The organism is Microbacterium shimangi, from assembly GCF_043556445.1.
Taxonomy (GTDB): Bacteria; Actinomycetota; Actinomycetes; order Actinomycetales; family Microbacteriaceae; genus Microbacterium.
In genome coordinates this window covers 1,015,418-1,070,708 of sequence record NZ_JBIGII010000003.1, presented here as the reverse complement: position 1 = coordinate 1,070,708, position 55,291 = coordinate 1,015,418, and the positions used below count along the sequence as shown (strand labels likewise).

Genomic DNA, 55,291 nt, shown 5'->3' with positions numbered 1-55,291 from the left:
CGCCGGTATCGCCTCCGTCGCGCTCGGCGCGGGCGCGGGAGAGCTGCTCGCGGGCCTGTTCGCCCCGGCGTCGAGTCCGTTCGCGGTCGTCGGCGGCGCGATCATCGACCTCGCCCCCTCGTGGGCGAAAGACACCGCCATCGCGTTGTTCGGCACGAGCGACAAGATCGCCCTCCTCGTCGGCATCGGTCTGGTCGCGGTGATCCTCGCCGCCGGAGCCGGCTGGCTCGAGGCGCGCAAGGCTCCGTGGGGCCGCGTCGTGGTGGCCGCGTTCGGGATCGGCGGAGCCTTCGTCGCAGCCACCCGAGCGGGCGCCACCGAGGCGGCCTGGTTCCCCGCGGCGCTGGCGGGTGCGATCGGGGCCATCGCCATCGGCTTTCTCGCCCGGTCGGCGAACCGGTCGCAGGTTTCGCCGGCTCCCGCGGAGGGCGAAGGTGGTCCGGCCGACCCCGTCGAGGGCGGTCCGGCCGATCCCGACCGACGCCGCTTCTTCGTCTGGGCGGGCGTCACCACGGCGACGGGCCTGGTACTGGCGATCGCCGGTGGCGCGGTGCGGGCGGGCGCCCAAGCCGTCACCGCGGCACGCGACGCCCTCCGCCTGCCCGCACCGGCCGTCGCCGCTCCGCCCGTCCCGGCGGCCGCCGAGCTCGGCATCGACGGACTCGCCCCGGTCGTCACCCCCAACGGCGAGTTCTACCGCATCGACACGGCACTCGTGGTGCCGCAGGTGGCAGCATCGGATTGGTCGCTCCGCATCCACGGAATGGTCGAGCAAGAAGTGACGCTGACGTGGGACGAACTGGTCGCGTTGCCGCTCGAGGAGAGCATCACGACCCTCACCTGCGTGTCGAACGAGGTCGGCGGCGACCTCATCGGCAATGCGCTCTGGCTGGGATACCCGATTCGCGAGCTGCTCGCCCGCGCTCGTCCGACCGCCGACGCCGACATGGTGCTGTCTCGGTCGATCGACGGGTTCACCGCCTCGTCGCCGATCGAGGCCCTGACCGACGAACGCAACGCGATCCTCGCGGTCGGCATGAACGGCGAGCCGCTGCCGACCGAGCACGGTTTTCCGGTGCGGATGGTCGTCCCCGGGCTCTACGGCTACGTCTCGGCCACCAAGTGGGTGACCGAGCTCGAGGTAACCCGGTTCGACGCCGCGACTTCGTACTGGACCGACCGCGGGTGGTCGGAGCGCGGACCGATCAAGCTCGAGTCACGCATCGACGTACCTCGCCGCAGCACGTCGGTCGCCGCCGGTGACACGGTGATCGCCGGCGTCGCATGGCAGCAGCACGTCGGAGTCGCGGGTGTCGAGGTGAAGGTCGACGACGGCGACTGGCAGCAGGCGACCCTCGCCACCGCCATCAGCGACGACACGTGGGTGCAGTGGAGCGTGCCCTGGGCTGCCGAACCGGGTTCGCATCGCCTCACCTGCCGCGCGACGAACGTCGACGGCGAGACGCAGACCCCCGATGAGGCGAACGTCGTGCCCGACGGCGCGACGGGATGGCATTCGGTCGAGGTCACCGTGCGCTGAGTCGCGCGCCGAGCGTAGGAGAATCGCCGGAGGAAGGACGATCCGCGCGGAATCGTCCTTCGCTCGGCGCATCGCCTATGCCGGAGACGGATGCTGCGCGGTCAGGCCGCCAGCACGTGACGCAACTGCTCGACCGCCCAATCGAGCTCGGTCGCGCGGACGACCAGGGGCGGGGCGATGCGGATCGTCTGACCGTGGGTGTCTTTCACCAGAACGCCGCGTGCGAGCAGGCGCTCCGCGACCTCGCGCCCGGTGCCGGCCGCGGGATCGATGTCGATACCCGCCCAGAGGCCGGCGATGCGGATGGCGGTCACGCCGTGCCCGACGAGCGAGTCGAGGCTCGCAGCGAGGTGTTCGCCGAGAGCCGCGGCACGGGCCTGGAACTCCCCCGACGCGAGCATCTCGACGACCTGCAGGCCGACGGCTGCCGCAAGCGGGTTGCCGCCGAACGTCGAACCGTGCTCGCCGGGGTGGATCACTCCCAGCACGTCGCGGTCGGCGACGACGGCCGACAGCGGAACGATGCCGCCGCCGAGTGCCTTGCCGAGGAGGTAGACGTCGGGAACGACACCCTCGCGGTCGCACGCGAACGTGGTGCCGACGCGACCGAGGCCCGACTGGATCTCGTCGGCGATGAACAGCACGTTGCGCGCGGTGCACAGTTCGCGAACCGCGCGGAGGTACCCCTCGGGCGGGATCACGACCCCGGCTTCGCCCTGGATCGGCTCGATCAGCACGGCGGCCGTGTTCTCGTCGATCGCGGCCCCGATCGCCGACGCGTCGCCGAACGGCACGTGGACGAATCCGGGCGCGTAGGGGCCGAAGTCGTCGTGCGCCGTAGGGTCGTCGCTGAAGCCGACGATCGTGGTGGTGCGCCCGTGGAAGTTGCCGTTCGCCACGATGATGGTCGCCGCATCCGGTGCGACGCCCTTCACCCGGTAGGCCCAGGCGCGGGCGACCTTGATGCCGGTCTCGACCGCTTCGGCGCCGGTGTTCATCGGCAGCACGACGTCTTTGCGGCACAGTTCGGCGAGCGCCGTCGCAAAGGGGCCCAGACGGTCGTTGTGGTAAGCCCGGCTGGTGAGGGTGAGCTTGTCGAGCTGCTCGCGCGCGGCCGCGAGGATCGCGGGGTGGCCGTGTCCGAAGTTCAGCGCCGAGTAGGCCGACAGCAGGTCGAGGTAGCGCTTGCCCTCGACGTCGGTGACCCACGCGCCCTCGCCTCGAGTGATGACGACGGGGAGCGGGTGGTAGTTGTGGGCGAGGTGCTCGTCTTCGGCCGAGATGATCCGCAGCGTGCCGGTGTCGGTCGAGGCGCTCATCGGGTGCCGCCGCGCAGTTCGAGCGTGCAGCACTTGATGCCGCCGCCGCCGAGGAGGAGCTCCGACAGGTCGATCAGCACCGGGGTGTACCCGCGATCACGCAATTGCGCTTCGAACCCCTTGGCGCGGGGCGAGATGAGCACGTTGCGGCCGTCGCTGGCGGAGTTGAGTCCGAAGACCGCGCCGTCGGCATCGTCGACGAGGATCGCGTCGGGGTAACGCTCGGCGAGGATGCCGCGACCCTCCGCGTCGAACGCACTCGGCAGATAGGCGATGTTGGCACGCTCGGCGCCGCCCGGCCCTTGCACGGGGTCGAGCACCGAGATCGCCGTGTCGAGGTGGTAGAAGCGGGGGTCGGTGAGGGTCAACGAGACGACCTCCTTGCCGAAGACCTCGCCGACCTCGCGGTGGCTGTCTCCGGTCGAACGGAAACCCGTGCCGGCGAGGATCGTGTCGCCGACGAGCAGGAAATCGCCCTCGCCCTCGTTCACCTCGACGGGCTCGGCGACCTCGTATCCGTTGTCGCGGAACCAGTCCATGAACGCGGGGCCCTCGGGCGCGCGTTCGGGAAAACGGAACTTCGCGCCGTAGGCGATGTTGTCGATGATGAACCCGCCGTTGGCGGTGTAGACCATGTCGGGGAGGCCCTCGAGCGGGTCGATGAGCTCGACCTCGTGGCCGAGAGCGAGGTAGGTGTCGTAGAGCGTCTGCCACTGGCGCAGCGCCACGTCGGTGTCGGTGGGGCGGCTCGGCTCCATCCACGGGTTGATGCTGTAGCTCACCGTGAAGTGCTGGGGCCGGCACATGAGATAGCGGCGGTGCTGCGCGACGCGCTCCGACGACGATGCGGGGGCGGGGGTCGTGGCGGTGTCGTTCGTGGACATGGGGCTCCTCGACTGTGCGTATAGCAAGAGGCGGCGGACGCTGTCCTGGGGCCCGGCGGCTCTCCCCACCGCTCTCGTCGAGAGCGGAGTGGACAGACAGACCCGGACACGCCGCCTCCATTGTGCACCCCGGCGCTGATCCGACGCGAGCCCGCTTCGGCGCTGCGTGGAAGGATGGGGGCGTGACCGCGACCCTAGAGAACTCCGTCGTGTTGGATGAGGCTGCGGGAGTCGTCCGCATCCTCGACCGCCGCGTCTTTCCGGCCCGCGTCGAGTGGATGGTGGCAGAGACACCGGATGCTGTCGCCACCGCCGTCCGCGACATGGTGACGCAGAGTTCGGGTCCGCTTCACGCCGCCACCGCCGGGATGGCGTTGGCCGCACTCCAGTCGCGCGACCTGCCGCTCGGCGCGGCACGGACCGCGCTCGGACACGCGGGCCGCGCACTCGCCACCGCGCGCCCGACCAACGCGCACCCGCGCGATGCCGTCGCGACGATCCTCGCCGCAGGCAGGGACGCCGACACCACCGGCGAGCTCGTCGAGGCGACCCTGTCGGCCGCGGCGGGTGTCGACCGCGACTACCGCGACGCGGCACGGCGCCTCGGGCGGGCCACTCTGTCGTTGCTGCCGGAGTCGCCGCGCATTCTCACGCACTGCTGGGCCGACGCCTACCTGTTCGGTCTCGTCGCCGCCGCAGACGAGGCCGACCGCGAGATCGAATGGGTCGCCACCGAGACCCGCCCCTACCTGCAGGGAGCGCGCCTGACCGCGCACTCCTTGCGCGAACTCGGGCAGAAGGTGACGCTCATCACCGACGGCATGGGGGCGGCGGCCCTCTCGTCGCCGCGCGGGGCGGGCAGCGGTCCGATCGACGCGGTTGTGACCGCCGCCGACCGGGTGGCGCTCGACGGCTCGGTCGTGAACAAGGTCGGCACCCTCGCGCTGGCTGCCGCCGCCTCGGTCTTCGGGGTCCCTTACTACGCGATGGCCGAGGCGCCCGATCGCTCCGCCCCGACCGGCGCCGATGTCGTGATCGAAGACCGCGACCCGGCCGAGGTTCTCGAGGTGCTCGGCCACCGCACCGCGAGCCCCCTGGTGACGGATGCCTGGTACCCGGCGTTCGACGTCACCCCGCCGCATCTCGTGACCCGTATCGCCACCAGTCGCGGCACGTTCGAGCCCGCCCGTGTCGCCGACCACTTCACCGCTGACCCCGAGGCGCTCGCCGTGGGCTCGAGCGTTCCCGCGCTCCGTCGGCGCCGGACGCCGGTGGCGCCGATTGCGGTCAACGACGCCGTCCAGCCCGACACCGTCGCGTTCCACCCCTTCGCCGACGGAGACCCCGCATGACAATCACGCTTTCCGCCGACATCGTCGTGCTCGACATCGAAGGCACGACCAGCGAGGCCGGGTTCATCCTCGGCGACCTGTACGACTACGCCCGCCCCCGGCTCGAAGAGGCGCTGGGTCGCCCCGAGCTGCGCGAAGCGCGCGCCGCGGCGATCGCCGAAACGGGGATCGCGGGCGAGGCGACCGACGCCGACGTCGCCGATGCGCTCCGCGCGCTCATGGCGACCGACGTCAAGTCGACTCCGCTGAAGACCATCCAGGGCGTGATCTGGGCCGAAGGCTTCGCCGCGGGCGAGATCACGTCGCAGTTCTTCGACGACGTGCCTCCGCGGCTGCGGGCGTGGGCGGCCGCCGGTCAGCGGATCGCGGTGTATTCCTCCGGTTCGGTGGCCTCGCAGCATCCGTGGTTCCGTCACGCCCCCCAGGGCGACCTGTCGACCCTCGTCGAGGCCTGGTTCGACACGGTCAACGCGGGCGGCAAGAAGGATGCGGCGTCGTACGCGAAGATCGCCGAAGCCCTGGGCGTCGAGCCCGCCCGGGCGCTCTTCCTCACCGACCACCCCGAAGAGGTGACCGCCGCCCGCGCCGCCGGCTGGCAGACGGTCGCGCTGGACCGCGCGGGCGAGCCCTGGGCCGGTACCGCGTTCGAAGGCCCCGTCGTGCACTCCTTCGACGAGATCGACCTCACGCGATGAGCGCGCTGTCGACCGCGCGCACGCTCGAGGCCGGTGCGACGCTCGCGACCGAGGCCGCACGCTTCTCGGGCTACGGCTGGATGCGCGGCACCTCCGGCAACCTCTCGCTCGTGATCGACCGCGACCCGCTCGTGCTGGCGGTCACCGCGTCGGGGCTCGAGAAGTCCGAACTCACCGAGGCCGACGTGGTGCTCGTCGGCGCCGACGGCCGGGGCCTCGACGCCGACGACCCGCGGCCCCCGTCGGCCGAGGCCGGCCTGCACGCACATATCGCGGCGCGCACCGGAGCGGGAGCGGTGTTCCACGTGCACGCGCTCGACGCCGTGGTCGCGGGCCACCGGTGGCCCTCGGGCGTGGAGCTGCGCGACATGGAGATGCTCAAGGGCATCGGCCACGCCGCGCACGGCGAGACCGTCGTGATCCCGGTGATCGTCAACGATCAGGACATGGCGGTGGAGGCCGCGCGCTTCGACGAGATCTACGTGCCCGGCACCGCGGAGGTGCCCGAGGTGCCCGCCATGATCGTGGCGTCGCACGGCATCTACGCCTGGGGGGAAGATGCCGCGGCCGCCCGCCGGCACCTCGAGATCACCGAGTGGCTCCTGCGTTTCGTCGTCGCGACGCGCACATCATGACGAACTCCGGGGAGCCTGCCGGGGGTACCGGCGCGACCGCAGAGATCGAACGCCTCGCCGATGTCGGGCGCGGCTACTTCGCGCTCCTCGCCCCGGACGCCGAGCTCGCCGTCATCGTCCTCGATGACGACCAGGGAGTCTGCGTTTTTCATCGCGTTCGGGGTGGCGGAAAGATCTACATCGCACCCGACGAGAGCGCGCTCTTCGTCGCCTCGATCCTGGACTTCCAGAAAGGTCTGGCCCTGTTCCTCGCCGGCACCCGTACCCCGCCGGAGTCTTTCCGCCCGCTGACGCCCTGAGTCCGCAGCATCCGCTCGCCTCGTCGACCCGCTATCAGCTCGCCGAACCGACATCTGAATTGCGGCGATACGGTGTCGGCTCGGCGACACGATGTGGGCTCGGCGACACCGCAGCATCCGCTCGCCCGCGACGCAGGCGAGTGACGCGCTAGGTCAGCAGGGGCTCGCGTGACAGCTGGGTAAGACGCTTCGGGTCGGGGTCGATCAGGCGCGCGACGCCGAGCGTGCGCGCCGTGAGCAGAACCCGGCGGGCGGCGATGGCGCGTTCGTGCTCGGGCAGGGTCTGGATGTCGGCGACCTTCGAGAAGCCCACGATCCGCCGCACGGCCTTCGCCGCGGCGAACATGGCGGCATCGGAACGGATGCGGCGGAGCGTCACCGACAGCACGTCGTCGCCGTAGACGCGCGGGTCGACGCGCTCGGGCCAGCGGCGGGTGTACTCCGCCTCGAACGCCGCCATCAGTTCGACCGGAAGCGCCAGCAGCTGCTCGGCGTCGGCCTCGCGCCCGAGCACCGAGGCGCGGGCCGCGGCGATGATGAGGTTCGCCCACACCGCGCCGAGGTCGAAGCCGGTCGGGGCATATGTGCCGAACTCCGAGTCGAACGCGCGCACCGAGCCGCCGTCGGCCGAGGCGCGCACGAACACCGATCCGGTGTGCAGGTCGCCGTGGACGAGGCTCTGGGTGTCTTCTTGGAAGCGCTGCTTCGCCAGCCCGATCTCGCGGACGAACACGCGATCGGCGCGCAGCTCGCGCACGTCTTCTGCGTTGGCGGCGAGCCACCCGTTGTGCTCGTGGTCGACGTAGGGCTCGGTGAAGACGAGGTCTTCGGTGATCTCCGACAGCTCGGGGTTCGTAGCCTCCGCGATGCGGCGCCGGCGCTCGGGACCGGGGGTGCCGAACACGCTCGTCGCGAAGCCGACCGCCCCGACGTAGCGACCGAGCTCCGCGGCGGCGTAGGTGTGCAGCCGCCCCGCGTTGAGCTCGTTGCGCCAGACGGCGTGATCGCTGAGATCCTCGATCGAGAGGGCGAGGGATGCTTCGTCGAAGCCGTACAACGCGGGGACGTGACCCGGGTCGACCGCTTCGTGGGCGGCGAGAACGACGGCCTCCCGCTTCGCCCGCGTTCGCGTCAGAGGCCAGGTCGGGTCGACACGGACGTGCGGGAGCGACTGCTTGACGACGACGCCGTTGCCCGCAGAATCCGTCACGATGAAGACGAGGTTCAGGTTGCCGTCACCGACCTCGACGACGGACTCGATCGCCGCCGTGTCGACGGGGCCCGCAAGGTGCGGCCGGGCCACGAGGTACGCGGCGACCGTGTCGACGGAGAGGAGGTCGGCTTCGAGGTCGCTCATACGGTGGTGCTCCCGGCGATGATCGTGGTCTTGCGACGTCGGAACGTGAAGCTGAACAGCAGAGCCACCAGCAGCACGACGCCCTTGCCGAAGTCTTGGATGTAGTACGGCAATCCCATCATGGAGAAGCCCGTCACCATGACCGCGATGAGCACCGCGCCCAGCGCCGTGCCCCACGCGTTCGGGCGTCCGATACCCAGCACCGAGACGCCGACGAGCGCCACGGCCACCGCGTCGAGCAGCAGCGAGTTGCCCGCCGACACGTCGCCCTGGCCGATGCGCGCGGCGAGCACGAGGCCGGCGATCGAGGCGAGCACGCCGCACCCGATGTAGGCGGCCGCGCGGTAGGCGCGCACCCGCACACCCGCCAGGCGCGCGGCCTCGGGGTTCGACCCGACAGCGGCGAGCGCGCGGCCCCACCGGGTGCGGTCGAGCACGAACCACAGCAGCGCGGTCAGCAGCAGGAAGAGGATGACCGGCACCGAGACCGGGCCGATCGTCCCCCGGTCGAACCACAGGAAGTCGGGGGTGAAGCGGCCGGGCGCGGTCGAGCCGTCGGCGAGGGTCATCTGCGACGAGATCGACTTGCCGTCGACGATGATCAGCTTGAGGCCGACCACGGTGAACATCGTGGCGAGCGTCGCCAGCAGATCGGGGATGCGCGCGAACACGATCAGCGCCGCATTCAGCGCCCCGATCAGGGCTCCTGACAGCAGCACGACCCCGACCGCGATGCCGCCGACCTGGCCGGCGATCACGAGGGTCCACGCGGCGATCGACACGGCGAAGCCGGCGTTCGCGCCGACCGACAGGTCGAGTCCGCCGACCGTCATCGCGAGGGTGACCCCGAGGCCGGCGATGCCGACGGGGGCGATGAACTTCAGCATCCCGAAGACGTTGTCGACCGTGCCGAACGCGGGTTCGGTGAAGACGAAGAACAGGATCAGCAGCGCGGTGACGGCGACGAACCCCCACTTCGCGACACCATCGATGACCCTGTCGACGACGCTGGCGCCGAGGCGGGGGGCGGATGCTGTCGATGTGAGGCTCATGCCGTCTCCTTGGGGTGTCCGGGGTCATCCAGCAGCGCGCTGACGATGCGCGTCCGCTCGAGCACTCCGGCGGGGGTATCGAGGGCGATGCGGCCCGAGACGAGGACCACGATGCGGTCGGCGACGTCGAGGATCTCGTCGACGTCGCTCGAGAGCACGACGACGGCCGCGCCCTCTTTCGCGCGGCCACGCGCCGCGTCGCCGATGCGGCGGCGGGCTCCGATGTCGACGCCGCGGAACGGTTCGTCGAGCACGGCGAGCGTGGGGCCGGTGCGCAGCCACCGACCGACGATGACCTTCTGCTGGTTGCCGCCCGACAGCTCGTCGACCGGCGTCTCGGCCGACGGGGCGACGACGTCGTAGGCGTCGATGACCTCGTCGGCGACCGCGCGCTCACGCCGCACCCCGACCACACCGAGACGGTCGGAGATCTCGCGGAGCACCGGGAGCCCCACCGTGCGCGCGATCGACCAGCCGGGCTGGATGCCGCCGCGCTGGCGATCTTCGGGCACGAGGACGACGCCGGCCTCTTTCGCGGCCGCCGGGTTCGCCGGACGGTACGCCCCGCCCGCCAGTGTCATGCGGGCGCCGCCCGCCGCGCGCACCCCCGCGACGATCTCGGCCAGCTCGGTCTTGCCCGCGCCGAGAAGTCCCAGGATGCCGGTGACCTGGCCGCCGTGCACCTGCAGCGACAGCGGTTCGGCCCCTGGGAGCAGCCGCGCGTCGTCGACAGCGAAGACAACATCACCCGCCGGCTCGGGCTCGGTGACGTGCTGCTGCAGTTCGGTCGGCACGCCCAGCATGGCCTCGAGCGCCGCATGCCAGTCGAACGGGCGCGACGCGGCCAGGGTGAGGCCACCGTCGCGGAGCACGAGGATGCGGTCGGCGAGCCGCTCGATCTCGCCGAACCGGTGGCTGACGAAGAGGATCGCGAGACCGGGGCGCCCTGCCTCCCCGTCTCGCAGGGCGCGCAGCACGTCGAAGAGCCGGTCTGCCTCGGCCGCGGTGAGAGCCGAGGTCGGCTCGTCGAGGATCAGCAGGCGCGGAGTCGAGCGAAGTGCCCGAGCGAGGATCAGCAGCTGCGCGTCAGAGGTGCCGAGGCGGCCGGCGTCGGCGCGCAGCACGTCGTCCGACCAGTGCAGGCCCAGCCGGTCGAGCGCGGCACGGGCGATCCGCTCGGTCTCGGCCCGGCGCACCACGCGGTGTCCACCCGACGACAGATCGGTGAGCGCGATGTTGTCGGCGACCGAGAGCGACGGCACGATTCCGTCGGCGATGCGCTGGTGAACGGTCTCGATGCCGGCGCGACGCGCCCGCGCCGGAGACGTCAGCCGCGCGGATGAGCCGGAGACCTCGATCGAGCCCATGTATCCGGGGTTCGCGCCCGACACGGCGCCGATGAGCGTCGACTTGCCCGCCCCGTTCGTACCCAGAAGCGCCGTGATGGTGCCGGCCGCGAGCTCGAGCGAGACGTCGCGCAGCACTTCGTTCGCCCCGAAGCGCACGCCGACGCCGCTCAGGCGGACGACGGGTCGGTCGTCCGCCTGAGCGCCCTTCGACGAGCTCAGGGACCCGTCTTCTGGAGAAGTCATCCCGAGACGGCGGGCAGCCAATCGGCGACCACCACGTCGTCGAGCAGGAGCGACGGCTCCGCCTCGCGAAGCTGGGCGACGTTGGTGATCTCGTTCTCGATCAGGAAGTCACGCGTGACGGTGACCGCGGGGAACTGCACCTCGGTCTCGTCGAGCTCGCCCGCGAGGGAGAGCGCGAGCGTGCGGACGACCGCGGCACCGATCGACGCGGGGTCGGTGGCCGAGGTGGCGACCCAGGGGCTACCGTCGGCGATGATGACCTCGATGTCGGCGTTGGAGATGTCGATGCCGTAGACCTTGACCTGGTCTTGCAGGTTGTTCTGCGTGACGGCCTGCACGACGGCCTTCGTGATCTCGTCGTAGGGCGCGAAGATCGCCTGAACGTCGGGGTTCGCCTTCAGCGCAGCATCGGTCAGCGGAATGTTGTCGGTCGCGGTCGACTCGGTGACCTCGCCCGTGAAGAACAGCTCGTCGAGGCCGTGCTCGCTCAGGTACTCGTCCCAGACGACCTTGCGGCGGTCGAGAGGCGCGAAGCCCTCGGCGCTGACGAGGCCGACCTTGGCGTTCTCGCCCACATCGGCGACGAGTTCGTCGAGAACCCCCTCGGCCATCGACTGGTCGGACTGCGACGTCACGAGCACACCTTCGGTGTTCTCGATGGCGAGGTCGTAGACGATGACCGGGATGCCGGCGTCGACCGCGTCGCGGATGCGCGGCTCGATCGTGTCGGTCTGACCGTGGTCGACGATGATCGCATCGGGCTGGGACGCGATGGCCTGCTCGAGGTCGGACGCCTGCTTGGCGTTGTCGTTGCGCGCATCGGAGACGGTGAGCTCGATGTTCGCGGCCGCGGCCTGCGCCTTCGCGCCGGCGGTCCAGGCGGTGAAGTAGTCACCGGCACCCGACTGCTGCACGAGGGCGACCTTGACGGGTTCGCCGTCGAAAGGCGCGGGCAGATCGGCGGTGGCGACCTGCTGCGACGGAGCGGAGTCGGCGGGAGTGGCCGCGGTCTGCTGGGCGCATCCGGCGAGGAGCAGCGCAGCGGCGCTGGCCGCCGCGGCGATGCCGAGCAGTCGGCGGTGCGGAGGAGAGAACGACATGGTGTCACCTTCGGGTGAGGGATGCGGGGGGACGCCGCCGGTGCTGTCCGGCGCGGGAGCAGTCAAGCAGGAGCGTCCCAACGCACCCAAGCCGTCGTTGCGCATTGTTACGGCCCACGACCGCAATACCGCGCCCGGCTGGCCGGCCGGGGCGGGAAGGCGCGAGAATCGATCTCGAGACCCCGCACCCGGAGGAGATCCCCATGACACTGCTGACCGTCTGGAAAGACACCGACTCGAGCGTCCCCGTGCTCGAGACCATCGACGAGACCGAGATCCGCGACACTCTCGCCACCCTGGGCGCGCGCTTCTCGCGCTGGGAGATCAAGGACTTCGCCGACGACGCCTCGCTCGAAGAGGTGCTCGCGCTGTACGCCGACGAGGTCGAAGCGGTGAAGCAGAGCGAGGGCTACACGCTCGTCGACGTCATGCAGCTCTCGCCGTCCCAGGCGAACTACGACGAGGTCAAGGGGCCGTCGCGCCAGAAGTTCCTCTCGGAGCACCAGCACGACGACGACGAAGACCGCTTCTTCGCCAAGGGCGCGGGCGTCTTCTACCTGCACGTGAACGACCAGGTCTACGCGTTGTACTGCGAGGCCGGCGATCTCGTCTCCGTTCCCGCGAACACGACGCACTGGTTCGACCTGGGAGTGGCGGCGCCCGAGTTCACCAGCATCCGCTTCTTCCACGACGACGACGGCTGGGTCGGTCACTTCACCGGAAACCCCATCGCCGACTCGTTCCCCTCGTTCGACGACCTCCAGGCCCGCCGCGCGGAACTCGCCACCGCCTGACATCAACCGCTGATCTCACGGGGGCGGATGCTGCGCCGAGCAGCTCAGATGACGGGCTCGCTCCACGGATCGGGGGTGCCGAACCGGTGCGCGGTGATCGAGATCGCCTGCTCGCGGAGAAACGGCAGCAACTCGATGCGGCCGGCCGTCGTGACCTCGTCGGCGTAGACCGCGAGATCGGGGTCGCCCGCCGTCGCCTCGGCGAGGGCCCGGCGCAGCTCGGCCACCGAGTCGGGCGCGCCCACCAGGCGAGCGCGCGGCGGACGCGGCGGCGAGGCCTCATCGGCGGCGGCCGAGACGATGCCGGCGTCGCCCGTCATGCGCTCGATCCACTCGTCTTCGCTCTCGACCCACACCGGCACGTCGAGGTCGCCGAGCACACGGCGCACGTCTCCGGGCAGCCCGACGGGAACGCTGAGGGTGAAGACCGAGCCCGACCGCACGGCTGCCAGCACCACCCGCAGAACCGCTTGCCACGGGGCATCGCCGGTGGCTCTCACCGCCACCGACGTCGGGCGGTAGCGGAACAGGTTGCGCTCGACGCCCAGACGCGAGACGTCTTTCACCCGACCGAACTCGCGGTCCCAGACGATCGCGTCCGACAACGCCCCGCGGCGCAGCCATTCGAAGGCTTCGTACGACAGGGTCGGCTGAGCGGCCTCGATGATCGAGGTCAACCGCGAGTCGAGGCCGCGCAGGTGCAGCGTCGACGACGCCGGACCGCCCGATGACGGGCGCCACGAACCGAGCCCGATGAGGTGGTTGGGCCCGCCGGCCTTGGCCCCCGTCCCCACCGACGACCGCTTCCACCCGCCGAACGGCTGGCGCTGGACGATCGCACCCGTCGTGCCGCGGTTGACGTAGAGATTGCCGGCCTCGACCCTGTCGAGCCACAGCGCGAGTTCGTCGGGGTCTTGCGTGTAGAGGCCGGCGGTCAGCCCGTACTCGACGGCGTTCTGCAGCTCGATGGCGTGCGCCAGCGAGTGGGCGTGCATGATCCCGAGGACGGGACCGAAGAATTCTTCGCGGTGGAAGCGCGACCCGGGTTGCACGCCGGTGCGGATACCGGGCGTCCAGAATCTGCCCGCGCTGTCGGCTCCCGGGCCGGACGGATCGAAGTCGAGCTCCCGCGGCTCGACGAGCCACCGCTCCCCCTCACCGAGAGTCGTCAGTGCCCACCGCAGCTTGCCGCGGGGTTCTTCGATCAGCGGGCCGACCTCTGACAGAGGATCGGACGGCGGTCCCACGCGCAACGACGTCGTCGCGTCGATCAGCTGCTCGGCGAACCGCCGCGAGCGAGCGACCGACCCGACGAGGATCGCGAGGGAGGCGGCGGAGCACTTCTGCCCGCCGTGGCCGAAGGCGCTGCGCGCGAGGTCGGAGGCGGCGAGGTCGAGGTCGGCAGACCCCGTGACGATCATCGCGTTCTTGCCGCTGGTCTCGGCGTGCAGAGACAGGTCGGGCCGCCACGAGCGGAAGAGCTGCGCCGTCTCCCACGAGCCGGTCAGCAGCACCCGGTCGACCGTCGGATGTTCGATCAGTCGGCGTCCGAGCGCCTCTTCGTCGAGGTCGACGAGCGCGAGCACGTCGCGCGGCACACCCGCGTCCCACAGGGCCTCGGCGACGACCGCGGCCGTTCGACGGGCCTGGGGGGCCGGCTTGAAGACGACCCCCGAGCCCGCGGCGAGCGCGGCGAGCACGCCCCCGGCGGGTATCGCGATCGGGAAGTTCCAGGGCGGGGCGACCACGGTCACCCGCGCGGGCACGAACACCGCGCCGCCGACACGGTCGAGCTCGCGGGCGGTCGCGGCGTAGTAGTTCGCGAAGTCGACGGCCTCGCTCACCTCGACGTCGGCTTCGGCGAACACCTTGCCCGTTTCGGAGGCGGCGACCTCGATGAGCAGCCCGCGGCGCTCGGCGAGTACGCGGGCGGCGCTCTGCAGCAGGGTGGCCCGTTCTGCGGCGGATGACGTGCTCCACGAGCCGGCAGCATCCGCCGTCCGTGCGACGAGCGCGTCGAGCGCGTCGGCATCGTCGACGCGGGCGGCCGCGATCAGAGCTGTTCCGGCGGTCGAGCCGTCGACACGGGCGAGCACGTCACGGGCCCAGTCGCGGTTCGCGGGGAGAGCGGGGTCGGAGTCGGCGACGTTGCGGAAGCCCGGAGCGCCGACCGCGTCGCCGCTCTCTCGCGGCGCGTACACCGCCGTCTCGACGAACGGCTGCCCGCCGAACAGCACGTGCTCGGGAGGGGCGTCGGATGCTGTCGCGTCGCGCGCGATGCCGAGCACGGCCTGCGTCAGCCCCGGGTCTTCGGCGGCGGGCTCACGGAGGATCGCCGGCTCGGCTGCCTCGAGCGAGAACGCGCGATCCTGCCGTCGGTGGGGGCCGATCGGCAGGGCCGGATCTGCGGCACGTTCGAGCGAGGCGAGGAAGCGATCGCGCTCTCGCGCGAACAGGGCGGGATCATCGGCGAGGTCGAAGGCCGACGAGAGGAAGTTCTCGCCCGAGGCGTTCTCTTCGAGCCGCCGCACGAGATAGCTGATCGCCACGTCGAACTCATCGGGGCGAACGACGGGAACGTAGAGGAGCACGTGCCCGACGTCGCCGGCGACCGCGGCGACCTGTCCTTGGGCCATCCCCAGCAGCATCTCGATCTCGACGGCCTCACGCACCCCGCGGTCGCCGGCGAGCTCCCACGCGTAGGCGATGTCGAACAGGTTGTGTCCGGCGATTCCGATACGCACCGCGTCGGTCGCCTTGGCCGTGAGCGCTTCGTCCAGGCAACGGAGGTAGTTGGCGTCGGTGTCGAGCTTGCTGCCGTAGGTCGCGAGCGACCAGTCGTGCATGACCGCGTCGACGCGTTCCATCGCGAGATTCGCGCCCTTGACCAGGCGCACCTTGATGCGTGCGCCACCGCCGGCCACGCGCTGCCGCGCCCAAGCCGTCAGCTGCCGGAGCGCGGGCAGCGCGTCGGGCAGGTAGGCCTGCAGCACGATGCCCGCCTCGAGGTCTGCCAGCCGCGGGTCTTCGAGAATGCGCGTGAACACCGCGATCGTGAGGTCGAGGTCGCGGTACTCCTCCATGTCGAGGTTGATGAAGGTGGGGAGGGTCGACGACGCGGCGTCGATGTAAAGCGGAAGAAGCCGCTCGGCCACCCGATCGACGACATCGTCGAAGGCCCACATCGAGATGTGGGAAGCGATCGCCGACACCTTGACCGAGACGTAGTCGACGTCGGGCCGGCGGATGAGCTCATGGATGCCCTTCAGCCGCCGCTCCGCCTCGGCCTCCCCCAAGACGGCCTCTCCCAGGAGGTTGAGGTTCAGGCGGGCCCCGTTCTCTCGGAGCGACGCGATCGCGGGCCCGAGCTTGTCGGGGCGGGCGTCGACGACGAGGTGCCCGACCATCTCTCGCAGCGCCCGACGGGCGAGAGGGACGACCGGCGTCGGCAGGACCTTCGCCACCGCTCCCCCGACCTGCACCGCTCCGCGCAGGTACCACGGCAGAAAACCCGGCACGAGGGGCGCGATCCGATGCAGGCGAGTCGCCGCGGCCGCCAGACTCTCCGGTCGCATCACGCCGTCGACGAAGCCGATGGTGAAGGGCAGGCCCTTCGGGTCGCGAAGCACCCCGGCGAGGCGTTGCGCGGAAGCATCCGTCGGCTCCGAGGCGGATGCCGAGACCCAGCGCCCGGCGAGCGTCACCGCCCGATCGGGGAGGTCGAGTGCGGCGCTCGCGGGCTCGGTCTGGGCGGTCATGCCCACAGCCTAAGGACGCCCGGGCACCGCACCCCGGCGGCCCGCCGAACGGGTCTTCCGGGTCTCACTCCCAGATGCTGGGGGCGGGCCGCCGGGTGGAGGGGAGCGTGGATGCCGCTGCCCACTCGTGCAGCCACGGCTCGACCTCCGGGAGGCCTTCGGGCCGCCCGATAGCGGCGAAGAGCTCCTCGTGCGGGACGGTGCCGCCCGAGCGACGCAGCATGCGGGCGCGGATGATCGCCTGGGCGTAGATCTCGCCGTCGACGACCGCACGGTGCTCGAGGAAGAAGGCCCGGTCGTCGTGCCCGATGAAGCGGGTCTCGATGACGAAGCTCTGCCAGAGGTTCAGCGACTTGCGGAACGTGATCGTCTCGTTCGACACGACGGGGTACCACCCCTGCGTGCGGGTCGCGTCGGCGAGTCCGGTGCGCACCAGGAGATCCCACCGCCCGAGGTCGAACAGCGACAGATACCGGCCGTTGTTCATGTGCCGCAAGAGGTCGATGTCGGTCGGCAGGGTGCGCACCCGGATGCGGCTGATCGCCGTCGCCGCGAGCGGGTGGCTCACCCGGTGCAGGCGTGCGCGGAGGATCACGAGGAGGGTGCGCCAGATCACGTTCACGAACCGGATCGTAGCTGGCCTCCGGGGTTTCGTGAACCGATTTCGCCGCCCGCCGCGTGCCCGCGTAGAGTCTGGCCATGGCAGCCGAAACCCCCATCGAGATCCAGAACGACATCGTCGTCCGACCGGTTCGCGACGTGGACGCCGAAGCCCTTGGGCGCGTCCACGCGACCTGCTGGCACGAGACCTACGACCACCTGATCAGCAAGGCCGCACTCGAGCGGGTCTCGGCGCGTCGCATGGCGGAGCTGTGGACGCACTGGGCCTCGCAGGGCGAGGATTACCGCATGCAGGCGGCCCTGGTCGACGGCGACATCGTCGGCTTCGTGGGCTCGGGTCCCGCCCGGGACGAAGATGCCCCCCGCGGCCGCGAGCTCTTCTTCATCTATCTCCTCGACGCGTGGCACGGCACCGGCATCGGCCAGCAGCTGTTCGACGCCGCCGTCGAGCCGGGCGAAGAGATCTATCTCTGGGTCGCCGAAGACAATCCCCGCGCCCACCGCTTCTGGGTCCGCAACGGCTTCACCCTCGACGGCGCTTCGCACACCGAACCCTTCCTCGGCGAGACACTCACCGAGGTGCGCTTCGTCCGCTGACGTGCTTCAGCTCTGGGCCCTCGACGGCATCGGTGAGATCACGCCCGGCGACGACCTCGTTTCGATCATCGCCGCGGCCTCTCACGGTCAGCTCCAGGACGGCGACATCCTGGTCGTGACGAGCAAGATCGTCTCGAAGGCCGAGGGCCGCATCATCGACGCCGAAGATCGCGAAGACGCGATCACCGCCGAAACCGTGCGGGTCGTCTCGACGAGGACCTCGCCCACCGGGCACACCACCCGCATCGTCGAGAACCGACTCGGGATCGTCGCCGCGGCGGCCGGCGTCGACGCCAGCAACACCCCCGCGGGTACGGTGCTGCTGCTTCCCGTCGATCCGGACGCCTCGGCGCGGCGCCTCGCCGAAGGGCTCAGGGCACGAACCGGTGCTCACGTCGGAGTGATCATCTCCGACACCCTCGGTCGCGCGTGGCGAGAAGGGCAGACCGATTCAGCGATCGGTGCCGGAGGGGTCGAGGTGTTCGAAGACCTTCGAGGGCAGACCGACGCTGAGGGCCGACCGCTCGTCGTGACGATGCCGTGCGTCGCCGACGAGATCGCCGCGGCCGCCGATCTCGTCAAGGGCAAGGCGACGCGCAAACCCGTCGCGGTCGTCCGCGGTCGAGCCGACCTGGTCGGGGCGCTCGACCTTCCCGGCGCACGGTCGATCGTCCGCCCCGGCGAGCGCGACATGTTCCGTCAGGGCGCCGACGAAGCCCGCGCCGAGGGATTCGCCGCGGGCGCAGCATCCCTCGCCCCCTGACCCTCCGTCGAGCTCGCTGACCCCTCCGTCGAGCGGAGGGGATCTGGCCGGGGGAGGACGAAAAGCGGCGACACCACCCTCCGCCCGCCATATGCCCTCCACCGAGCGGAGGGGCGGATGCTGCCAAGGGATGAACGGGCCGGGGAGAGCCCGAATCAGGTGCCCGGATGACGCGGACGGGTCGTCAGCGCTGCTTCACGTCGCCGAAGAGGCGGGCGAGCGGAACGAGCACCGACGGGCGCGCGGCCACCCACCCCGCCGCGAGGACGACGAGGGAGACGGCGAAGATCCAGAAGCCCGCCCAGTTGACGACGTCTTGCGAGGCGTACATGTGGTTGAGGTTGCGCAGCGCCCCCGTGGCCATGACCAGAGCCACGTGCACCGCAATGAAGATCACGAAGTAGACCATCACCCAGACGTGCACCCGTCGCGCCGCGTCGAAGGGCACGAGCCGGTTCAGCCTTTCGGCACGACGCGGCCAGAACATGCTGAGCCGCACACCCGTCACGATCGCCAGCGGGGCCGCGACGAAGACGGTGACGAAGTAGAAGAGCTGTTGGAGGCTGTTGTAGTTCACCCACCCGTTGTGGGTGGGCCAGTCGAGCGAGGCGTATCGCAGGGCGGCCGAGAAAGCTTCGGGGAAGACCTGCCACGAGGTGGGGACGATCTTCATCCACTGCCCCGTCGCGAAGAGCAGTGTCACGTACACCACACCGTTGACCGTCCACAGCAGGTCGAGCGCGAGGTGGAACCAGAGCGACAGGCTCATCTTGCGACGCTTGTCGCCGCGCGGCGACCAGAAGGCGGCGGGTCGCTTCTGGTTTCGCACCTGCCACCCCGAGCGCAGGATCAGCACGATCAAGAAGGTGTTGAAGAAGTGCTGCCAGCCGAGCCACGGCGGTATTCCGACGGGGGCTCCCGGCGGCAGCGGATACTCCCCGGGGTGCGTCGCGACGAAAGAGCGCAGCGGCTCGACCGTCAGCGCGAACCGCGTCCCGAAGACCACCGCCGCGAGGGCGACGATGAGCACGACCGCTCCGACGAGACCTCCGCCGATCCACTGCCGGCGGGTGAAGCGACCGAGACGGGCGGGCGCGTCGACACCGGCACCCCCTCCGCGCGTCTTGACCACGATCGAAGTCTAGATTTTCGTGCGACCGGGCCGGCACCGAGAAGTTCGATGCTCGCGGTAGTTCATTCCACGGCCGTGCCACCGAAGGTGCCGCCGGTGTAGGTCGCCCCGTCGCTCCCCGTCGTCCCGAGCACGTACTCGATTGCTCCTCCCTCGACGCTCGCCCGCGCAAGGGCCGGCTGTGAGAGTCGGGCGTCGATCGCCGCGACCTCGTCGGGCGTGAGCCGGGAGACGTACAGAACGGGAGGCTGACTGCCTCCCTCGGGAGCCTCGAGCAGAACCTCGGCGGCCGGGTAGGCCGACGCGAGGTCGATGACCTCCGCGATACCCGCGCCCGAGAACCACTTCGGGGTGTGAACGATGCGCAACTGCTCGTCGACCGACCACAGCGTGTAGGTGCCCCCGTCACGGAACAGCGGCGTCGCGGCGACCGCGTCGAAGACCGCGGCGAAGTCGTCGATGGACGCGACGGTGACGTGAGGCCAGCCCCCACTGACCCCGGCGCCGAGGGTTCCCGCGACCTGTTCCACCGCCAGGAGTCCCGACACCGACCCTTCGATTTCGCCGGCGTCCCCCGGGTACACCGAGAACTCCCACGCCGGCGGCGTCGTGACGTCGGGATCGATAGCCGCCGCATCGGCGCTCTCGCGACGCAGGCTCGCGCCGTTCCCGAGCTCCTCCGCCTCGGCCAACACCCGAAGTTGCCGAGCGAGCTGGATGGTCTGCTGCTCATCGGCCGAATTCGCGACGGTCACCACGACGAACGCGTCACCTCGCTCGCACTCCGCGACGGCGGGGCCGCGGCAGAACTCGGCGATCGCGTCGTCGGCGGACGACGAGGGCGACGGCGCGGACGCGCTCCGTTCGGGGGCGCAGCCCGACATCGCGAGCATCGCCACAACGATCGCCGCACCGATCCATCGTGAACGACCCATCAGCGGTGACGGAAGCGGGGGGCGCGCTTCTCGCGGAAAGCCGCCATGCCCTCCTTCTGATCGTCGGTCGCGAACAGGGCGGCGAACGCCTGCTTCTCGAAACGCAGCCCTTCGGCGAGCGGGGTTTCGAGTGCGGCATCCAGCGCAGCGGTCGCCGCGTACAGCGCCGGAAGCGGCTTCGACGCGATGCCCTCGGCGATCTCCGCAACCTGGGCGAGCAGCTCGTCGGCGGGCACGACCCGCGAAACGATCCCGGAGCGCTCCGCCTCCGCAGCATCCATCGTGCGTCCGGTGAGGATCAGGTCGGCGGTCTTGTACGACCCGATGGCCCGTGCGAGACGCTGCGACCCACCCATTCCCGGAATGACGCCGAGCGTGATCTCGGGCTGACCGAACCTCGCGGAGTCGGCGGCGATCACGAGGTCGCACATGAGCGCCAGCTCGCAGCCGCCACCGAGCGCGTATCCCGCGACGGCGGCGATCGTGGGCGTGCGGACGGCGGCGAAGCGGCCCCACGTGCCGAAGCGATCTTCGAGCAACATCTCGACCGCCGACTTCGACTCCATCTCTTTGATGTCGGCGCCGGCGGCGAAGGCCTTCGCCGACCCCGTCACCACGATGGCACCGATCTCGGGCGAGGCGTCGAACGCCTCGGACGCGTCGACGATCTCGCGCATCAGGGTCGTGTTCAGGGCGTTGAGGGCCTCCGGCCGGTTCAGAGTGATCCAGCCGACACGCCCGCGCGTTTCGGTGAGAAGGGTCTCGTAGGTCATGGCGTCCTTCCGAAGAGCGGATGCTGCCGGCGCAGCGTCTCGATCCTCTCCTGCCGCGCACCCGGAGTCGAGCGAAGCACGATCGTTCCTTCTCGTTCATCTCTCCGTCACCCGGACGGACGATGCTCGAGAGGTCTGGACTGCGCTCTGCAGCTCCTGCGCGTACCCCCGCTCCATCCCCTAACCGAGGACACGCATGCCTACGCATCCCTTCCGCCGCGCCGTCGCCTTCGCCGCGACCACCGCGGCGGTGTGCGCGCTCGCCCTGTCGAGCGCCACCGCGGCTTCTGCCGCGATCGTCCCTTCCCCGATCACCGACAGCGTCACCAACGCCGCACTCGGGCTTTCGCCCATCGGCACCTTCGAGTCGGGCGTCTACAAAGAGTCCGCCGCCGAGATCGTTCAGACCTACCGCGACCGCATCTTCGTCGTCAACGCACAGGCCGGAACCGTCGGGGTGCTCGACAACTCCGACCCGACGAACCCGACGGAGCTGTTCGAGATCGCCTCGACCGGTACGGCCAACTCGGTCGCGATCCGCGACGACGGCCTCGGTGTCATCGCTTTCGAGGCGCCCGTGAAGACCGACCCCGGGCACGTCGTGTTCTTCGACGCGAACGCCACGAGCGGCACCGCTGCCGTTCTCGGGGAGCTCACCGTCGGCGCCCTCCCCGACATGGTCACCATCTCGAAAGACGGCGCCTACGCCGTCGTCGCGAACGAGGCCGAGCCGTCGGACGACTTCACGGTCGACCCCGAAGGTTCGGTCAGCGTCATCGCGCTCCCCACCGGCATCGCGCTTCCGGCCGCCGTCAAGACGGCGAACTTCCGCGCGTTCGAGTCGGCCGCCAACGGAGGGACGAAGACGCTCGACCCGAAGGTCCGGGTCTTCGGTCCCGACGTGGCAGCCCCCGACCAGGGCACCACCCCTCTCGCGGGCAACCGCGTGAGCCGCAACCTCGAACCGGAGTACATCACCACGAGCGGCACCACCGCGTACGTGGGTCTCCAGGAGGCGAACGCCATCGCGGTGATCGACCTCACCAAGCCCGAGGTCACCAGCATCCTGCCCCTCGGCTACAAGGACTACGGCGTCGCCGCCAACGCGCTCGACGCGAGCGACAAAGACGGCGTCGGCCTCGAGGCCTACCCGGGCCTCAAGGGTCTCTACATGCCCGACGGCCTGCAGTCGTACCAGGCGACCGTCGCGGGTGCGGCCGCCACCTACCTCGTGACCGCGAACGAGGGCGATGCGCGCGAGTGGGGTGACTTCATCGACGAGGCTCGAGTGAAGTCACTCGACATCTGCGCCACGAGCCCGCTCGCCGCTCTCAAGGCCGACGACGCGCTCGGCCGCCTCAAGGTCGTCTCCGACCTCGGCAAGACCGACGCCGGGTGCTACAACGACCTGTACTCGTACGGCGGACGCTCGTTCTCGATCTGGGACACGAAGGGTCAGCTCGTCTTCGATTCGGGCGACGACTTCGAGCAGAAGCTGCGCGAGGTCGCTCCGGCCTACTTCAACGTCAGCAACGACAACAACACGGTCGACGACCGCAGCGACGACAAGGGCCCCGAGCCCGAGGCGATCGCCGTCGGCGTCGTCGACGGCCGCACCTACGCCTTCATCGGTCTCGAGCGCGTCGGCGGCGTGATGGTCTACGACATCACCGACCCGAAGAACTCGACGTACGTCACCTACGTCAACAACCGCGACGTCACGAAGGACGTGGAGACCCCGGCAGCCGGCGACCTCGGCCCCGAGGGTATCGCGTTCGTCTCGGCCACCCGCTCGCAGACCGGCACGCCCTACCTGGTCGTCGGCAACGAGGTATCGGGAACGACGACCACCTACGACGTCGAAGCGCTCCTCGAAACACAGCCCGACGTGCAGGTGCTGACGATCAACGACTTCCACGGACGCCTCGTGCAAGAGACCGGCGGGGTCGCCGGAGCGGCGGTCCTGGCCGGCGCCGTCGACAAGTACCGTCAGATCAACCCGAACACGCTGTTCGTCTCGGCCGGCGACAACATCGGCGCCACGGCGTTCGAGTCGTTCCTCAGCAACGACGACCCCACCGTCGACGCCCTCAAGACCGCGCGCCTCGACCTGAGTGCCGTCGGCAACCACGAGTTCGACAAGGGCTTCGCCGATCTGCAGGAGCGGTTGACCGAAACCGGAACGGGCAACTACGGAAACCCCGACTTCGGTCTCGGTGCGAACGTGTACCAGAAGGGCACGAAAACGCCCGCACTGAAGGAGTACGCGATCCGCGAGGTGAACGGCGTGAAGATCGCGTTCATCGGAACCGTCACGGCCGACACCGCCACCCTGGTGAACCCCGACGGCATCGCCGACATCGAGTTCGGAGACCCGACCGAGGCCGCCAACCGCGTCTCGGCGAAGATCGAGGCCGAGAACCTGGCCGACATCACGATCCTCCTGACGCACGACGGTTTCGTCGACTCCAACTGCGACGTCACCGCGTCGGAGGCCGCCAGCGCCTTCGGCAAGACCGTGTCGCAGGCCTCGGCCGACATCGACGCGATCGTCTCGGCGCACACGCACCAGACGTACCCGTGCGCACTGCCCGGCCCGACCGGTGAGAACCGTCCGGTCATCCAGGCCAACCAGTACGGCACGACGCTCGGAACGCTCGACATCGAGCTGACCGACGCGGGCGCGCTCGAGTCGATCACCCCCGGTGTCGTCCCGCTGCTCGAGCCGGTCACCACGTCGTACATCGCGTACAGCCAGGCCGAAACGGCCAAGGTCGTCAGCGATGCGAAAGCCATCGCCGCGGTCAAGGGTGCCGAAGAGGTCGGAACCATCACGGCCGACATCCTGCGCGCGAAGACCGAGACCGGTGCGGAAGACCGCGGATCCCACTCGACCCTCGGAAACACCGTCGCCGACGTGTACCTGTGGGCTACGAGCGAGAACCCGGACTTCGGGGGCACCGATGCGGAGATCGCGTTCATGAACCCGGGCGGCCTCCGCGCCGACCTGCTGTTCGGTTCCGACAACGGTTCGGTGTCGTACCGCGAGGCCGCCAACGTGCAGCCCTTCGGCAACACCCTCGTCACGCTCGAACTGACACCGGCGCAGATCAAGGGTGTTCTCGAGGAGCAGTGGCAGCCCGCGGGCGCTTCGCGTCCGAAGCTCGCGCTCGGCGTCTCGAAGGGTTTCACCTTCGAGTACGACCCGGCAGCGGCAAAGGGTTCGAACATCGTGTCGATGCAGCTGAACGGCAAGGAGCTGCTGCCGTCCGACAAGACACTGCCGATTGACAACACCACGAAGATCCGCATCGTGACCAACTCGTTCCTCGCCGCGGGCGGTGACGCGTTCGCCACCTTCAAGGCGGGCACGAGCCTCGCCGACTCGGGTCAGATCGACCTTCAGGCCTCGGTCGACTACTTCGACGCGAAGGGCAGCGTCTCGCCGTCACCGGCGAACCGCGCCTACCTCATCGGCGAAGAGCCGCCGGTCGAAGAGCCGGGCACCGAAGAGCCGACCAACCCGGAGCCGACCAACCCGACCCCGACGATCCCGCCGACTCCGGTCGACCCGGGCGGCACGCCGCCCGCGGTGGGAACACAGGTCGGCGGCGACTGGGCCGACGTCTCGCTCAGCAACGGGGGGCGCGTCGAACAGGGCGGCTCGCTGAAGGTCACCGTGTCGGGCCTCGAGCCCGGCCAGCAGATCGCGGCGACGCTGTTCAGCGACCCGATCGCGGTCTCGGGCATCCCCGCGGCGAACGCCGCGGGCACGACGACCTTCTCGATCGCCATCCCGGCGGACTTCGATCTCGGTGCACACCGCCTCGTGGTCACCGCTGCGGGTGTCGAGCCGATCTCGGTCGGCGTGATGGTCACGGCGCCCGGCGCCCTGGCCGCCACCGGGTCTGAGATGCCGTACGGCATCGCCCTCGGGGCCGGCTTCCTGCTGGTCGCCGGTGGCCTGGTGTTCGCGCTGCGCAAGCGCCGCACCGTCAGCTGACACACGCCTGACACCAGAGAGGCCCTCACCCTTGCCGGGTGGGGGCCTCTCTCATTCATCGGCGACCTCAGTCGAGGATCGCGTACACCTCGAGTTCGACCAGCACGTCGGGCTCGAAGAGCATGTCGACGCCGATGACCGAGACGGGCGGAAGCGGCGTCGGAAGCGACAGCTCGGCGGTGACCCGCTCGACTCCGGCGAAGAAGGCGTCGAACATCTCGGGTTTCGAGTGCGTCGTGAAGAATCGCATCCGCACCACATCCGAGAACGTCGCGTCCGCACCGGCCAGCCCGCGGGCGGCGTTGCGGAAGACCTCCGCCACCTGCCGGGTGAGGTCGTCGGGTGCGAGGCGGTTGCCGACGCCATCACGCGCGATCTGGCCTGCGACGTGCACGTGCCGGCTTCCGGTCGCGATCGAGACGTGGTGGTAGGGCACGGGCTGGAACATGCCCTCGGGAGACAGGGTCTGAACGGTCATGGGGTCTTCCTTCGGTCGGCGATGAAGTGGTACCCCCTGTCTACCTAGTGCCCCCAGGGAACTTCAACGAGACTAGGTGTCATGACCGACACCGCCCCGGCCGATACCGACCTGCTGCAGATCGACACTCCCCACCGCGAGCTTCTCGACCAGCTTCTCGACAAGTGGTCGCTGCAGGTGATGGACGAGCTGTGCACCAGACCCTCGCGGTTCAACGAGCTGCGTCGCGCGATTCCGCTGATCGGCCAGAAATCGCTCACCACGACGCTGCGCCGCCTCGAACGCAACGGCATGATCGAGCGCGTCGTCCTGCAGACGCGCCCCATCGCCGTGGAGTACCGCATCGCGCCCGTCGGCACGTCGCTCAACCAGCTCATCGACGCCCTCCTGCGCTGGACGACCGAGAACCTGCCCGAGGTCGAGCGCGCGAGAGAGAGGTTCGACGCCGAGGATCAGTGATCGCGGGGTCCGGCGGGCGGGAGCGCCTCAGCCGTCCCAGCGCCGGAACAGCGCGGCGAGGGCTTGGCCGCCGCCGATGCACATCGTCACGACCGCGTATTCGAGGTCACGGCGCTGCAGGTCCATCGCCGCACGAACGGTGAGGATCGCCCCGGTCGCCCCGACCGGGTGTCCCAGAGCGATCGCCCCGCCGTACGGATTCGTCTTCGCCGGGTCGAGACCGGCGTCACGGATGACGGCGACCGCCTGGGCGGCGAAAGCCTCGTTCAGCTCGATCACGTCGATATCGGAGGCGCTGAGCCCGGTCTGCTCCCAGAGCCGCTCGAGGGCGACCACCGGCGCGTATCCCATGATGTCGGGATCGACGCCCGCGGTGGCGACGGCCTCGAGGGTCACGAGGCCGTTCATGCCCCTCTCGCGAACGTCGGATTCCCGCATCAGCACGACGGCCGCCGCGCCGTCGTTGATGCCCGACGAGTTGCCCGCGGTGACCGAGCCGCCGGGACGAAACGCTGCACGGAGCCCTGCCAGCACGTCGAGGGTGGTGCCGGGGCGCGGATGCTGGTCGACCGACACCTCGACGCCGGATCGCCCCGGCGTCGTCACGGGCACGATCTCTGCGGCGAAGGCGGAGCGCGCAGCATCCGTCGCCGCCCTTCGCTGGCTCTCCACGGCGAATTCGTCTTGCTCGCGTCGCGAGACGCCGTAGCGCTCGGCCACGTTCTCGGCGGTCGTTCCCATGTGCTCACCGCTGAACGGATCGGTGAGGATCGCGAGGGTGCCGTCGAGCAGCGTCCGGTTGCCCAGCCGTGCACCGTCGCGTGCGCCGAAATCGAGGAACGGTGTGCGCGACATGCTTTCGTCACCGCCCGCGACGACCGCGTCGACGCCGCCCCACAACAGTTCCTGGGCGCCCGACCAGATCGCCTGGAGCCCCGAGCCGCAGAGGCGGTTCACCGTGAACGCGGGCACCCGCGTCGGCAACCCGGCCGCGAGCGCGACGCGGCGGGCGTTGTAGGCGTCGGGGCCGTTCTGCGCGATGCAGCCCATGATGACTTCGCCGACCTCCGCGGGTGCCACGCCCGCCCGCGCGAGCGCCGCCGTGACGGCGACCGCTCCGAGTTCGTGCGCCGGCACGCTCGACAGCGAGCCGGCGAAGCTGCCGATCGGCGTCCGCGCACCGGCGACCACCACCACGCGTTCGCGCATCAGCCGGCCGCCTCCTCCGGACGCGCAGCCGTGTCATCGTCGGCGGGTGCCTCGTATCCCTCGACGTGACGCTCGTCGGGGCCGTTGTACTCCGAGAGCGGGCGGATGAGGGCGTTCGCCGCGCGCTGCTCCCTGATGTGCGCCGTCCACCCCGTCACCCGCGCCGCGACGAACAGCGGCGTGAAGGTCGCGGTGTCGAAACCCATGAGGTGATACGCCGGGCCGGAGGGGTAGTCGAGATTGGGGTAAATGCCCTTCCGCGCGACGAACTCCGTCTCGAGGGCGTCGTAGAGATCGAGCACGTCGGGTCGGTCGTAGTGCGCGACGAGCGCTACGAGCGCGTTGCGCATCGTTGGCACGCGCGAGTCGCCGTGCTTGTACACCCGGTGCCCGAAACCCATGACCTTGCGCTTGCTCGACAGTGCTTCATCGAGCCACGGCACGACGTTCGACGAGTCGCCGATCTCTTCGAACACGTGCATGACGGCCTCGTTCGCTCCGCCGTGCAGTGCCCCCTTCAAGGCCCCGACCGCCCCCACGACCGCGGAGTACAGGTCGCTCAGGGTCGAGGTGATCACGCGCGCGGTGAAGGTCGACGCGTTGAAGGAGTGCTCGGCGTAGAGGATCAGCGAGACGGTGAACGCGTCGACGACGAGGGGTTCGGCCTCTTCGCCGAACGTCATCCAGAGGAAGTTGGCCGCGTAGTCGAGGTCGTCGCGGGCCTCGATCGGGTCTTCGCCCCTGCGGCGTCGCTGGTCGTACGCGATGACCGCCGGCAGCGCGGCCAACAATCGGATGCTGCTGGCCAACTCGGCGTCGGGGCTCGAGTCGTCGGCTGCCGGGTCGGAGGCCCCGATGACGCTGACGGCCGTCCGAACGACGTCCATCGGGTGCGCGGTGCGCGGCACGAGGTCGATCGCCGTCCGCACGGCGGGGAGCAGCGTCCGGTGCCGGCGCTCTTCGAGGCGGAACTCCGCGAGCTGCGAGGCCGTCGGCAGCTCACCGTGCCACAGCAGGTAGGCGACCGCCTCGAACGGCTGGGTCGCGGCGAGCTCTTGCACGGGGTAGCCGCGGTACAGGAGGCTGTTGGTGTCGGGGTTGACCTTGCTGATCGCGGTGTAATCCACCACGACGCCGGCGAGGCCCTTCTTGATCTCGGTCATGTCTCTCCTTCGAGATTCGGGGTGTTCTGCCCGCATGTCCCATTTTCCGCAAGGAACGACGCCGATTCTTGCGGAAATCGGGACACGGGTCGGGTCCGTTACCGCTCGACGCGGAAGTCGAAGACGCTCGTGTCGAAGCGGGTGTAGCCCTCGTAGTCGATCAGGTCGTAGAGGTTGGCGCGGTGCTGCATCTCTCCGAGCTTCGCGGTGAGGTGCCCTTCGCCCTGGAGCGTATCGAGGCCGCGGTCGGCGGCGCCCATGGCCAGGCGCAGCAGCGACACCGGCCAGATCACGATGTTGACGCCGACGTCGCGAAGCTGGCCGGTGGAGAAGAGCTCGCTCTTCCCGAACTCGGTCATGTTCGCGAGGATCGGCACGTCGAGCGCCGCGCGCATGGCTTCGAACTCGCCGAGGTCGCGCATCGCCTCGGGGAAGATCGCGTCGGCGCCGGCATCGACGAGCGCTTTCGCCCGGTCGATGGCAGCGTCCAGTCCCTCGACGGCGCGGATGTCGGTGCGCGCCATCACGAGAAAATTCGGGTCGCGACGTGCATCGACGGCGGCGCGGATGCGTTTGACCGCCGTCTCACGGTCGACCACGCTCTTGCCGTCGAGGTGCCCGCAGCGCTTCGGGTTGATCTGGTCTTCGATGTGCGCGCCGGCGATCCCGGCGTCTTCGAGCGTCTGGATCGTGCGGGCCACGTTCATCGGCTCACCGAAGCCGGTGTCGGCGTCGATGATCGCCGGAAGCTCGGTCATGCGCGCGATCTGCTGCCCCCGACCCGCCACTTCGGACAGCGTCGTCAGCCCGATGTCGGGCAACCCGAGGTCGGCCGCCAGCACCGCACCCGAGATGTACACACCGTCGAAGCCCTTGCGCTCGATCAGTCGCGCCGAGAGCGGGTTGAACGCCCCGGGGAACCGCAGCAGTTCGCCGGATGCCAGACGTTCGCGGAGTATCCGCCGCTTCTCGTGTGCCGGGGTCTGCGCGTACAACATCAGTTGCCGCCCTCGCTCGCGCCCGCACTCAGGCTGAATGCGGTCGACACCGCCGAGAAGCGGCGTGTCGAGGCCCCTGCGACGAATTCAGCCTGAGTTCGTGCGCGAAGGCCCGCGCCACGCCGAAGTCGGCCGCACATCAGAAGAGGCCCTTCGGAGCGGGCGCGAGAGCCAGGACGCCGTGCTTCGCCGTGATGTTCAGCTGCAGCACCTCGGCCGGCGTCAGCTCGGGCAGGCGCTGGGCGAGATCGAGGAAGCGCTCGATCTCTTCGGGCAGCAGCACGGGCTCGGCCAGCAGCCGGAACTTGCGGACGTAGTCTTCGCGGGCGAACGGCCGCGCGCCGAGCGGGTGGGCGTCGGCGACGGCGATCTCGTCTTCGACGGTCGAGCCGTCGGCGAGGGTGATGACCACGCGCCCGCCGAAGGCCTTCTCGTTCGGGTCTTCGGAGTGGTACCGGCGGGTCCATTCGGCGTCTTCTGCCGTGGTGACTTTGCGCCAGAGGTCGACCGTGTCGGGGCGTCCGGCGCGTTCGGGCAGGTACGAGTCGACGTGGTGCCACGCGGCATCCTGCAGGGCGACGGCGAAGATGTACGGGATCGAGTGGTCGAGCGTCTCGCGCGACGCGGTGGGCTCGTACTTCTGCGGGTCGTTCGCGCCGGAACCGATCACGTAGTGCGTGTGGTGGCTCGTGTGCAGCACGATCGACGCGATGTTCGCGGGGTCACGCAGGTCGGGCCGTTCGGTGCCGAGTCGGCGGGCGAGGTCGATCCAGGCCTGCGCCTGGTACTCGGCGGAGTGCTCCTTCGTGTACGAGTCGAGGATGGCGCGCTTGGACTCCCCCGCCGCCGGAAGCGGCACGTCGTAGCTCGCATCGTTGCCGTCGAGCAGCCACGCGACGACGCCGTCTTCGCCCTCGTAGATCGGCGCGGGCGAGGTCTCGCCGCGCATCGCGCGGTCGACCGCTTCGACGGCGAGCTTGCCGGCGAAGGCGGGGGCGAAGGCCTTCCAGGTCGAGATCTGGCCCTTGCGCGACTGCCGGGTGGCGGTCGTGGTGTGCAGCGCCTGCCCGATCGCCTGGTGGATCGTGGGGGTTGCGAGACCGAGCAACGTGCCGATTCCGGCGGCGGCGGCGGGGCCGAGGTGCGCGACGTGATCGATCTTGTGCCGGTGCAGCGAGATGGCCCGCACCAGGTCGATCTGGATCTCGTACGCCGTGGCGAGGCCGCGGACGAGCGCCGCACCGTCGCGCCCGGTGTGCTGGGCGACGGCGAGGATCGGCGGGATGTTGTCGCCCGGGTGCGAGTAATCGGCCGCGAGGAAGGTGTCGTGGTAGTCGAGCTCGCGCACCGCGACGCCGTTCGCCCAGGCCGCCCACTCGGGGCTCGTGCGACGTTCGAGGGCGCAGCCGAAGATCGTCGAGCCCGGGCCGCTGATCGACACGGGGTGATCGAGGGCCTGCTGGCGCGCTGCGCTCACCGGGTGACGGGTGAGGGATGCCGCGGCGACCGCGGCGTTGTCGATGACGCGGTTGATGATCATCTCGACCACGTCATCGTCGACCGCGACCTCGTCAGCGGCGACCTCGGCGAGGTGCCAGGCCAGCTCGCCCTCGCGCGGCAGGTACTCGTCGCTGCGGTGGACGCGGAGGTGGTGCGAGATCGTCATGGGGGGCCTTTCGTGGGGCATTCCCTACCCATACTGCCCGCACTGCGAGGTCAGCCGTGGACGGCCGACTGCCCGAGGTGCGTGACGAGCTCGTCGAGGGCGCTCGCCCAGCCGTCATAGTAGCTCTCGTCGCCCGCCGTGCCGTCGACACCGCGGAGGTCGAAGGTCAGGCGCGCCAGGTCGCCCGCCGACGCGATCGTGACGGTCACGACGGGTGTGTCGTCGGGGTCGGCGCCGGGCTCGCCCCAGGTGAAGACGAGTCGCTCCTGCGGCACGACCTCGAGGTACTGCCCGCCCGTCGGAAACTCTTCGCCCGACGTGTCGTCGACCATCGTGTAGGTGTACAGACCCCCCACACGCGGGTCGATGCTCACCGACTCGCGCGGGGTGGTCGCACCCGCCGGATGCCACCACTGCGCGGCCTCGTCGGCGTCGGTCCACGCCGTCCAGATCTGTTCGGGTGTCGCGTCGAGCAGCCGCTCCACGGTGAAGCCTCGGGACGAATCGATCATGGGATGCTCCTCACCTCCGCGGCGCGCATCGTCGCGGTTCGAGAACGCTACGTCGTTCGTCGCGTCCCGTCGAGGCGGTTGCGCTCGACCTCTGCGAGCATCCGTTCGAGTGCGTCGAGAGCGGGCCGCTGCCCCTTCACCAGGCGATCGCGCGCGACGTCGAGCGCCACCCACTCCGCTCGGTCGACCTCGGGGAACATCGCGGTCTTGCCTGACCGGGGCGGCCACTCGAGCTCGAACTCGCCGAAGACGAATCCGGAGGCGTCGAACCCGGCCCCGTCGGCGACGAACACCGCGACGCGTTTCCCCGACGAGTACGCGAAGGTGCCGAGCTCGGCATAGGCGACGGCGGGCGCGCCGACCCCGAGTTCCTCACGAAATTCGCGGCGCGCAGCATCCAGCGCCGTCTCGTGGTCGGGGTCGAACTCGCCCTTCGGAATCGACCAGGCAGCGGCCTCTTTCGCGGCCCAGTACGGCCCGCCCATGTGGGCGATGAGCACCTGCACCCCGCCGGCTTCGAGCCGGTAGAGCAGAATGCCGGCGCTCATCGCCACCATGATCCGGCCTCAGGCCACTCGCGACTTCGGCGATGATTCGTACGTCTTCTGCCCGTCGCTCTCGACGGCGCCGCTCAGCGCGGTGTCGATCGCCGCGAGAGTGTCGGCGTCGAGCGTGATCCCCGAGGCCTTCACGGTGTCGGCGAGCTGCTCGGGCCGCGACGCGCCCACGAGCGCGGCGGCGACGTTCGGGTTCTGCAGCACCCACGCGATCGCCATCTGCGGCATCGACAGACCCGCCTGCTCGGCGACCGGCTTGAGCCGCTGCACGGCGGTGAGGGTGTCTTCGGCGAGGAAGCGCTTGATGAAGGTCGCACCGCTCTTCTCGTCGGTCGCGCGCGATCCGTCGGGCACGGGCTGGCCCGGCAGGTACTTGCCGCTCAGCACGCCCTGCGCCATCGGCGACCAGACGATCTGGGAGATACCCAGCTCTTCGCTCGTCGGTACGACCTTCTCTTCGATGACGCGCCACAGCATGGAGTACTGCGGCTGGTTCGAGATGAGCTGGATCTTGAGCTCCTTCGCCAGAGCGTGCCCCTCGCGCAGCTGCTCTGCGGTCCACTCCGAGACGCCGATGTAGAGCACCTTGCCCTGGTGAACGAGGTCGGCGAAGGTCTGGAACGTCTCTTCGAGCGGTGTCTCGTAGTCGAAACGGTGCGCCTGGTAGAGGTCGACGTAGTCGGTGCCGAGGCGCTTCAGCGAGCCGTGGATCGACTCGGTGATGTGCTTGCGGCTGAGGCCGGTGTCGTTGGGGCCGCCGGGACCGGTCGGAAAGTAGACCTTCGTGAAGATCTCGAGCGACTCGCGGCGCTGCCCTTCGAGCGCCTTCCCGAGAATGACCTCGGCCGCGGTGTTGGCGTAGGCGTCAGCCGTGTCGAACGTCGTGATGCCGGCGTCGAGGGCGGCATGAACGGTCTTCACGGCCGCATCGTCTTCGACCTGCGACGCGTGCGTCACCCAGTTGCCGTAGGTGATCTCCGAGACCTTGAGACCACTGTTTCCGAGATAGCGATAGTTGACCATGTCTTCCACGCTATGCCCGATGACGGGGTCAGCGGGCCGGGGTTGCGGGCCGCCGAACCCGCCGCTCGCGGCTCAGCCCGCTTCGTTCTCGTCCTGTCCCGACGTGGGTGCATAGCCGATGGTGTCGAGCCAGCTGCGGAACGTCGCCGCGTCGGGCGCCACACGACGGGTCGCCTCGATGTCGGCCTGGTAGGCAGGGGTCTCGACGAACCAGCGGAACATCGCCTGCAGGTCGTCCTGACCATCGAGCACGGCCAGCGGCAGAGCCTCGTAGCGAGCGGGCATTCCCGCCCTCTCCGCGAAGGCTGCGGCAATTCCGCTGCCCGTGAGCTCGTCGCCGGCGATCTCGATCTCGGCCGGCAGCACCGAAGGCTCGAGCAGGGCGCTCGCGGCAACGGTTCCGATGTCGCGGACGGCGATCATCTGCATGGGAACGTCATCGGCGAAGGGCAGACGAACCACGAGGGTTCCTTCCTCGACCGTCGGGGCGAACCCGAAGAAGTTCTCCATGAAGAAGACGGGGCGGATCACGGTGCTTGCGACCCCGAGAGCGGCGAGATGCTGTTCCACGAGCCGCTTGGATTCGAAATGAGGGACGCCGGAGTGGCGCTCGGCGCCTCCCACCGAGCTGAAGACCACGTGGGGCACGCGGGCGGCGGCGGCAGCATCCGCGAGGGCGATTCCCTGGTTGGTCTCGCCTTCCGTGTCGGCGTTCTGTATCCCACCGGGAGGAGTCGTCATGAACCAGAACGCGTCGACGGCGTCGAGGGCGGATGACAACGTGGCTGCATCGTCGATGTCGACCTTCGCGAGCTCCACGCCACGCGCGGCGAGGGCGCGGGCCTTCTCGGAGCCGGTGTCGCGCAGAAGTGCGCGCACGCCCGCACCGCGGGAGAGGAGGGCGTCGACGACGGCTCCTCCCTGGCTTCCGGTAGCGGCGAAGACGGCGATCAGGGGGGTGGTGGGTTCAGTCATGGTTGACTCCTTCTAGTCGATATCCAGACACAACCTTAGCCGGCTAACCATTATTCCAAGGGGCGCGATGAAAGTCGACAGAGCACTCTCCGAGCCCGGCGCCGACCCCATCAGCTCGCTGATCCCCGCGGTCGCGAAGGCTCACCGCAAGCTCGCCGGAGCGCTCCTCCAAGACCTCGGACTGGCGCCGGGGCAAGAACTTGCGATGATGCTGCTGTGGGAGGAATCGCCCCGTTCGCAGGTCGACCTGACTCGGCTCCTGATGGTGGAGGCGCCGACCACGGCGAAAATGCTCGCCCGCCTCGAACGAAGCGGCATGATCACGCGCGAACGCTCCGAGGTCGACCGGCGCGTCGTGCTGGTGTCCCTGACCGACGCGGGTCGCGCGCTCGAGGAACCCGTCACCTCCGTATGGCGCGATCTCGAGGCGCGAACGACCACCGACCTCACCCTTTCGGAGCAAGGCCAATTGCGTTCACTCCTCACGAGGGTCGCCGAGACTCTCACCCAGGTGGAGGCGTAATCCCAGCCAGGCAGTGGAGCCGGGCCGGACAGGTCGGAGGAACCTCCTCCGTCGGCCGGTGTCATGCGTCGCCACCTTCGCGGCGCCCTGACCTAACCGTCCTTGCGGATCCACCGAAAGGTGAGCCGCACGAGTACGAGTCCGACGACGAGCCAGAGGAGCGTGACGATCAGGGTGAGTCCGTGCTGCCAGGTGCCCCCGGGCTCGGCCACGGCGAACGACTCGGGGAGGAACACCGAACGCATTCCCTGGGCGAGCCACTTCAGCGGAAAGATGCCCGCGAAATTCTGCAGCCAGTCGGGCAATGCCGAGAACTGGATGTAGACCCCCGAGATGAACTGCAGCACGAGCACGATCGGAATCACGACCGCCGTCGCGCTGCGGCCGCTGCGCGGAAGGGCGCTGAGGCCGACCCCGAGAATGGCGCAGGTCGTCACGCCGAGCAAGAAGACCCACGCGAAGGTCAGCCACCGCTCGGGCTCCGTCGGCAGCGAGACACCGAAGAAGATCGCCGCGATCGCGATGAGGAGACCCGCCTGCAGGATGCCGGTGATCAGCACCTGCCCGAGCTTGCCCATGAAATACGACACCGGGGAGAGCGGGGTGCCGCCCAGGCGTTTCAACGTGCCGTCGCTGCGTTCCATCGCGATGTCGAGCGCGAGGTTCTGGGTACCGGAGAGCAGCAGACCGGCGGCCACCATGCCGGGGAGGTAGTAGGCGGCCGACGAGATCTGCGCCCCGGGAGGCCCGAAAGTGCTCGAGCTGAACGCGACCGAGAAGATCAACAGGAACAGCACCGGAAAGAGGAACGTGAAGAAGACCGAGTCGCCCTGGCGGAAGTAGGAGCGCACCTCGAACGCGATGCGCGAGAAGCCGAGCCGGAGGGTGCGTCCGAGACCGAACGAGACGGGCGCCGCGCGGTGAGCGGCGGTCAGCGGGGCGGTCATGCGCGAACTCCTTCAGCTTCGAGTACTGCCGGTGACTCGACGAACGAGAGGTAGATGTCTTCGAGGCTCGGGCGCACGACCTCGAGACCGTCGGGCTCGTGACCGCTGCCCGCCGAACCGCCGGCGGCGACCAGGTGGGCGACGAATTCGCCGGGGCTGTCGGTGCGCTCTTCGCGCACCTCGCCGTTCTCGCGCCAGCGCACCACCGGAATGCGCGACTCGGGCCCGCCGAGCTGATCGATCGGCCCGATCGAGACGAGTCGACCGCCCACGACGATGGCCGCACGCTGCGAGAGTTCGGCAGCCTCGTCGAGGTAGTGGGTGGTGAGGAGAATCGTCGTCCCCTCGTGTTGCAGCCCCCGGATCAGGTCCCAGAACTGTCGACGCGCCTCGGGATCGAACCCCGTCGTCGGCTCATCGAGGAAGAGCAGGTCGGGTTGCCCGATGATGCCCAGGGCGACGTCGACGCGCCGGCGCTGACCGCCCGAGAGCTTCCGCACCGGGGTCTTCGCCTTCTCGGTGAGCCCCACGGCCGCGATGACCTCGTCGACGTCGCGGGCGCGCGGATAGAACCCCGCGAAGTGCGACAGCAGATCGCGCACCGATGCACTGGGTGCCTCACCCGTGTTCTGCAGCACGATGCCCAATCGCGCCTTCCACTCGAGAGTGGCGCGGTGCGGGTCGACGCCGAGCACGGACACCGTTCCGCCGCTGCGGTCGCGGTACCCCTCGAGGATCTCGATCGTCGTGCTCTTACCCGCACCGTTGGGTCCGAGGAGAGCGAACGTCTCGCCGCGGCGGATGTCGAAACTGACGCCCTTGAGCGCCTCGAATCCCCCGCGGTACTTCTTCGTGAGGTTCGCGACCTCGACGACGGCATCTGTCATACCCCTGAGAATGCCGTGATCGGATGCTGCGCACCACCGTCACGCGGTGGGCGCGGCATCCACCGATCAGTGGACCCCGGCGACGGGCGCCCACGCAGGATCGCGCAGAGCGGGACAATGCTCGGGCGTGGGGTGGTGAGCGATGTCGATCATGCGGTCGAGGGCATCGCGCGCGGCGGCGAGGTCGGCCATCGCGGAGGTGATGCGACTGCGCTCGGCTTCGAGCATCTCGAACACCTCCGCAGACGCCTGCCCGGTGTCGACGCAGGGCAGGAGTTGCAAGATCGTGCGGCTCGCCAGACCGGCGGTGAAGAACTGCTGGATGAGCTGCACGCGCTCGACGGCGGGTTCGGCGTAGATGCGCTGACCCGTCGAGGTGCGCTCGGAATGGAGCAGACCCTGCTCTTCGTAATAGCGCAGCGCCCTCGTGCTGACTCCCGCGCGGTCTGCGACGTCGCCGATCCTCATGCGTCTCGCACCTTTCGTTCAAGACTTGCCCTTGACGTCAATGTCAAGGTTTAGCGTAGCCGACGGCGGGCCTTTCGGCGCCCGCCTCCGCCTCATGAGAAAGCCAGAACCCATGGAAATCACCGACCAGATCGCCCTCGTCACCGGAGCAAACCGCGGCATCGGACGCCAGTTCGTACTCGAACTGCTCGACCGAGGGGCCGCGAAGGTCTACGCGACCGCACGGCGGCCCGAAACGGTCGACTTCGCAGACAGCCGCGTCGTGCCGGTTCGGCTCGACCTGCTCGACGACGCGTCCATCGCCGCGGCGGCCGAGGCTGCCTCCGACACGACCCTCCTCGTCAACAACGCCGGCATCTCGACCGGCGCCTCTCTCCTGACGGGCGACCTCTCCGAGATCCACCGCGAGATGAACACCCACTTCTGGGGGACGCTCGGCATGATCCGCGCGTTCGCCCCCGTCCTCGCCGCGAACGGCGGCGGCGCGGTCGTGAACATCCTCTCGGCGCTGTCGTGGTTCGCCGCTCCCACCGGCGCCTCGTACGCCGCCGCGAAGGCCGCCGAATGGAACATGACGAACGGCGTTCGCCTCGAGCTCGCCGCGCAGGGAACCCTCGTGCAGGGCGTTCTGCTGGGCGCCGCCGACACCGACCTGACCGCGGCCTACGACGGCCCGAAGATCGATCCTCGCGACGTGCCGCGGATGTCGTTCGACGGCCTCGCCGCCGGATCGATCGAGGTCATCGTCGACGACTGGACCGCCATGGTCAAGGCGTCACTCGCCGGCGACCCGGCGGCGTTCTACGCCCGGATGGCCGAGCTGCTCGGCGCGAGCTGACCGCCGCGATGTGGTGCACGCCTCACTGACGGAGGGCGAGCACGCTCCTCATCTGTCCGCCGAGGAGTCGACCACCACGCAGCGTGGTCGGTTTCCTCGGCGAGCGAATCGTCTGTTCGGACGAACTTTGGGCGGTAATCGCGGCCGCACGCCGCCATCCGTCAGCGGGCTGCACGGCACGATCTAGGCTGACGGAACGAGCCATCGGGGGGTGCTGTGATCCGAGTCCTGCTTGTCGACGATCAGGTGGCGGTCCGGCGCGGCCTGCGCGAGATGCTGAATGCCGAACCCGACATCACGGTCGCGGGCGAGGTCGCCTCAGGCCCAGCGGCCCTCGAGATCTCGAAACGTCGACACTTCGATGTCGCCTTGATGGATGTGCGGATGCCCGGCGGCGACGGCATCTCGGCGTCGCGCATCCTCGCGAAACGCCAGCCGCCCCTGCCGACAGTGATGATGACGTCGTTCGACATCGACGACGCCCTGTTCCGGTCTCTGCAGGCCGGCGTTTCCGGATACGTCCTCAAGACCGGCCCCCTCGAAGAACTCATCACCGCGATCCGGGCCGCGTCACGCGGCGATCTGGTGATCTCCGCGACCGTGGCGCGTCGCGTCGTCGACCACGTGACGTATCGCACGTCCGATGTCCGGCCGATGGATGACGCAGTGAGACTGCTCTCGCGGCGTGAGATCGAGGTCGTGCGCTTGCTGTGCTCGGACACCTCCACGAACGAAGCCATCGCCGGCCAGCTCGGACTATCGCCGACGACCGTCAAGAGTCACATTCAGCGCATCAGCGCGAAAGTCGGGGTCAACACGCGGGCGACACTTGTCGCGTGGGCGTTCCGCAACGGCATCGTCTCCTAGCCCGGCACTTCGCGAGCCGACCGAGCGGCCCGAGCCGCTCGGCGCCGGCCGATCGCGACCGACGTGGCGGACGTAGGAGCTGACGCGAGCGCAGGCGGATTCGCCGCGGATCGTCCTGCCTCCGCTCCATCTCCTAAGCACGCGACGCGACCAGGTCGGCGAGCGCGCCGCTCGGCAGGGCGATCCACCCTTCGCGGCGGGCTCGGTCGAGCAGTTCCGGCGCGGGTGGCGTGTACCTGCCGAGGGCAGCGCTTCGGGCGGCGAGAGCTGCCACGACCGCGTCGAACGCGTCGCCCGAGCGTGCCATCAGCTCGGCGTGACCGCCGAGGTGCAGCCACGGCGCCCCCGCCACCACACCCGCGAGCAGCCGGGTGCGGGTCTCGGCGTCAGAACGGTAACCCGTCGTGTCGAAGCCCCACAGGCGAAGACTCGCTCCGGGGTACACCTCGGCGACGTCGCCCGAGCCCGAGCGGTCGACGTCGTGCCCCGCATCGCGCAGCCTTCCGAGCAGCCCGCTGCAGCGCATCGCGGTGAGCCCGAGCCGGTCCGTCGAGACGCTCAGCGGCCAGCGGCCGGTGACGTGACGGGCGAAACGGTCGGTCTCGCGATAGGCGAGGGTGCGGCGCCACTCCATGCCGCCGTCGAAGGTCGCCGCCGCCGAATCGGCCTGAGCGACCACGAACGCGACGAACTCGTCGGGCCAGCCGAAGGCGCAGTCGATGCCGACCTTGTCGGCGCCACGCGAGGCATCGACGATCTCGGCGTCGGCGACTCCGACGGAGAGCCGTGTCAGCGCAGCATCCGCCCCGCCCCACTCGATGACCGCCACCGCGGTCTTCGTGCTCTCGGCGGCCAGGTCGACGCCGACCGTGCGCATCGAGGTCGGGTCAGACGACGGGCGTCGCGTCGGCGGCGACCTGGTCTTCTTCGGTGGCCACGAGCTGTCCGCAGGCGCCGTCGATCTCTTTGCCGCGGGTGTCGCGGAGCGTGGTCGGAATGCCCGCATCGTTGAGGCGCCGCACGAACTCGTTCTGCACCGGCACCTCTGATGCGGTCCAGATCGAGCCGGGGGTCGGATTCAGCGGGATCGGGTTCACGTGCACCCAGCCGCGGCCGCGCGCATTGAGCTTCTCGGCCAGTAGATCGGCGCGCCAGGCGTGGTCGTTCATGTCTTTGATCAAGGCATACTCGATCGATACACGGCGGCCGGTCTTCTCGAAGTAGTTGCGCGCCGCATCGAGGGCCTCGTCGACCTTCCACCGCGAATTGACGGGGATGAGTTCGTCGCGCAGCAGATCGTCGGGCGCGTGCAGCGACAGCGCGAACGTCACGGGGATGTCCTCGTTCGCGAGTTTGATCATCGCGGGCACGAGTCCGACGGTCGACACCGTGATCCCCCGCGCACTCATGCCGAGGCCGTGCTCTTTGTCGACCATGACCCGCACGGCCTGCATGACCCGCGCGTAGTTCGCGAGCGGCTCGCCCATTCCCATAAAGACGATGTTCGACACCCGATCGGCCGAGTGGTCGTCGTGCTTCTTGCCGCCGAGGCCGCCGTCGGCGATGAGGCGGTTCGCGCGCACGATCTGCTCGATGATCTCGGCCGCCGACATGTTGCGGGTGAGGCCCGCCTGCCCGGTGGCGCAGAAGGGGCAGTTCATGCCGCACCCGGCTTGCGACGACACGCAGAGCGTGATGCGGCCCGGGTAGCGCATGAGCACCGACTCGACGAGCGCACCGTCGTGCAGCTTCCAGAGGAACTTGATCGTGTCGCCGCGATCGGTCTCGAGCCGCTTGACCTCGGTCAGAAGGGGCGGGAGCATGCCGGCGACGAGTTCTTCACGACCCGATGCGGGCAGGTCGGTCATGTGCGCCGGGTCGCTCGTGTAGTGCTCGAAGTAGTGCTTCTCGAGCTGCTTCGCACGGAAGCCCGGCATGCCGAGCTCTTTCACCTTCGCGGCGCGCTCATCGGCGGTCAGGTCGGCGAGGTGCACGGGGGGCTTCCCCCGTTTGGGGCTCGCGAACTGCAGGAGCGGACGGCCGGTGTCGTCTTTCTGCTGCGACCAGCCCTCTGTCGCCGGGCGCACCTGACGGGGTTTCGTGGTGCGCACGGGGGGCTGCTCGATCATGTTCCCAGGGTACGGGACTCGGCTGCGCGCGGGCTGGCCGCGACTACCGTGGAACGGTGCATCCCGACGACATCCCCCATCGCCGCATCGCGTTCCTCGACGTGGACGGAACCCTCATCGACCACCACCAGCGCCTCGCCCCTTCGGCGATCGAAGCCGTACGAGGTGCACGCGCCCGCGGGCACCTCGTCTACCTCTGCACCGGCAGGTCGCGCACCGAGATTCCGGAACCCGTGACCGCGATCGGCTTCGACGGCGTGATCTCGGCCGGCGGCGGCTTCGTCGACCGGGGCGATGAGCGCGTCGCCGAACACACGATGCCGAGCGCGGCGCTGCACGAGCTCGTGGCGTTCTTGGAGGACAACGACATCGAGTACATCCTGCAGGCCTACGACGAGATCTATCCGAGTCGGCGCATGTTCGAGAGCATCGCCCCGGTGATCGACCAGGTCGTCGGACGAGCGCCCGAAGACGCCGCATCCACCGACCTTCTGCGCCTCGAGAAGGCCATGGCCTACCGCGGGCCCGCGCCCGAGGACGCGGTCGCCAAAGCCACCTTCTTCGGCACAGATCCGCGGGCGTTCGAGAAGGTGCGCGATGCGCTGGGCGACCGATTCCACGTGATCACGGGCACGATCCCCTACCTCGGAGGCTCGGGCGGCGAGATCAGCCTGCACGGGGTGAACAAGGGAGCGGCCATCACCGAACTGGTGGAACACCTCGGCCTGACCCTCGCCGACGCGATCGGCATCGGCGACAGCTACAACGACCTCGAGATGCTGCAGGTGTGCGGCGTCGGTATCGCCATGGGCAACGCCGACGATGCGGTGAAGGCGCACGCCGACGAGGTCACCACGAGCGTGCACGATGACGGCGTCCACGCCGCGTTCGTGAAGCACGGACTGATCTGACGCGTTCACGGTCGCCGAGCCCTCGGACCCGCCGGTGTGCTCGCCGGAGGAGATATGCAGTGCGGAGGAGTTTCTCGCTGTAAGCGTCCTCCTTTATGCACATCTCCTCCGTTGTTGGCGCCCCGCGAGCGTGCCCACCGGGCCGCGGGGTCAGTCGAGGAAGATGTCGGGGAACAGCGCCTCGTCGGGCGTGCCCGGCACGGCGGCGTACTTCGCGAAGTCGGTGATGCCGGCGGCCTCGAGCACGTCCTCGACGATGAGCGTCTGACCCGACCGCTCGCTCGACGGTGTGATGAGCACCTCGTAGGCGGCGTCGGCGTAGATCTCGGGGGTGCGACTCGCGGCCATGATCCGATCGCCGCCCAGCACGTTCTGCACCGCCGCCGTGGCGATGGTGGTGCGCGGCCACAGGGTGTTCGCCGCGATGCCCGACTCCGCGAACTCCGCGGCGATGCCGAGCGTCGCCATCGTCATGCCGAACTTCGCCAGGCTGTATCCCGTGTGCGCGCCGAGCCATTTGGCCGTGACGTTCAGTGGCGGCGACAGCGACAGGATGTGCGGGTTCGCGGCGTCTTTCAGCACGGGGATCGCGGCCCGCGACAGCAGAAAGGTGCCGCGCACGTTGACCCCCTGCATGAGGTCGTACTTCTTGCTCGCAAGATCGAGCGATCCCGACAGATCGATGACGCTCGCGTTGTTGACGACGATGTCGATGCCGCCGAACTCCCCCTGCGTCTTCATCACGGCCTCGGTGATGTCGTCGTCGTTGCGCACGTCGCCGACGATGGGAAGCGCCTGACCACCCACCTCGCGGATCGCCGCGGCCGCAGTGTGGATCGTGCCCTCGAGCTTCGGATGCGGAGTGTCGGTCTTGGCGAGCATCGCGATGTTGGCCCCGTCGCGCGCGGCGCGGAGGGCGATCGCGAGCCCGATGCCCCGACTGCCGCCCGACATGAGGATGGTCTTTCCGGCCAGTGTCCGTGTCATGGGTTTCTCCCGTTCGTGGGTTCCGCTCCGCCGTGTCCCGACGTGCGCGGAGGGTCAGCGCTTGTTCTTGGCGGATGCTGCGGCGAAGGCCGCGACGCGATGCTGCGACGCGGGGGTGTCGAAGGCCGCGCCGATGGTGGATGCCTCGTCGTCGAGGTTCTCGGCGAGGGTGCGCCCGGCACCCGTGCGTACGAGCCGCTTGGCCTGGCCGAAGGCCGCCGTCGCCCCGTCGAGCCAGAATCGGGCGACCGCCTCGGCGCGGGTCGCCACGTCGGCGAGCGGCACGACTTCGGCCACGAGCCCCCAGGCGAGGGCTTCGTCGGCGTCGAGGGTGCGATCTTGCAAGAGCAGCTGCAGTGCTCGCCGCTGCCCGATCGCGGCGGGGAGGAGCGTCGAGACGCCGAGGTCGGGGGTCAGCCCGATGTTGGCGTACTTGCTGACGAACCGGGCGACGCTGGCGGCGACCACGTAGTCCGCCGTCAACATGAGGCCGAGGCCTCCGCCCGCCACGGCGCCCTGGACGGCCGCGACGATGGGCACCGGGATCTCGGTGAAGATGCGGATGCCCTCGTGGATCACGGCCGCCGTCTCGGTGACGTCGGCTCCCGAGGCGCCGGACGTGCCCATCATGACGACGTCTCCCCCGGCGCAGAAGGCCGGCCCCGCAGCATCCAGGATCACCGCCCCGATCGTCGGATCGACCGCGACCGCACGGGCGATGTCGCGCCACCGTTCACCCATCTCGAAGTCCATCGCGTTCAGCGACGCGGGCCGATTGAAGGTCACGCGGGCCAGGCCGTCGGAGACGGAGAAGAGGATGCTGTCGGTCACTGTCGCTCCTTGATCGAGGCGGGTCACTTCGGTGCCATGCGAATGGCGCCGTCGAGGCGGATCGTCTCACCGTTGAGATAGCCGTTGTCGACGATCGCGAGCACGAGCCGGGCGTATTCGTCGGGCGAGCCCAGCCGTGCCGGGTAGGGCACCTGCTGGCCGAGCGAGTCCTGCGCGGCCTGCGGAAGGCCCTTCAACATCGGCGTCTCCATGATGCCCGGCGCGATCGTGACCACGCGGATCGCGTGGCGGGCCAGCTCGCGGGCGACGGGCAGCGTCATCGCGGCGACTCCACCCTTGCTGGCGGCGTAGGCGGGTTGGCCGACCTGCCCCTCGAAAGCGGCGACGCTCGCCGTGTTCACGATGACGCCGCGGTCGCCCTCAGCATCCGGCTCGTTCCGGCTCATCACCGCCGACGCCTGCGCCGTGACGTTGTAGGTGCCGACCAGGTTGACCCTGATGACGCGTTCGAAGTCGGCGAGGGGCGTCGGCACGCCGTCTCGGTCGAGCACTTTGGCCGGCGGTGCGATGCCCGCGCAGTTGACGACGACCCGCAGCGGCCCCGCTTCTGCGGCGAGCGCGACGGCAGCGGCGATCTGCGCGGGATCGGTGACGTCGGCCGCGGCGAAGCGCCCTCCGAGCTCGTCGGCGAGGGCGGCACCCGCCGATCCCGGCAGGTCGACGAGGGTGACGCGGGCGCCGGATGCGGCGAGGCGCCGCGCGGTGGCGAGCCCCAGCCCGCTGGCTCCGCCCGTGACGAGGGCGGCAGCGCCGTCGATGTGCATTCGCTCTCCTTCGAACCCGTCTCCACCCTACGGGGCGGGTGCCCGTCAGAGACCGAAGATCGGGCGCCACGCCCCCGAGGCGACGGAGATGACGACGGATGCTGCGGCGATGCCGAAGGCGATCGCGATCAGCGCGGCGTCCTTTCCCCTCAGACGTGACGGGCGCGCCCAGGTGCGGGGCCCGGGGGCACCGAAGCCACGAGACTCCATCGCCGTCGCGAGCTTCGATCCGCGGCGGATGGCGAGCACGAGCAGCGCGAAGGTCTGGCCGAGCAGCCGGCGCGCCCGGCCGGCGTCGGCCACCCCGCGGGCGCGTCGGGCGAGCGCCAGTTCTCGCCAGTCTTCGATCAGCAGCCCGACGAGACGGAGGCCGGCGAGAGCGCCGAGAACGAACCGCGCGGGGAGGCGGAGGATCTGACCGAGCCCGTCGGCGAGGTCGGTCGGGTCTGTCGTGGCGAACAGCACGACGCTGGGCACCGAGATCGCGAGCACGCGGAGAAGGATGGCGAGCGCGAGGTCGATCGAGCCGTCGCTCACCCGCAGCACCCCCCACTCGACGTACATGCTTCCCGCCGGGCGCCCGTAGAGGAGGGTCGCGAGCGAGGCGACGACAGCGCCGAGAACGAGCGGCCAGAGCCGCAGCCAGAGATCGCGGAGGGGAAGTCGCGCGAAGGGGAGGAGCAGGAGTGTCGCCGCGAGCGTGACCCCGGCCGAGACCGGGTCGATCGAGGCCAGCAGCGCCCCGGTCAGTATCAGCGTCGCCGCGAGCTTCGCCACGGGATTGAGGCGCGCGAGCAGCCCGTCGGGCGGACCCAGCGTCAACAGGCTCACGGGGCACTCACCGTGAGTTCGGCGTCGGCGAGCGCGGTCACCAGTTCGCGGTCGTGGGTGACGAAGGCGATGGCCGTGCCGTCGGCGCGGAGCGCATCGAGGAGATCGGCGATCTCCCGCCAGGTGCGGGCGTCTTGCCCGAAGGTCGGCTCGTCGAGCACGAGCGCGCGGGGTGCGGTCGCGATCGCCGCCGCGACCGTGAGTCGGCGCTTCTCGCCCCCCGAGAGGGTGAACGGGTTCACGTCGGCGAGCCGGGTCAGTCGCAGGCGTTCGAGCAGTTCATCGACGGTACCCGCGATCTCTGCGGGCTCGCGGCGGAGCGCGCGCAGCCCGACGGCCAGTTCGTCGCGCACCCTCGTTGTGAGCAGTTGGTGCTCGGGCTCCTGGAAGACCATGCCGATCCGCGTGAGCAGTTCGCGTGAGCGCCACTTCGTGGGCGTCGGGCCGAGACCGGCCGCGAGCGCGGGCAGTGCCGCCAGGCTCCCGGCAGCCGGGGGCAGGAGCCCCGCCAGCGTCAGGGCCAGAGTGGACTTTCCCGCCCCGTTCGGCCCGGTGACGGCGAGGGCACGGCCGGCCTCGAGAGCGGTCGAAAGACCGGATGCGACGACCGTCGTGGTCCGTGCGGCGAAGGCCCGGCGCCCCACCGCGAGCGCTGTCGCGGTGAGCAGGGTGTCGGATGCTGCCGAGCGCGGCCTCCGATCCGTGTCGACGGCCACACCCGGAACCCACACCCCCGACTCGGTGAGCGATCGGCCGTGCTCCCGGAACACCGCGGCAGGGGGGCCGTCGGCGATGATCCCTCCGCCGGTGCCGTCGCCCCGACTCTCGCCGAGGACGATCACGCGGTCGACGGCATCGGCCCACAACGCCACACGATGCTCGACCACGACGAGCGTCGCGCCGGTGGCCCGCGCCGCCGCCACGACCGCGTCGCGCACCAGAACGGCCCCCTCGGGATCGACATTCGCCGTCGGCTCGTCCAGCAGCATGAGCCCCGGGCGCATCGCGAGGATTCCCGCGATGGCGAGCCGCTGCTTCTGTCCGCCCGACAACCGGGCCGTCGGATGCCCTCGCCCGACGTTCAGACCGACGGACTCGAGCGCAGCATCGACCCTGGGCCAGATCTGCTCGCGGGGAATACCGAGGTTCTCGCACGCGAAAGCGACGTCGTCGCCCGCGCGCGCGAGAACCACCTGGGAGTCGGGGTCTTGCAGGACGAGCCCCGACCTCCCGCGCCCGGCGGACGGGGGCACGCCGTCGACCTGTAGCTCGCCGACGCTCTCGCCGTCGTCGCCGTCGTCACCCAGCACCCCCGCGAGAGCCTGAAGCAGCGTGCTCTTCCCCGAGCCGCTGGCGCCGAGCAGGAGCACCCGCTCGCCCGGGTCGATTGCGAGATCGAGACCGCTGACCGCCCACCGACGGCGGCCGGCGTGCCGCCACCCCCACGATCGGGCGCGGACGGCCGCGGGCCCGCGCGTCACGCGGCGTCGACGGCGGGCGTCTCGCGAGAGCGGTACGCGCGTCCGGAAGCGAACCGGTCGAGGGCCCCGGTAGCGGCCAACGCTCGAGCGAGCACCCAGGAGACGAGGCCGGCGATCAGAACGCCCGACACGACCGCCGAGACGAAATAGACCGCCCGCGCCTCGAAAGCGAGCGCCGCGACCGACGAGAAATTGGTGTCGAGGAGGGCGACCGAGAGGCCCGCGAGCCCGCCCGAGAGAAGCGCGACGCCCAGCCGCCAGTTGGCGTAGGCGAACAGCGCGAACGCGAGTTCAGCGCCGAGGCCTTCGAGGATGCCCCAGATCAGCGTGGTGAAACCCCACTGGGTGCCGATGGCCATCGACACGACGGCAGCCACCACCTCGGTGAACAACGCCGCCCCGGGCTTGCGGATGATCAGGCCACCGAGGACGCCGGCGAACAGCCATCCGCCCGCGAGCAGGCCCGAAAGCCCCGGGGTGAACGCGAGGGTGGTGTCGAGGACGGGCCAGGCCTGCCCCCAGAGCCAGAAGACGAGACCGGCGGCGACGCCGATCACGCTCGCTACGACGATGTCGACGACCCGCCACGAATAGCGGTGAGTCCCGGTCGATGGGGACGCGGAAACGTGCATGTTCTCTCCTCCCTGCGCTGGCATTACCCAGATCAGGTTCGACGGTCGAAGCGTGGATCGCTTCCTCTCAGCCCGGCTCACCGGACTCCCGTGGTTTCCGACGAGTATAGACCGCCGGTCGGATACGTTAGGCCCATGGGACCCGACGCCACCGCGCCCCCGACGCGGCGTGAGTTGCGCGAACGCGCCACCGCGGAGCAGCCGATCGTCGACGGATCGTCTGCCGACGAGCCCGGCGAGCAATCGGCCGAGCGCATCCTCGACGAGGCGCCTGCCGCGATCGTGGCGTCGCAGCCCGGACGCTTCGTCGCGCTCGCCTGGGTCGACGACAACAGGGTCGCCGCGCCCGACTCGCCGTCGTCGCTAGCAGTGAGCGCACCGTCGACGAAGCCGGGCGCCGATCTGCTCGCCACGGCCCCCCGCCGCTCGCCCTGGCGACCGGGCGTGCTCGTTCCCCTCGCCGTTCTCATCGTCGTCATCGGCGCGTACGTCGCGACGACGCTGCTGTGGCCGCTCTACGCGGTGGAGCCCGAGATCGAGGCCTTCTCGGTGCAGCCGGCCGCGTCCGCCGTGGTGGCGCCCGCTTGGCCTGCCGACGGCGGAGCGGCCATCACGGTCGCGGGGGCCGGCAGCATCCTCTCGTCCTCGAGCGAGTCGGAGTCGATCGCGAGCATCACGAAGATCGTCACCGCGCTCGTGGTCCTCGACGAGATGCCCCTGGCCCTCGGCGAAGCGGGCCCCGATTACGCCTTCACCGCCGCCGACCGCCGTCAGTACCAGGCCGATCGCGCCGCGGGTGAGTCCGCCCTCGATGTGCCGGTCGGCGGCACGCTGACCCAGTACCAGATGCTCGAAGGCCTGCTGGTGGGTTCGGCGAACAACTACGCCGACCGCCTTTCGGGCGACCTGTTCCCCTCCGACGAGGTGTTCGCCGATGCCGCCCGCGCCTGGCTCTCGGCCCATGGCATCTCGGGCATCTCGATCGATGATCCCTCGGGCATCGTCGCCGGAAACGCGGCGACCCCCGAAGCACTCATCCCCCTGGCCGTCGCGGCGCTCGAGAACCCGGTCATCGCCGAGATCGTCGCAAAGCCGGTCATCGACCTCCCCGGTGCCGGCCGCGTCGAGAATACGAACGATCTGCTGAACGACCCCGGGGTCGTGGGCCTCAAGACCGGCACCCTCGATTCGTACAACCTGCTGGCCGCGAAGAACATCACTGTCGGCGACACGACCGTGCGCGTCTACGGCTCGGTGCTCGGCCAGCCCGATCGCGCGACGCGCGACGCGGCGATGCGCACGCTCTTCGCGCAGGCCGAGGCCGACCTGCAGCCGCAGCCGTCGGTGCCGGCGGGCACCCGCGTGGGCGAGGCCGTGACGGAGTGGGGCGAGTCGGTCGACGTCGTGACCTCCGACGACGCCGTCGTCGTGCTGTGGAACGGCGCGGCGGCGACCCCGACGACCGAGTACACCCTCGGTGACGCCGTCGACGAAGGAGCCACCGTCGGCACCCTGACCGTCGCGAGCGCCGTCGACACCGACACGGTGGAGCTGCGGCTGACCGGAGAGATCGAGCCCCCGACCGCGTGGTGGCGCCTCACACACCCGCTCGAGCTGTTCGGCCTCGCCGGCTGACGCGGCCCGCCCTCGCCGAACCGGTGGGGAGCGCGACGGCGCGCCGGCTGCGGGTCAGACGTGCCGGACGCGCTGCTGCAGGCGGGTGCGGATGTCGAAGAGCTCGGTGCCGCCGATGTCACGCGCACCCGTGATCCCCTGACGGAGCAGCGTGGAGAGCCCCGACTGGGACACGACGGCGACCGGGGTGCCGCGCACCTTTCCGAGTTCGGTGACCGAGCCCAGCACATCGCCGTCGGGGAGCACCACGATCGCGCCGCTGAAGCGGACGCCGGCGGCCCGGGCGATGACGCGCAACCGCGATACGAGCTCGGTGACCGGGGCGCCGGCGACGTGCGCGCCGACGATCTCGCCGCGACGGAAACCGACGGGGGCGCCGAAGTCTTCGGACAGGAGCGCGTACAGGCCGCTCGGACCGAGAACGATGTGGTCGAGCTTGTCTTCATGGTCGCCGTCGCGCGAGGCGTCGACGTCGTGCCAGACGGTGTAGCCCATGCCGAGGTCGGCGATGATGCGGGCCGTCGCCTCTTCGGCGAGCGCGTCGGCGAGCATGCGACGCAGCTCGTGGGGCGCCGACCGCACCAGTTGCGGATCGTAGGGGTCGGCGAGATCCACACCCCGGCCCACCCACTCGCGGATCAGCGTGAGGTAGCGCTCGCGGCGCCACCCTCCGGGCTGCCCGTGGGTGCGCGCCCGCGGCCGCGTGTCGGCTCGCGGAGCACTCGCGCGGGGCGCAGACCACTCGGGGCTCTGCACGCCGCGACCGCGGTCGTACGACGCGCGCGCATCGGGGGTGCCGACGAGTTCCCAGGCGCGCTGCACCTGGATGAAGACCGCGGCGTCACCACCGGTGTCGGGGTGGGTCTGGCGCAGGCGCAGCCGGTAGGCACGCCGCAACTCCTCGTCGTCGACGTCGGCGCTCACGCCGAGCACGTCGTACGCCGATGCGGACACCGGGCTGTCGAACACCGGAACCTCCCCTGCCGCGCGCATGCGCAGCATCCGACAGGCTAACCCGCCGCAGATGTGCGGGGGCCGTCAGTCTCGACGACGACGGTGCGCATAGGCGGCGGCGCCCCGGCTCGAGAGCGCCAGGAGCACGAGGATGTCGAGTGCCAGCGTGATGAGCGTGGTGTCGAGCCGGATGTCCTGGCCCTGCACCCACCACCCCGTGAACGCCGTCGAGATCGAGAGCGTCGAGAAGATCATGACGACCATGCGGGGGAAGTTCCGCCCCCCGAGGATCAGAAGACCGAACACGGCCTCCCCGAGCAGGAAGAGCCCGCAGACCACGAGGAACGCCGCCAACCCGATGCCGAGCACGTCGGGGGTGAGCCCGGCAGCATCCGCCGTCTCGCCCGTGTAGCTGCGCACCCAGCCGTCCCAGTCGAGCGCGACCGAGACCGTCCACACGACTCCGGCCGCCACGCGCAGGAGCACGAGGCCCGCCCCCGCGGTCGTCGCGATCGGGCGCTTCATCGCCGGATCGGCGGCGGGCCGGTCGAGGGCTGCCGGAACCTCGAACGCCGGCCGCTTCTCGGGCACCCGCCCGTCTCTGCCGCGACCGAGTGCGCTCATGAGGCCGCCCCCGTCGCCACGGCTCGCACGTCGACGATCGGAAGGTCGCCATCGGTGCGGATGCTGTCGCCCCCGCCGTTGCGGGAGTGGTAGCCGGTCGAGAAGTCGCGTATGACGTCGACGAGCACCCGCGCATCGGCGGCGGTGAGCGAATCGACGATGTGGTCTCGCTCGATATCGGTGTCGGCGTCGATGCGGTGGGTCACCTGCAGGGTGAACAGCGACAGACCGACCGCGGTGTCGAAGGTGCCCGCCGCGACCCACTCGACGCGGTAGCCGCCCGGCAGCATCCATTCGTCGGGACACCGCCAGAACCGCACGTGGTGACGCTGCGAGGGGTTTCCGGCGAACTCCTGTTGATAGGCGAAGTCCTGCTGGCGCCCGAAGAGGAACAGCGGGCTGACCGGCGCTTCGTCGTAGCTGCGGCGGGTGAGGGTCGACGTGATGATGCGCCACGACGAACGCAGGGTCACGGGGTCGGCCGTCCGCCACCCCGCGGCGACGAGCACCGCCTCGATCTGCGCGCGCGACCCCATGAAGGCGAGGTTGACCGGGTCGCCCAGCAACCCGTCGCTCGTGCGGGCGCGACCGATGAAGTAGTCGGGCACGTAGACGGTGGTGAGGATGCGGTGCAGTCGCGGCAGGACGAGGTAGGCCAGGAGCACCCAGAACACGATGCCGAGAGGGATTCCCCACCAGCCGACGGTGAAGGTCTCGGTGAAGCTCAGGTAGGCGAGCCAGACGGCGGCGAGGCCGGCGAAGACGAAGAAGAACCAGTCGAGCGCACCCTCGACTCGGCGGCGGCGCTTCGCTCCCCCCATCTCAACTCCACAGCGGGATCGCGGGGCGGTGGGCGAACGCCTCCGCCACGAGGCGCGCCCCGATCTGATCGAGTGACGCCGGTACCCAGCGGGGCGAGCGGTCTTTGTCGACGAGTTGCGCGCGGATCCCCTCGACGAGGTCGGGTTGGGTCGCTGCGAACCATCCGACGAGGCCGTACTCCTGGGCGAGGGCCGCCCGCAGGTTCGGCAGCGCGCGTGCGCGACGGACGGCCTCGAGCGTCACCGTCAGCGCGACGGGCGAGAGCTCTTCGAGGGTGTCGGCGGTAGCGGCCGGTCCGTGCTCCGCGGCGCCCTCGGCCTGCTCGGCCCGCTCTGCCTGCTCGCGGAGGCGGGCGATGATCTCGGCGACGGTGTCGGCGGCGAAGGCGTCGTCGATCCAGGCGCGCGCCACCTCGAGCTTCGAGGGTGGCGGGGTCTCGTCGAACAGCAGCACGAGTTCGGCGGGTGTCGCCGGATCGGCGCGGGTCTCGAGCGCGTCGCGCAGCGCGTCGAGGTGCGCGCTCGGCACGACGTGGTCGGCGAACCCGGCATAGACCGCGTCGGCGGCGTCCATCGACGCGCCGGTGAGGGCGAGGTATTCGCCCAGCCGCCCGGGCGCGCGGCCGAGCAGCCAGGTGCCGCCGACGTCGGGGGTGAACCCGATGCGGGTCTCGGGCATCGCCAGCGCCGAGCGCTCGGTGACCACGCGCACGGCCGCGTGTCCGGCGAGGCCGATGCCGCCGCCCATCGTGATGCCGTCGGCGATCACCACGATCTGCCTCGGATACTCCGCGATGCGGGCGTTCAGGGCGTACTCGTCGCGGAAGAAAGCGGTCGCTGCCTCCGCGTTGCCGGTCTGGATCTGCTCGGCCAACCCGCGCACGTCGCCGCCGGCGCAGAACCCGCGGTCCCCCGTGCCGTCGAGGAGCACGATGCCGACGTCGGGGTCGCTCTCCCATTCGTCGAGCGCCGCCGCGAGGGTGTGCACCATGCCGAGGTCGAGCGCGTTGATCGCGCGGGGGCGGTTCAGCGTGAGACGGCCGAGTCCGCTCGACGCGCGAACGAGTACACGGGGTTCGGTCGCAGCATCCACGTCGTCACGCTAGCGCGCCTGCCTCGCCGCCCGCTTCCCTCCGGCGCATGTCCCGAATTCCGCAACGATCGGGGCCCTGCGTTGCGGAAAACGGGACACGGATCGGCGTATGTCCCGAATTCCGCAACGATCGGGACCCTGGGTTGCGGAAAACGGGACACGGTTCGCGGGGGCGGCGAGGTCGCTCGAAGACGGGAAATGCGGGATCGGGAGGCTTTTCGGCCAAGATGGAGGCAACGTACGCATGAACGGGAGGTTGCGGCATGCCAGACGGACAGGTGCTGGAATTCTCCGGGATCGTCAAACGCTTCGGATCCGTGGCGGCCGTCGACGGGCTCACGGCCCGCGTCGAACCGGGGCTCGTCACGGGGTTCTTGGGCCCGAACGGCGCCGGCAAGACCACGTCGTTGCGGATGCTGCTCGGACTCGTGCGCCCGACGGAGGGAACCGCGACGATCGGCGGACAGTCGTACACGACGCTTCGCGACCCGCTGCAGACGGTGGGAGCCGCACTCGAAGCGTCGAGCTTCCACCCGGGGCGTTCCGCCGCGAACCACCTGACCGTCTACGCGCAGGCTGCCGGCATTCGCCGCACGCGTGTCGACGAGGTGCTCGGTCTCGTCGGACTCGCCGATGTCGCCGGTCGCAAGGTCGGTGGATTCTCGCTCGGCATGCGCCAGCGGCTCGGACTCGCCTCGGCACTCCTCGGCGACCCGGGGGTACTCGTCCTCGATGAGCCGACGAACGGGCTCGACCCCGAGGGCATCCGCTGGATGCGCGGGCTTCTGCGCGGCCTCGCCGCCGAAGGCCGCACCGTTCTCATCTCTTCGCACCTGCTCGCCGAGGTGCAGCAGACCGTCGATGCGCTCCTCATCATCGCCTCGGGCCGACTGGTGTTCCAGGGCGGTATCGAAGATCTCGCCGAGCGCAGCGAGCAGGCCACGATCATCGACGCCCCCGACCGGGCGGCATTGATCGCCGCGATCGAGGCCGCAGGCCTGGAGTATGCGGTGTTGCGCAACGGCCTGACGGTGCAGCGCGCGGAGCCTCTCGAGGTCGGCGCGATCGCGGGCGCCGCCGGAATCGTGCTGTCGAGCCTGCAACGCCGAGGCGCGGGACTCGAGGAGATCTTCCTCGAGCTGGTCAGCGGCGACGCGGGCGCCGGGTCGCTCGCCGCCGCGGACGCTTCGACCGGCTCAGCGACCGCTCCTCCCGAGCCCGCCCCGCCGGCGCGCGAACCAGAGGCGACGCCGTCGGTCCCTGAGCCTGACGAAGGGCCCACCGACCCCGCGACGCCGTCGGTCCCTGAGCCTGACGAAGCGCCCACCGACCCCGCGCCGCCCACCGAGGAGGAGCAGCGATGAGCCTCGCCACCGCCACCCGCTCCGAGCTGACCAAGCAGTTCACCACCGCGATCTGGTGGATCCTCGCGCTCGTGCTCGCCGTCTACGTCGCGCTCGTGTCGGCCGGATTCGGATGGGTCCTCGCCGCTGTCGCCACGGGCTCCCTCCCCGGCGCGAGCGGCGCGCAGATCCCCGCCGCCGTGCTCCCTCCCATCGTCTACAGCGTGGCGACGTCGTTCGGGTACGTCTTCCCGCTCCTCATCGGCACGCTGATGGCGACGTCGGAATTCCGCCACAAGACCCTCACCCCCACGTTCCTCGCGACACCCCGCCGCGGAACCGTGCTGGCGGCGAAGGTCGTCGTCGGCGTCGTTCTCGGCGCGCTCTACGGCGTCGTCGGGGTCGTCGCCGCTGTCGGACCGGGCGCGCTGGTGCTGGCAGCATCCGATGTTCCGACCCTGCTCGGCGAGAGCGACACGTGGGCCCTGATCGGCCGCATGGTGCTCGCTTTCGCGATCTGGACCCTGGTCGGCCTCGGCGTCGGCACCGTCGTCCGCAACCAGGTCGTGGCCATCGTGCTGGTGCTCGCCTTCACGCAGTTCATCGAGCCCATCGCCCGTGTCGCGGGGGGATTCGTCGATGCCCTCGAACCGATCACGCGCGTGCTGCCGGGAGCGGCGGGCGACGCGCTCGTCGGAAGCAGCGCCCTCTCGATCGCGGCGGCGAGCGCTTCAGAACCCCTCGAGTGGTGGGCGGGCGGGCTCGTGCTGCTCGGTTACGCGGCGGTCTTCCTCGCGCTCGGGCGACTCACGAGCTGGCGACGCGACCTCGACTGAAGAGCGGTCAGGGTCGCCGGCGCGGCTTCTTCGCGATCACGGCGACGTCTTCGGGCGCATCGGCCACGTCGAGACGCAGCGCCTGCAGCAGAGCGGCGCCGTGCTGGGTGGTGAGGATGAGACGCTCGAACTCGTCGTGGCCCTCGAGGTCGATGACGACACTGGGTCGGCGGCGACGGATCAGGGCGAAATCGTTGCCGCCCACCGACTTCCACGTGCCCATCGCCACGGCCACCGGCAGGGAGAGTCCGGGGTTCGGCACACCGCGCAGCCACGTCCAGGCGTCGTCGGTGAGTTGCGCCCTCACGATGGTCTCGCGCGGCACTTTGATGTTGCCGCGGCGGAGCGCCATCGCCCTCTCGGTCGGCGCGAGCACGACCTCGAGTTGTGTCGAATCGAGCAGCAGCGTGACCATGCCTCCAGTCTGCCAGCGGCGCCGAGCCCATTCCGGGCCGCTTGCTCACAGGACGACAACGATCGAGCGCCGCCGCACCGGCCCGGGGTTGCGAGAGGCGGGATAGCCTGAATCCATGAGCGTCGGCAGCACCATAACGTCCGTCGCCGACCTCCTCGACGGCCTCCGCCACGGCGTCGCGCTCGACGCGTCGGCGGCTGAGGTCCTCCTCA

At 70.0% G+C, this 55,291-nt stretch carries 54 protein-coding genes and 1 riboswitch (2 of these 55 cut by a window edge); of the genes, 18 read left to right on the top strand and 36 right to left on the bottom strand.

Going from position 1 to position 55,291, the window contains the following annotated elements:
* Positions 1-1,540, top strand: the 3' portion of a protein-coding gene (locus ACFXQA_RS06815; RefSeq protein ID WP_394519044.1) for a molybdopterin-dependent oxidoreductase. The gene continues 32 nt to the left of window position 1, outside the view; the window shows 1,540 of its 1,572 coding nt (coding positions 33-1,572); its start codon lies beyond the left edge, outside the window; its stop codon occupies positions 1,538-1,540.
* 101 nt (positions 1,541-1,641) lie between these two features.
* On the opposite strand, the gene rocD is transcribed toward ACFXQA_RS06815, so the two are convergent.
* Together rocD and ddaH are read right to left on the bottom strand one after the other, a co-directional pair.
* A complete protein-coding gene (rocD, locus tag ACFXQA_RS06810; protein WP_394519043.1) occupies positions 1,642-2,859 on the bottom strand; it encodes an ornithine--oxo-acid transaminase in 1,218 nt (405 codons plus the stop codon).
* Positions 2,856-3,743 (bottom strand): dimethylargininase, encoded by an 888-nt coding sequence (gene ddaH / locus ACFXQA_RS06805; protein ID WP_394519042.1) that lies wholly within the window; start codon positions 3,741-3,743, stop codon positions 2,856-2,858. The genes rocD and ddaH overlap by 4 nt, the downstream gene beginning before the upstream one ends.
* A gap of 182 nt (positions 3,744-3,925) precedes the next feature.
* On the opposite strand from ddaH, the gene ACFXQA_RS06800 reads away from it, so the two are divergent.
* Genes ACFXQA_RS06800 through ACFXQA_RS06785 form a run of 4 tightly spaced genes read left to right on the top strand, consistent with a single transcriptional unit; the run spans position 3,926 to position 6,724 of the window.
* On the top strand, positions 3,926-5,095 hold the full coding sequence (locus ACFXQA_RS06800; RefSeq protein WP_394519041.1) for a translation initiation factor eIF-2B alpha/beta/delta subunit family protein: 1,170 nt from the start codon (positions 3,926-3,928) through the stop codon (positions 5,093-5,095).
* Complete coding sequence (gene mtnC / locus ACFXQA_RS06795) at positions 5,092-5,790, top strand: acireductone synthase (RefSeq protein WP_394519040.1); 699 nt, start codon at positions 5,092-5,094, stop codon at positions 5,788-5,790. Before ACFXQA_RS06800 ends, mtnC begins: the two co-directional genes overlap by 4 nt.
* Complete coding sequence (mtnB, locus tag ACFXQA_RS06790; protein ID WP_394519039.1) at positions 5,787-6,425, top strand: methylthioribulose 1-phosphate dehydratase; 639 nt, start codon at positions 5,787-5,789, stop codon at positions 6,423-6,425. The genes mtnC and mtnB overlap by 4 nt, the downstream gene beginning before the upstream one ends.
* Complete coding sequence (locus ACFXQA_RS06785) at positions 6,422-6,724, top strand: hypothetical protein (protein ID WP_394519038.1); 303 nt, start codon at positions 6,422-6,424, stop codon at positions 6,722-6,724. The genes mtnB and ACFXQA_RS06785 overlap by 4 nt, the downstream gene beginning before the upstream one ends.
* A gap of 148 nt (positions 6,725-6,872) precedes the next feature.
* On the opposite strand, the gene mtnK is transcribed toward ACFXQA_RS06785, so the two are convergent.
* From mtnK to ACFXQA_RS06765, 4 genes are read right to left on the bottom strand one after another with little or no spacing between them, the layout of a single operon-like run.
* A complete protein-coding gene (gene mtnK, locus ACFXQA_RS06780) occupies positions 6,873-8,081 on the bottom strand; it encodes an S-methyl-5-thioribose kinase (RefSeq protein ID WP_394519037.1) in 1,209 nt (402 codons plus the stop codon).
* Positions 8,078-9,133, bottom strand: a complete 1,056-nt coding sequence (locus ACFXQA_RS06775) for an ABC transporter permease (RefSeq protein ID WP_394519036.1) — start codon at positions 9,131-9,133, stop codon at positions 8,078-8,080. Before ACFXQA_RS06775 ends, mtnK begins: the two co-directional genes overlap by 4 nt.
* A complete protein-coding gene (locus tag ACFXQA_RS06770) occupies positions 9,130-10,725 on the bottom strand; it encodes a sugar ABC transporter ATP-binding protein (RefSeq protein ID WP_394519035.1) in 1,596 nt (531 codons plus the stop codon). The genes ACFXQA_RS06775 and ACFXQA_RS06770 overlap by 4 nt, the downstream gene beginning before the upstream one ends.
* Positions 10,722-11,825: a substrate-binding domain-containing protein gene (locus ACFXQA_RS06765; protein WP_394519034.1), complete on the bottom strand. Its 1,104-nt coding sequence runs from the start codon at positions 11,823-11,825 to the stop codon at positions 10,722-10,724. Before ACFXQA_RS06765 ends, ACFXQA_RS06770 begins: the two co-directional genes overlap by 4 nt.
* Before the next feature lie 203 nt (positions 11,826-12,028).
* Between ACFXQA_RS06765 and ACFXQA_RS06760 the strand changes: the two genes are divergently transcribed.
* Positions 12,029-12,619 (top strand): 1,2-dihydroxy-3-keto-5-methylthiopentene dioxygenase, encoded by a 591-nt coding sequence (locus tag ACFXQA_RS06760; protein ID WP_394519033.1) that lies wholly within the window; start codon positions 12,029-12,031, stop codon positions 12,617-12,619.
* Between the two features lie 44 nt (positions 12,620-12,663).
* Here the strand turns inward: ACFXQA_RS06760 and ACFXQA_RS06755 are convergent, their stop codons facing one another.
* Entirely contained in the window at positions 12,664-16,377 is a 3,714-nt protein-coding gene (locus ACFXQA_RS06755; RefSeq protein ID WP_394519032.1) for a proline dehydrogenase family protein, read from the bottom strand.
* A gap of 64 nt (positions 16,378-16,441) precedes the next feature.
* Positions 16,442-16,999 carry an acyl-CoA thioesterase gene (locus ACFXQA_RS06750; RefSeq protein ID WP_394519031.1) on the bottom strand — a complete coding sequence of 186 codons (558 nt, stop codon included), beginning with the start codon at positions 16,997-16,999 and terminating at the stop codon, positions 16,442-16,444.
* Positions 17,000-17,076: 77 nt separating this feature from the next.
* Here ACFXQA_RS06750 and ACFXQA_RS06745 point away from each other — a divergent pair, with 77 nt between their 5' ends.
* Both ACFXQA_RS06745 and cofE read left to right on the top strand, forming a co-directional pair.
* On the top strand, positions 17,077-17,595 hold the full coding sequence (locus ACFXQA_RS06745; RefSeq protein WP_394519030.1) for a GNAT family N-acetyltransferase: 519 nt from the start codon (positions 17,077-17,079) through the stop codon (positions 17,593-17,595).
* Between the two features lies 1 nt (position 17,596).
* Complete coding sequence (cofE, locus tag ACFXQA_RS06740) at positions 17,597-18,358, top strand: coenzyme F420-0:L-glutamate ligase (protein WP_394519029.1); 762 nt, start codon at positions 17,597-17,599, stop codon at positions 18,356-18,358.
* A gap of 184 nt (positions 18,359-18,542) precedes the next feature.
* On the opposite strand, the gene ACFXQA_RS06735 is transcribed toward cofE, so the two are convergent.
* The 3 genes from ACFXQA_RS06735 to ACFXQA_RS06725 form a co-directional block, all read right to left on the bottom strand.
* Positions 18,543-19,490, bottom strand: coding sequence for a cytochrome b/b6 domain-containing protein (locus tag ACFXQA_RS06735; RefSeq protein WP_394519028.1), 948 nt, complete (start codon positions 19,488-19,490; stop codon positions 18,543-18,545).
* A gap of 62 nt (positions 19,491-19,552) precedes the next feature.
* The gene (locus ACFXQA_RS06730) at positions 19,553-20,425 is read right to left on the bottom strand and encodes a hypothetical protein (protein ID WP_394519027.1); all 873 of its coding nucleotides are present in this window, start codon (positions 20,423-20,425) and stop codon (positions 19,553-19,555) included.
* On the bottom strand, positions 20,425-21,198 hold the full coding sequence (locus ACFXQA_RS06725) for an enoyl-CoA hydratase-related protein (protein WP_394519026.1): 774 nt from the start codon (positions 21,196-21,198) through the stop codon (positions 20,425-20,427). The genes ACFXQA_RS06730 and ACFXQA_RS06725 overlap by 1 nt, the downstream gene beginning before the upstream one ends.
* A gap of 196 nt (positions 21,199-21,394) precedes the next feature.
* Between ACFXQA_RS06725 and ACFXQA_RS06720 the strand changes: the two genes are divergently transcribed.
* The gene (locus tag ACFXQA_RS06720) at positions 21,395-25,201 is read left to right on the top strand and encodes a choice-of-anchor I family protein (protein WP_394519025.1); all 3,807 of its coding nucleotides are present in this window, start codon (positions 21,395-21,397) and stop codon (positions 25,199-25,201) included.
* Positions 25,202-25,268: 67 nt separating this feature from the next.
* Here ACFXQA_RS06720 and ACFXQA_RS06715 read toward each other — a convergent pair whose 3' ends face one another.
* Positions 25,269-25,679, bottom strand: coding sequence for a RidA family protein (locus tag ACFXQA_RS06715; RefSeq protein ID WP_394519024.1), 411 nt, complete (start codon positions 25,677-25,679; stop codon positions 25,269-25,271).
* A gap of 81 nt (positions 25,680-25,760) precedes the next feature.
* Here ACFXQA_RS06715 and ACFXQA_RS06710 point away from each other — a divergent pair, with 81 nt between their 5' ends.
* On the top strand, positions 25,761-26,138 hold the full coding sequence (locus ACFXQA_RS06710; protein WP_394519023.1) for a winged helix-turn-helix transcriptional regulator: 378 nt from the start codon (positions 25,761-25,763) through the stop codon (positions 26,136-26,138).
* Positions 26,139-26,165: 27 nt separating this feature from the next.
* Here the strand turns inward: ACFXQA_RS06710 and ACFXQA_RS06705 are convergent, their stop codons facing one another.
* From ACFXQA_RS06705 to ACFXQA_RS06670, 8 genes are all read right to left on the bottom strand, one after another.
* Positions 26,166-27,347: a thiolase family protein gene (locus ACFXQA_RS06705; protein WP_394519022.1), complete on the bottom strand. Its 1,182-nt coding sequence runs from the start codon at positions 27,345-27,347 to the stop codon at positions 26,166-26,168.
* Positions 27,347-28,510 carry a bifunctional 2-methylcitrate synthase/citrate synthase gene (locus ACFXQA_RS06700; protein WP_394519021.1) on the bottom strand — a complete coding sequence of 388 codons (1,164 nt, stop codon included), beginning with the start codon at positions 28,508-28,510 and terminating at the stop codon, positions 27,347-27,349. The genes ACFXQA_RS06705 and ACFXQA_RS06700 overlap by 1 nt, the downstream gene beginning before the upstream one ends.
* Before the next feature lie 98 nt (positions 28,511-28,608).
* The gene (gene prpB / locus ACFXQA_RS06695; RefSeq protein WP_394519020.1) at positions 28,609-29,508 is read right to left on the bottom strand and encodes a methylisocitrate lyase; all 900 of its coding nucleotides are present in this window, start codon (positions 29,506-29,508) and stop codon (positions 28,609-28,611) included.
* 139 nt (positions 29,509-29,647) lie between these two features.
* Complete coding sequence (locus tag ACFXQA_RS06690; RefSeq protein WP_394519019.1) at positions 29,648-31,174, bottom strand: MmgE/PrpD family protein; 1,527 nt, start codon at positions 31,172-31,174, stop codon at positions 29,648-29,650.
* A gap of 50 nt (positions 31,175-31,224) precedes the next feature.
* Positions 31,225-31,686: an SRPBCC family protein gene (locus tag ACFXQA_RS06685; protein ID WP_394519018.1), complete on the bottom strand. Its 462-nt coding sequence runs from the start codon at positions 31,684-31,686 to the stop codon at positions 31,225-31,227.
* A gap of 47 nt (positions 31,687-31,733) precedes the next feature.
* The gene (locus ACFXQA_RS06680) at positions 31,734-32,243 is read right to left on the bottom strand and encodes an NUDIX hydrolase (protein WP_394519017.1); all 510 of its coding nucleotides are present in this window, start codon (positions 32,241-32,243) and stop codon (positions 31,734-31,736) included.
* Between the two features lie 9 nt (positions 32,244-32,252).
* On the bottom strand, positions 32,253-33,266 hold the full coding sequence (locus tag ACFXQA_RS06675) for an aldo/keto reductase family protein (protein ID WP_394519016.1): 1,014 nt from the start codon (positions 33,264-33,266) through the stop codon (positions 32,253-32,255).
* A 72-nt stretch (positions 33,267-33,338) separates the two neighbouring features.
* Entirely contained in the window at positions 33,339-34,241 is a 903-nt protein-coding gene (locus tag ACFXQA_RS06670; RefSeq protein ID WP_394519015.1) for an NmrA/HSCARG family protein, read from the bottom strand.
* A 67-nt stretch (positions 34,242-34,308) separates the two neighbouring features.
* Between ACFXQA_RS06670 and ACFXQA_RS06665 the strand changes: the two genes are divergently transcribed.
* Positions 34,309-34,764, top strand: a complete 456-nt coding sequence (locus ACFXQA_RS06665; protein WP_394519014.1) for a MarR family winged helix-turn-helix transcriptional regulator — start codon at positions 34,309-34,311, stop codon at positions 34,762-34,764.
* Between the two features lie 92 nt (positions 34,765-34,856).
* Here ACFXQA_RS06665 and ACFXQA_RS06660 read toward each other — a convergent pair whose 3' ends face one another.
* From ACFXQA_RS06660 to ACFXQA_RS06650, 3 genes are all read right to left on the bottom strand, one after another.
* Positions 34,857-35,711 carry an ABC transporter permease gene (locus ACFXQA_RS06660; RefSeq protein ID WP_394519013.1) on the bottom strand — a complete coding sequence of 285 codons (855 nt, stop codon included), beginning with the start codon at positions 35,709-35,711 and terminating at the stop codon, positions 34,857-34,859.
* Positions 35,708-36,598: an ABC transporter ATP-binding protein gene (locus ACFXQA_RS06655; RefSeq protein ID WP_394519012.1), complete on the bottom strand. Its 891-nt coding sequence runs from the start codon at positions 36,596-36,598 to the stop codon at positions 35,708-35,710. Before ACFXQA_RS06655 ends, ACFXQA_RS06660 begins: the two co-directional genes overlap by 4 nt.
* Before the next feature lie 66 nt (positions 36,599-36,664).
* Positions 36,665-37,066 (bottom strand): MerR family transcriptional regulator, encoded by a 402-nt coding sequence (locus ACFXQA_RS06650; protein WP_394519011.1) that lies wholly within the window; start codon positions 37,064-37,066, stop codon positions 36,665-36,667.
* 112 nt (positions 37,067-37,178) lie between these two features.
* Between ACFXQA_RS06650 and ACFXQA_RS06645 the strand changes: the two genes are divergently transcribed.
* Together ACFXQA_RS06645 and ACFXQA_RS06640 are read left to right on the top strand one after the other, a co-directional pair.
* Positions 37,179-37,904: an SDR family oxidoreductase gene (locus ACFXQA_RS06645; RefSeq protein WP_394519010.1), complete on the top strand. Its 726-nt coding sequence runs from the start codon at positions 37,179-37,181 to the stop codon at positions 37,902-37,904.
* 216 nt (positions 37,905-38,120) lie between these two features.
* On the top strand, positions 38,121-38,771 hold the full coding sequence (locus ACFXQA_RS06640) for a response regulator transcription factor (RefSeq protein ID WP_394519009.1): 651 nt from the start codon (positions 38,121-38,123) through the stop codon (positions 38,769-38,771).
* 133 nt (positions 38,772-38,904) lie between these two features.
* Here the strand turns inward: ACFXQA_RS06640 and ACFXQA_RS06635 are convergent, their stop codons facing one another.
* A complete protein-coding gene (locus tag ACFXQA_RS06635) occupies positions 38,905-39,648 on the bottom strand; it encodes a DUF429 domain-containing protein (RefSeq protein WP_394519008.1) in 744 nt (247 codons plus the stop codon).
* Positions 39,649-39,658: 10 nt separating this feature from the next.
* Positions 39,659-40,900 (bottom strand): dual-specificity RNA methyltransferase RlmN, encoded by a 1,242-nt coding sequence (gene rlmN / locus ACFXQA_RS06630; RefSeq protein WP_394519007.1) that lies wholly within the window; start codon positions 40,898-40,900, stop codon positions 39,659-39,661.
* Between the two features lie 56 nt (positions 40,901-40,956).
* On the opposite strand from rlmN, the gene ACFXQA_RS06625 reads away from it, so the two are divergent.
* Positions 40,957-41,811, top strand: coding sequence for an HAD family hydrolase (locus tag ACFXQA_RS06625; RefSeq protein ID WP_394519006.1), 855 nt, complete (start codon positions 40,957-40,959; stop codon positions 41,809-41,811).
* Positions 41,812-41,961: 150 nt separating this feature from the next.
* Here ACFXQA_RS06625 and ACFXQA_RS06620 read toward each other — a convergent pair whose 3' ends face one another.
* The 6 genes from ACFXQA_RS06620 to ACFXQA_RS06595 form a co-directional block, all read right to left on the bottom strand.
* Positions 41,962-42,798, bottom strand: a complete 837-nt coding sequence (locus tag ACFXQA_RS06620; protein WP_394519005.1) for an SDR family oxidoreductase — start codon at positions 42,796-42,798, stop codon at positions 41,962-41,964.
* Between the two features lie 54 nt (positions 42,799-42,852).
* Complete coding sequence (locus ACFXQA_RS06615; RefSeq protein ID WP_394519004.1) at positions 42,853-43,629, bottom strand: enoyl-CoA hydratase/isomerase family protein; 777 nt, start codon at positions 43,627-43,629, stop codon at positions 42,853-42,855.
* 23 nt (positions 43,630-43,652) lie between these two features.
* Entirely contained in the window at positions 43,653-44,414 is a 762-nt protein-coding gene (locus ACFXQA_RS06610; RefSeq protein WP_394519003.1) for an SDR family NAD(P)-dependent oxidoreductase, read from the bottom strand.
* Between the two features lie 45 nt (positions 44,415-44,459).
* A complete protein-coding gene (locus ACFXQA_RS06605) occupies positions 44,460-45,245 on the bottom strand; it encodes an energy-coupling factor transporter transmembrane component T family protein (RefSeq protein WP_394519002.1) in 786 nt (261 codons plus the stop codon).
* A complete protein-coding gene (locus ACFXQA_RS06600) occupies positions 45,242-46,726 on the bottom strand; it encodes an ABC transporter ATP-binding protein (RefSeq protein ID WP_394519001.1) in 1,485 nt (494 codons plus the stop codon). The genes ACFXQA_RS06605 and ACFXQA_RS06600 overlap by 4 nt, the downstream gene beginning before the upstream one ends.
* On the bottom strand, positions 46,723-47,358 hold the full coding sequence (locus ACFXQA_RS06595) for an ECF transporter S component (RefSeq protein WP_394519000.1): 636 nt from the start codon (positions 47,356-47,358) through the stop codon (positions 46,723-46,725). The genes ACFXQA_RS06600 and ACFXQA_RS06595 overlap by 4 nt, the downstream gene beginning before the upstream one ends.
* Positions 47,351-47,460: riboswitch (TPP riboswitch) on the bottom strand. (Overlaps the previous gene by 8 nt.)
* 33 nt (positions 47,461-47,493) lie before the next feature.
* Between ACFXQA_RS06595 and ACFXQA_RS06590 the strand changes: the two genes are divergently transcribed.
* Entirely contained in the window at positions 47,494-48,993 is a 1,500-nt protein-coding gene (locus ACFXQA_RS06590) for a D-alanyl-D-alanine carboxypeptidase family protein (RefSeq protein WP_394518999.1), read from the top strand.
* A 54-nt stretch (positions 48,994-49,047) separates the two neighbouring features.
* Here ACFXQA_RS06590 and ACFXQA_RS06585 read toward each other — a convergent pair whose 3' ends face one another.
* The 4 genes from ACFXQA_RS06585 to ACFXQA_RS06570 all read right to left on the bottom strand — a co-directional run bounded on the left by ACFXQA_RS06585 (position 49,048) and on the right by ACFXQA_RS06570 (position 52,485).
* On the bottom strand, positions 49,048-49,962 hold the full coding sequence (locus ACFXQA_RS06585; protein WP_394519087.1) for a DnaJ domain-containing protein: 915 nt from the start codon (positions 49,960-49,962) through the stop codon (positions 49,048-49,050).
* A gap of 69 nt (positions 49,963-50,031) precedes the next feature.
* Positions 50,032-50,571, bottom strand: coding sequence for a hypothetical protein (locus ACFXQA_RS06580; protein WP_394518998.1), 540 nt, complete (start codon positions 50,569-50,571; stop codon positions 50,032-50,034).
* Positions 50,568-51,392 (bottom strand): LssY C-terminal domain-containing protein, encoded by an 825-nt coding sequence (locus ACFXQA_RS06575; RefSeq protein WP_394518997.1) that lies wholly within the window; start codon positions 51,390-51,392, stop codon positions 50,568-50,570. The genes ACFXQA_RS06580 and ACFXQA_RS06575 overlap by 4 nt, the downstream gene beginning before the upstream one ends.
* Before the next feature lies 1 nt (position 51,393).
* Complete coding sequence (locus ACFXQA_RS06570; RefSeq protein WP_394518996.1) at positions 51,394-52,485, bottom strand: enoyl-CoA hydratase/isomerase family protein; 1,092 nt, start codon at positions 52,483-52,485, stop codon at positions 51,394-51,396.
* 263 nt (positions 52,486-52,748) lie between these two features.
* On the opposite strand from ACFXQA_RS06570, the gene ACFXQA_RS06565 reads away from it, so the two are divergent.
* Both ACFXQA_RS06565 and ACFXQA_RS06560 read left to right on the top strand, forming a co-directional pair.
* Complete coding sequence (locus ACFXQA_RS06565; RefSeq protein ID WP_394518995.1) at positions 52,749-53,849, top strand: ABC transporter ATP-binding protein; 1,101 nt, start codon at positions 52,749-52,751, stop codon at positions 53,847-53,849.
* Positions 53,846-54,664: an ABC transporter permease gene (locus ACFXQA_RS06560; protein ID WP_394518994.1), complete on the top strand. Its 819-nt coding sequence runs from the start codon at positions 53,846-53,848 to the stop codon at positions 54,662-54,664. The genes ACFXQA_RS06565 and ACFXQA_RS06560 overlap by 4 nt, the downstream gene beginning before the upstream one ends.
* A gap of 7 nt (positions 54,665-54,671) precedes the next feature.
* Here the strand turns inward: ACFXQA_RS06560 and ACFXQA_RS06555 are convergent, their stop codons facing one another.
* Positions 54,672-55,079 (bottom strand): hypothetical protein, encoded by a 408-nt coding sequence (locus ACFXQA_RS06555; RefSeq protein ID WP_394518993.1) that lies wholly within the window; start codon positions 55,077-55,079, stop codon positions 54,672-54,674.
* 115 nt (positions 55,080-55,194) lie between these two features.
* Between ACFXQA_RS06555 and cofG the strand changes: the two genes are divergently transcribed.
* Positions 55,195-55,291: the 5' portion of a 7,8-didemethyl-8-hydroxy-5-deazariboflavin synthase CofG gene (gene cofG, locus ACFXQA_RS06550; protein ID WP_394518992.1), read on the top strand. 2,516 nt of this gene lie beyond the right edge of the window; only the first 97 of its 2,613 coding nucleotides appear in the window; its start codon is at positions 55,195-55,197; its stop codon lies beyond the right edge, outside the window.

Coding starts and splice junctions, on each gene's coding strand:
- rocD (WP_394519043.1), bottom strand. CDS start 2,859: ATGAGCGCCTCGACCGACACCGGCACGCTGCGGATCATCTCGGCCGAA.
- ddaH (WP_394519042.1), bottom strand. CDS start 3,743: ATGTCCACGAACGACACCGCCACGACCCCCGCCCCCGCATCGTCGTCG.
- mtnC (WP_394519040.1), top strand. CDS start 5,092: ATGACAATCACGCTTTCCGCCGACATCGTCGTGCTCGACATCGAAGGC.
- mtnB (WP_394519039.1), top strand. CDS start 5,787: ATGAGCGCGCTGTCGACCGCGCGCACGCTCGAGGCCGGTGCGACGCTC.
- ACFXQA_RS06785 (WP_394519038.1), top strand. CDS start 6,422: ATGACGAACTCCGGGGAGCCTGCCGGGGGTACCGGCGCGACCGCAGAG.
- mtnK (WP_394519037.1), bottom strand. CDS start 8,081: ATGAGCGACCTCGAAGCCGACCTCCTCTCCGTCGACACGGTCGCCGCG.
- ACFXQA_RS06775 (WP_394519036.1), bottom strand. CDS start 9,133: ATGAGCCTCACATCGACAGCATCCGCCCCCCGCCTCGGCGCCAGCGTC.
- ACFXQA_RS06770 (WP_394519035.1), bottom strand. CDS start 10,725: ATGACTTCTCCAGAAGACGGGTCCCTGAGCTCGTCGAAGGGCGCTCAG.
- ACFXQA_RS06765 (WP_394519034.1), bottom strand. CDS start 11,825: ATGTCGTTCTCTCCTCCGCACCGCCGACTGCTCGGCATCGCCGCGGCG.
- ACFXQA_RS06760 (WP_394519033.1), top strand. CDS start 12,029: ATGACACTGCTGACCGTCTGGAAAGACACCGACTCGAGCGTCCCCGTG.
- ACFXQA_RS06755 (WP_394519032.1), bottom strand. CDS start 16,377: ATGACCGCCCAGACCGAGCCCGCGAGCGCCGCACTCGACCTCCCCGAT.
- ACFXQA_RS06745 (WP_394519030.1), top strand. CDS start 17,077: ATGGCAGCCGAAACCCCCATCGAGATCCAGAACGACATCGTCGTCCGA.
- ACFXQA_RS06730 (WP_394519027.1), bottom strand. CDS start 20,425: ATGGGTCGTTCACGATGGATCGGTGCGGCGATCGTTGTGGCGATGCTC.
- ACFXQA_RS06725 (WP_394519026.1), bottom strand. CDS start 21,198: ATGACCTACGAGACCCTTCTCACCGAAACGCGCGGGCGTGTCGGCTGG.
- ACFXQA_RS06720 (WP_394519025.1), top strand. CDS start 21,395: ATGCCTACGCATCCCTTCCGCCGCGCCGTCGCCTTCGCCGCGACCACC.
- ACFXQA_RS06715 (WP_394519024.1), bottom strand. CDS start 25,679: ATGACCGTTCAGACCCTGTCTCCCGAGGGCATGTTCCAGCCCGTGCCC.
- ACFXQA_RS06710 (WP_394519023.1), top strand. CDS start 25,761: ATGACCGACACCGCCCCGGCCGATACCGACCTGCTGCAGATCGACACT.
- ACFXQA_RS06705 (WP_394519022.1), bottom strand. CDS start 27,347: ATGCGCGAACGCGTGGTGGTGGTCGCCGGTGCGCGGACGCCGATCGGC.
- ACFXQA_RS06700 (WP_394519021.1), bottom strand. CDS start 28,510: ATGACCGAGATCAAGAAGGGCCTCGCCGGCGTCGTGGTGGATTACACC.
- prpB (WP_394519020.1), bottom strand. CDS start 29,508: ATGTTGTACGCGCAGACCCCGGCACACGAGAAGCGGCGGATACTCCGC.
- ACFXQA_RS06690 (WP_394519019.1), bottom strand. CDS start 31,174: ATGACGATCTCGCACCACCTCCGCGTCCACCGCAGCGACGAGTACCTG.
- ACFXQA_RS06685 (WP_394519018.1), bottom strand. CDS start 31,686: ATGATCGATTCGTCCCGAGGCTTCACCGTGGAGCGGCTGCTCGACGCG.
- ACFXQA_RS06680 (WP_394519017.1), bottom strand. CDS start 32,243: ATGGTGGCGATGAGCGCCGGCATTCTGCTCTACCGGCTCGAAGCCGGC.
- ACFXQA_RS06675 (WP_394519016.1), bottom strand. CDS start 33,266: ATGGTCAACTATCGCTATCTCGGAAACAGTGGTCTCAAGGTCTCGGAG.
- ACFXQA_RS06670 (WP_394519015.1), bottom strand. CDS start 34,241: ATGACTGAACCCACCACCCCCCTGATCGCCGTCTTCGCCGCTACCGGA.
- ACFXQA_RS06665 (WP_394519014.1), top strand. CDS start 34,309: ATGAAAGTCGACAGAGCACTCTCCGAGCCCGGCGCCGACCCCATCAGC.
- ACFXQA_RS06660 (WP_394519013.1), bottom strand. CDS start 35,711: ATGACCGCCCCGCTGACCGCCGCTCACCGCGCGGCGCCCGTCTCGTTC.
- ACFXQA_RS06655 (WP_394519012.1), bottom strand. CDS start 36,598: ATGACAGATGCCGTCGTCGAGGTCGCGAACCTCACGAAGAAGTACCGC.
- ACFXQA_RS06650 (WP_394519011.1), bottom strand. CDS start 37,066: ATGAGGATCGGCGACGTCGCAGACCGCGCGGGAGTCAGCACGAGGGCG.
- ACFXQA_RS06645 (WP_394519010.1), top strand. CDS start 37,179: ATGGAAATCACCGACCAGATCGCCCTCGTCACCGGAGCAAACCGCGGC.
- ACFXQA_RS06635 (WP_394519008.1), bottom strand. CDS start 39,648: ATGCGCACGGTCGGCGTCGACCTGGCCGCCGAGAGCACGAAGACCGCG.
- rlmN (WP_394519007.1), bottom strand. CDS start 40,900: ATGATCGAGCAGCCCCCCGTGCGCACCACGAAACCCCGTCAGGTGCGC.
- ACFXQA_RS06620 (WP_394519005.1), bottom strand. CDS start 42,798: ATGACACGGACACTGGCCGGAAAGACCATCCTCATGTCGGGCGGCAGT.
- ACFXQA_RS06610 (WP_394519003.1), bottom strand. CDS start 44,414: ATGCACATCGACGGCGCTGCCGCCCTCGTCACGGGCGGAGCCAGCGGG.
- ACFXQA_RS06595 (WP_394519000.1), bottom strand. CDS start 47,358: ATGCACGTTTCCGCGTCCCCATCGACCGGGACTCACCGCTATTCGTGG.
- ACFXQA_RS06590 (WP_394518999.1), top strand. CDS start 47,494: ATGGGACCCGACGCCACCGCGCCCCCGACGCGGCGTGAGTTGCGCGAA.
- ACFXQA_RS06580 (WP_394518998.1), bottom strand. CDS start 50,571: ATGAGCGCACTCGGTCGCGGCAGAGACGGGCGGGTGCCCGAGAAGCGG.
- ACFXQA_RS06575 (WP_394518997.1), bottom strand. CDS start 51,392: ATGGGGGGAGCGAAGCGCCGCCGCCGAGTCGAGGGTGCGCTCGACTGG.
- ACFXQA_RS06565 (WP_394518995.1), top strand. CDS start 52,749: ATGCCAGACGGACAGGTGCTGGAATTCTCCGGGATCGTCAAACGCTTC.
- ACFXQA_RS06560 (WP_394518994.1), top strand. CDS start 53,846: ATGAGCCTCGCCACCGCCACCCGCTCCGAGCTGACCAAGCAGTTCACC.
- ACFXQA_RS06555 (WP_394518993.1), bottom strand. CDS start 55,079: ATGGTCACGCTGCTGCTCGATTCGACACAACTCGAGGTCGTGCTCGCG.